Source organism: Trichormus variabilis 0441 (assembly GCF_009856605.1).
Lineage (GTDB): Bacteria > Cyanobacteriota > Cyanobacteriia > Cyanobacteriales > Nostocaceae > Trichormus > Trichormus variabilis.
In genome coordinates, this window is sequence record NZ_CP047242.1 from 370,001 (window position 1) to 427,671 (window position 57,671).

The 57,671-nt window shown below is 41.8% G+C and carries 49 protein-coding genes, 2 tRNA genes and 2 rRNA genes (2 of these 53 running past the window's edge); 27 read left to right on the plus strand and 26 right to left on the minus strand.

Going from position 1 to position 57,671, the window contains the following annotated elements:
• The 4 genes from GSQ19_RS01405 to GSQ19_RS01420 form a co-directional block, all read right to left on the minus strand.
• Nucleotides 1-41: ribosomal RNA gene (locus GSQ19_RS01405) — 23S ribosomal RNA — on the minus strand (it extends 2,789 nt beyond the left edge of the window).
• Between the two features lie 161 nt (nucleotides 42-202).
• A tRNA-Ala gene (locus GSQ19_RS01410) sits at nucleotides 203-275 on the minus strand.
• 77 nt (nucleotides 276-352) lie between these two features.
• Nucleotides 353-426 (minus strand) — tRNA-Ile (locus GSQ19_RS01415).
• Between the two features lie 118 nt (nucleotides 427-544).
• Nucleotides 545-2,033, minus strand: a 16S ribosomal RNA gene (locus GSQ19_RS01420).
• The 16S and 23S rRNA genes sit together here with 2 tRNA genes alongside, the layout of an rRNA operon.
• A gap of 314 nt (nucleotides 2,034-2,347) precedes the next feature.
• Here GSQ19_RS01420 and glyQ point away from each other — a divergent pair.
• The 3 genes from glyQ to GSQ19_RS01435 all read left to right on the plus strand — a co-directional run bounded on the left by glyQ (nucleotide 2,348) and on the right by GSQ19_RS01435 (nucleotide 6,281).
• Nucleotides 2,348-3,232, plus strand: a complete 885-nt coding sequence (gene glyQ, locus GSQ19_RS01425; protein ID WP_011321014.1) for a glycine--tRNA ligase subunit alpha — start codon at nucleotides 2,348-2,350, stop codon at nucleotides 3,230-3,232.
• A gap of 104 nt (nucleotides 3,233-3,336) precedes the next feature.
• On the plus strand, nucleotides 3,337-3,822 hold the full coding sequence (locus tag GSQ19_RS01430) for a DUF4079 domain-containing protein (RefSeq protein WP_011321015.1): 486 nt from the start codon (nucleotides 3,337-3,339) through the stop codon (nucleotides 3,820-3,822).
• 125 nt (nucleotides 3,823-3,947) lie between these two features.
• Nucleotides 3,948-6,281, plus strand: a complete 2,334-nt coding sequence (locus tag GSQ19_RS01435) for a ComEC/Rec2 family competence protein (protein WP_041456398.1) — start codon at nucleotides 3,948-3,950, stop codon at nucleotides 6,279-6,281.
• A gap of 38 nt (nucleotides 6,282-6,319) precedes the next feature.
• Here GSQ19_RS01435 and GSQ19_RS01440 read toward each other — a convergent pair whose 3' ends face one another.
• Nucleotides 6,320-7,270: an ROK family protein gene (locus GSQ19_RS01440; protein ID WP_011321017.1), complete on the minus strand. Its 951-nt coding sequence runs from the start codon at nucleotides 7,268-7,270 to the stop codon at nucleotides 6,320-6,322.
• A gap of 1,084 nt (nucleotides 7,271-8,354) precedes the next feature.
• On the opposite strand from GSQ19_RS01440, the gene GSQ19_RS01445 reads away from it, so the two are divergent.
• Nucleotides 8,355-9,332 (plus strand): ferredoxin family protein, encoded by a 978-nt coding sequence (locus GSQ19_RS01445; protein WP_011321018.1) that lies wholly within the window; start codon nucleotides 8,355-8,357, stop codon nucleotides 9,330-9,332.
• 110 nt (nucleotides 9,333-9,442) lie between these two features.
• On the opposite strand, the gene GSQ19_RS01450 is transcribed toward GSQ19_RS01445, so the two are convergent.
• The 6 genes from GSQ19_RS01450 to hisG form a co-directional block, all read right to left on the minus strand.
• Complete coding sequence (locus tag GSQ19_RS01450) at nucleotides 9,443-9,955, minus strand: hypothetical protein (RefSeq protein WP_011321019.1); 513 nt, start codon at nucleotides 9,953-9,955, stop codon at nucleotides 9,443-9,445.
• Nucleotides 9,956-10,061: 106 nt separating this feature from the next.
• Complete coding sequence (locus GSQ19_RS01455) at nucleotides 10,062-11,942, minus strand: ABC transporter ATP-binding protein (RefSeq protein ID WP_011321020.1); 1,881 nt, start codon at nucleotides 11,940-11,942, stop codon at nucleotides 10,062-10,064.
• 356 nt (nucleotides 11,943-12,298) lie between these two features.
• Entirely contained in the window at nucleotides 12,299-14,578 is a 2,280-nt protein-coding gene (locus tag GSQ19_RS01460) for a hybrid sensor histidine kinase/response regulator (RefSeq protein ID WP_011321021.1), read from the minus strand.
• Nucleotides 14,579-14,583: 5 nt separating this feature from the next.
• On the minus strand, nucleotides 14,584-15,024 hold the full coding sequence (locus GSQ19_RS01465; RefSeq protein ID WP_011321022.1) for a response regulator: 441 nt from the start codon (nucleotides 15,022-15,024) through the stop codon (nucleotides 14,584-14,586).
• Nucleotides 15,025-15,026: 2 nt separating this feature from the next.
• The gene (locus tag GSQ19_RS01470) at nucleotides 15,027-17,699 is read right to left on the minus strand and encodes a GAF domain-containing protein (RefSeq protein ID WP_011321023.1); all 2,673 of its coding nucleotides are present in this window, start codon (nucleotides 17,697-17,699) and stop codon (nucleotides 15,027-15,029) included.
• Between the two features lie 307 nt (nucleotides 17,700-18,006).
• Entirely contained in the window at nucleotides 18,007-18,663 is a 657-nt protein-coding gene (gene hisG, locus GSQ19_RS01475; RefSeq protein WP_011321024.1) for an ATP phosphoribosyltransferase, read from the minus strand.
• Between the two features lie 98 nt (nucleotides 18,664-18,761).
• On the opposite strand from hisG, the gene rppA reads away from it, so the two are divergent.
• Nucleotides 18,762-19,454 carry a two-component system response regulator RppA gene (rppA, locus tag GSQ19_RS01480; RefSeq protein ID WP_041456402.1) on the plus strand — a complete coding sequence of 231 codons (693 nt, stop codon included), beginning with the start codon at nucleotides 18,762-18,764 and terminating at the stop codon, nucleotides 19,452-19,454.
• A 118-nt stretch (nucleotides 19,455-19,572) separates the two neighbouring features.
• Here rppA and GSQ19_RS01485 read toward each other — a convergent pair whose 3' ends face one another.
• The gene (locus tag GSQ19_RS01485) at nucleotides 19,573-22,017 is read right to left on the minus strand and encodes an ATP-dependent Clp protease ATP-binding subunit (protein WP_011321026.1); all 2,445 of its coding nucleotides are present in this window, start codon (nucleotides 22,015-22,017) and stop codon (nucleotides 19,573-19,575) included.
• 232 nt (nucleotides 22,018-22,249) lie between these two features.
• Here GSQ19_RS01485 and GSQ19_RS01490 point away from each other — a divergent pair, with 232 nt between their 5' ends.
• On the plus strand, nucleotides 22,250-22,546 hold the full coding sequence (locus GSQ19_RS01490) for a DUF3288 family protein (protein WP_011321027.1): 297 nt from the start codon (nucleotides 22,250-22,252) through the stop codon (nucleotides 22,544-22,546).
• A gap of 40 nt (nucleotides 22,547-22,586) precedes the next feature.
• Here the strand turns inward: GSQ19_RS01490 and GSQ19_RS01495 are convergent, their stop codons facing one another.
• From GSQ19_RS01495 to ffh, 9 genes are all read right to left on the minus strand, one after another.
• Nucleotides 22,587-23,309: a lipoate--protein ligase family protein gene (locus GSQ19_RS01495; RefSeq protein WP_011321028.1), complete on the minus strand. Its 723-nt coding sequence runs from the start codon at nucleotides 23,307-23,309 to the stop codon at nucleotides 22,587-22,589.
• 17 nt (nucleotides 23,310-23,326) lie between these two features.
• Nucleotides 23,327-23,806 (minus strand): YbjN domain-containing protein, encoded by a 480-nt coding sequence (locus GSQ19_RS01500; protein WP_011321029.1) that lies wholly within the window; start codon nucleotides 23,804-23,806, stop codon nucleotides 23,327-23,329.
• A gap of 408 nt (nucleotides 23,807-24,214) precedes the next feature.
• Nucleotides 24,215-25,000, minus strand: a complete 786-nt coding sequence (locus tag GSQ19_RS01505; protein ID WP_011321030.1) for a DUF6816 family protein — start codon at nucleotides 24,998-25,000, stop codon at nucleotides 24,215-24,217.
• Nucleotides 25,001-25,174: 174 nt separating this feature from the next.
• The gene (locus tag GSQ19_RS01510; RefSeq protein WP_011321031.1) at nucleotides 25,175-25,579 is read right to left on the minus strand and encodes a ChuX/HutX family heme-like substrate-binding protein; all 405 of its coding nucleotides are present in this window, start codon (nucleotides 25,577-25,579) and stop codon (nucleotides 25,175-25,177) included.
• An 80-nt stretch (nucleotides 25,580-25,659) separates the two neighbouring features.
• On the minus strand, nucleotides 25,660-26,613 hold the full coding sequence (locus GSQ19_RS01515) for a PhoH family protein (RefSeq protein WP_011321032.1): 954 nt from the start codon (nucleotides 26,611-26,613) through the stop codon (nucleotides 25,660-25,662).
• Between the two features lie 359 nt (nucleotides 26,614-26,972).
• Nucleotides 26,973-27,149 (minus strand): 30S ribosomal protein S21, encoded by a 177-nt coding sequence (gene rpsU, locus GSQ19_RS01520; RefSeq protein ID WP_011321033.1) that lies wholly within the window; start codon nucleotides 27,147-27,149, stop codon nucleotides 26,973-26,975.
• 277 nt (nucleotides 27,150-27,426) lie between these two features.
• Nucleotides 27,427-27,861 carry a KH domain-containing protein gene (locus tag GSQ19_RS01525; protein ID WP_041456406.1) on the minus strand — a complete coding sequence of 145 codons (435 nt, stop codon included), beginning with the start codon at nucleotides 27,859-27,861 and terminating at the stop codon, nucleotides 27,427-27,429.
• Nucleotides 27,824-28,084 (minus strand): 30S ribosomal protein S16, encoded by a 261-nt coding sequence (gene rpsP, locus GSQ19_RS01530; protein ID WP_010996117.1) that lies wholly within the window; start codon nucleotides 28,082-28,084, stop codon nucleotides 27,824-27,826. The genes GSQ19_RS01525 and rpsP overlap by 38 nt, the downstream gene beginning before the upstream one ends.
• A gap of 169 nt (nucleotides 28,085-28,253) precedes the next feature.
• Nucleotides 28,254-29,726, minus strand: coding sequence for a signal recognition particle protein (ffh, locus tag GSQ19_RS01535; protein ID WP_011321035.1), 1,473 nt, complete (start codon nucleotides 29,724-29,726; stop codon nucleotides 28,254-28,256).
• Between the two features lie 398 nt (nucleotides 29,727-30,124).
• On the opposite strand from ffh, the gene GSQ19_RS29640 reads away from it, so the two are divergent.
• The 7 genes from GSQ19_RS29640 (at nucleotide 30,125) to urtE (ending at nucleotide 37,954) form a co-directional block, all read left to right on the plus strand.
• A complete protein-coding gene (locus GSQ19_RS29640) occupies nucleotides 30,125-31,402 on the plus strand; it encodes a class I SAM-dependent methyltransferase (protein WP_011321036.1) in 1,278 nt (425 codons plus the stop codon).
• Nucleotides 31,386-32,462 carry a hypothetical protein gene (locus GSQ19_RS29645; protein ID WP_197992834.1) on the plus strand — a complete coding sequence of 359 codons (1,077 nt, stop codon included), beginning with the start codon at nucleotides 31,386-31,388 and terminating at the stop codon, nucleotides 32,460-32,462. The genes GSQ19_RS29640 and GSQ19_RS29645 overlap by 17 nt, the downstream gene beginning before the upstream one ends.
• A gap of 224 nt (nucleotides 32,463-32,686) precedes the next feature.
• Nucleotides 32,687-34,003, plus strand: coding sequence for an urea ABC transporter substrate-binding protein (gene urtA, locus GSQ19_RS01545; protein ID WP_011321038.1), 1,317 nt, complete (start codon nucleotides 32,687-32,689; stop codon nucleotides 34,001-34,003).
• Nucleotides 34,004-34,120: 117 nt separating this feature from the next.
• The gene (urtB, locus tag GSQ19_RS01550) at nucleotides 34,121-35,281 is read left to right on the plus strand and encodes an urea ABC transporter permease subunit UrtB (protein ID WP_011321039.1); all 1,161 of its coding nucleotides are present in this window, start codon (nucleotides 34,121-34,123) and stop codon (nucleotides 35,279-35,281) included.
• A 39-nt stretch (nucleotides 35,282-35,320) separates the two neighbouring features.
• The gene (gene urtC / locus GSQ19_RS01555; protein WP_011321040.1) at nucleotides 35,321-36,439 is read left to right on the plus strand and encodes an urea ABC transporter permease subunit UrtC; all 1,119 of its coding nucleotides are present in this window, start codon (nucleotides 35,321-35,323) and stop codon (nucleotides 36,437-36,439) included.
• On the plus strand, nucleotides 36,414-37,154 hold the full coding sequence (gene urtD / locus GSQ19_RS01560; protein ID WP_011321041.1) for an urea ABC transporter ATP-binding protein UrtD: 741 nt from the start codon (nucleotides 36,414-36,416) through the stop codon (nucleotides 37,152-37,154). The genes urtC and urtD overlap by 26 nt, the downstream gene beginning before the upstream one ends.
• Before the next feature lie 101 nt (nucleotides 37,155-37,255).
• The gene (gene urtE / locus GSQ19_RS01565) at nucleotides 37,256-37,954 is read left to right on the plus strand and encodes an urea ABC transporter ATP-binding subunit UrtE (RefSeq protein ID WP_011321042.1); all 699 of its coding nucleotides are present in this window, start codon (nucleotides 37,256-37,258) and stop codon (nucleotides 37,952-37,954) included.
• A gap of 132 nt (nucleotides 37,955-38,086) precedes the next feature.
• Here urtE and GSQ19_RS01570 read toward each other — a convergent pair whose 3' ends face one another.
• Nucleotides 38,087-39,454 (minus strand): aminopeptidase P family protein, encoded by a 1,368-nt coding sequence (locus GSQ19_RS01570; RefSeq protein ID WP_011321043.1) that lies wholly within the window; start codon nucleotides 39,452-39,454, stop codon nucleotides 38,087-38,089.
• A gap of 203 nt (nucleotides 39,455-39,657) precedes the next feature.
• Between GSQ19_RS01570 and GSQ19_RS01575 the strand changes: the two genes are divergently transcribed.
• Together GSQ19_RS01575 and GSQ19_RS01580 are read left to right on the plus strand one after the other, a co-directional pair.
• Nucleotides 39,658-40,452: a PhzF family phenazine biosynthesis protein gene (locus GSQ19_RS01575; RefSeq protein WP_011321044.1), complete on the plus strand. Its 795-nt coding sequence runs from the start codon at nucleotides 39,658-39,660 to the stop codon at nucleotides 40,450-40,452.
• A gap of 134 nt (nucleotides 40,453-40,586) precedes the next feature.
• A complete protein-coding gene (locus GSQ19_RS01580) occupies nucleotides 40,587-41,030 on the plus strand; it encodes a DUF4332 domain-containing protein (RefSeq protein WP_011321045.1) in 444 nt (147 codons plus the stop codon).
• Between the two features lie 133 nt (nucleotides 41,031-41,163).
• Here GSQ19_RS01580 and GSQ19_RS01585 read toward each other — a convergent pair whose 3' ends face one another.
• Entirely contained in the window at nucleotides 41,164-41,778 is a 615-nt protein-coding gene (locus GSQ19_RS01585; protein WP_011321046.1) for a TetR/AcrR family transcriptional regulator, read from the minus strand.
• A 150-nt stretch (nucleotides 41,779-41,928) separates the two neighbouring features.
• Between GSQ19_RS01585 and GSQ19_RS01590 the strand changes: the two genes are divergently transcribed.
• The 12 genes from GSQ19_RS01590 to GSQ19_RS01645 all read left to right on the plus strand — a co-directional run bounded on the left by GSQ19_RS01590 (nucleotide 41,929) and on the right by GSQ19_RS01645 (nucleotide 51,814).
• On the plus strand, nucleotides 41,929-43,515 hold the full coding sequence (locus GSQ19_RS01590) for a M16 family metallopeptidase (protein WP_011321047.1): 1,587 nt from the start codon (nucleotides 41,929-41,931) through the stop codon (nucleotides 43,513-43,515).
• 82 nt (nucleotides 43,516-43,597) lie between these two features.
• Nucleotides 43,598-45,070, plus strand: a complete 1,473-nt coding sequence (locus tag GSQ19_RS01595; protein WP_224311930.1) for a M16 family metallopeptidase — start codon at nucleotides 43,598-43,600, stop codon at nucleotides 45,068-45,070.
• A 281-nt stretch (nucleotides 45,071-45,351) separates the two neighbouring features.
• On the plus strand, nucleotides 45,352-45,609 hold the full coding sequence (locus GSQ19_RS01600; protein WP_011321049.1) for a hypothetical protein: 258 nt from the start codon (nucleotides 45,352-45,354) through the stop codon (nucleotides 45,607-45,609).
• A 636-nt stretch (nucleotides 45,610-46,245) separates the two neighbouring features.
• Nucleotides 46,246-46,488 (plus strand): hypothetical protein, encoded by a 243-nt coding sequence (locus tag GSQ19_RS01605; protein ID WP_011321050.1) that lies wholly within the window; start codon nucleotides 46,246-46,248, stop codon nucleotides 46,486-46,488.
• A gap of 145 nt (nucleotides 46,489-46,633) precedes the next feature.
• Nucleotides 46,634-46,876, plus strand: a complete 243-nt coding sequence (locus GSQ19_RS01610) for a hypothetical protein (protein WP_011321051.1) — start codon at nucleotides 46,634-46,636, stop codon at nucleotides 46,874-46,876.
• A 145-nt stretch (nucleotides 46,877-47,021) separates the two neighbouring features.
• On the plus strand, nucleotides 47,022-47,258 hold the full coding sequence (locus GSQ19_RS01615; protein ID WP_011321052.1) for a hypothetical protein: 237 nt from the start codon (nucleotides 47,022-47,024) through the stop codon (nucleotides 47,256-47,258).
• A gap of 113 nt (nucleotides 47,259-47,371) precedes the next feature.
• Nucleotides 47,372-47,608 carry a hypothetical protein gene (locus tag GSQ19_RS01620; RefSeq protein WP_011321053.1) on the plus strand — a complete coding sequence of 79 codons (237 nt, stop codon included), beginning with the start codon at nucleotides 47,372-47,374 and terminating at the stop codon, nucleotides 47,606-47,608.
• A gap of 109 nt (nucleotides 47,609-47,717) precedes the next feature.
• A complete protein-coding gene (locus tag GSQ19_RS01625) occupies nucleotides 47,718-47,954 on the plus strand; it encodes a hypothetical protein (protein ID WP_011321054.1) in 237 nt (78 codons plus the stop codon).
• A 416-nt stretch (nucleotides 47,955-48,370) separates the two neighbouring features.
• A complete protein-coding gene (locus tag GSQ19_RS01630) occupies nucleotides 48,371-48,592 on the plus strand; it encodes a hypothetical protein (RefSeq protein ID WP_104010062.1) in 222 nt (73 codons plus the stop codon).
• 308 nt (nucleotides 48,593-48,900) lie between these two features.
• Entirely contained in the window at nucleotides 48,901-50,073 is a 1,173-nt protein-coding gene (locus GSQ19_RS01635) for a phosphotransferase family protein (protein WP_011321055.1), read from the plus strand.
• A gap of 225 nt (nucleotides 50,074-50,298) precedes the next feature.
• Nucleotides 50,299-51,381 carry a T3SS effector HopA1 family protein gene (locus tag GSQ19_RS01640; RefSeq protein ID WP_011321056.1) on the plus strand — a complete coding sequence of 361 codons (1,083 nt, stop codon included), beginning with the start codon at nucleotides 50,299-50,301 and terminating at the stop codon, nucleotides 51,379-51,381.
• 151 nt (nucleotides 51,382-51,532) lie between these two features.
• Nucleotides 51,533-51,814, plus strand: a complete 282-nt coding sequence (locus GSQ19_RS01645) for a HetP family heterocyst commitment protein (RefSeq protein ID WP_011321057.1) — start codon at nucleotides 51,533-51,535, stop codon at nucleotides 51,812-51,814.
• Nucleotides 51,815-51,987: 173 nt separating this feature from the next.
• On the opposite strand, the gene GSQ19_RS01650 is transcribed toward GSQ19_RS01645, so the two are convergent.
• The 3 genes from GSQ19_RS01650 to GSQ19_RS01660 form a co-directional block, all read right to left on the minus strand.
• Nucleotides 51,988-52,770 (minus strand): peptidylprolyl isomerase, encoded by a 783-nt coding sequence (locus GSQ19_RS01650; protein ID WP_011321058.1) that lies wholly within the window; start codon nucleotides 52,768-52,770, stop codon nucleotides 51,988-51,990.
• 315 nt (nucleotides 52,771-53,085) lie between these two features.
• The gene (locus GSQ19_RS01655) at nucleotides 53,086-54,633 is read right to left on the minus strand and encodes a beta-barrel domain-containing protein (protein ID WP_011321059.1); all 1,548 of its coding nucleotides are present in this window, start codon (nucleotides 54,631-54,633) and stop codon (nucleotides 53,086-53,088) included.
• A gap of 269 nt (nucleotides 54,634-54,902) precedes the next feature.
• Nucleotides 54,903-57,671, minus strand: the 3' portion of a protein-coding gene (locus GSQ19_RS01660) for an ABC transporter transmembrane domain-containing protein (RefSeq protein WP_011321060.1). It continues 267 nt past the right edge of the window; only the last 2,769 of its 3,036 coding nucleotides appear in the window; its start codon lies off the right edge, out of view — the gene reads right to left on this strand; it ends in the stop codon at nucleotides 54,903-54,905.

Here is a 57,671-nt window from a genome sequence, read left to right on the forward strand (position 1 = left end):
GTGTGCCTAGGTATCCACCATTAGCCCTTATTAGCTTGACCACTTTTTCATTGGCTTATCCTGCATTCACAGTTTGTCTGTGTCTGCCTGCTAATCTAATCGCGTTTTTATGCAGTTTTCAAGGTTCTGGCTAGGTTTTACCCAGCAGTCTAACTTCCGTTAGTTGCTGAATTCTTCCTTTCTGGCTTTTCGCTTTTTCATGTGGAGGTTAGCGGACTCGAACCGCTGACATCCTGCTTGCAAAGCAGGCGCTCTACCAACTGAGCTAAACCCCCCCAACACAATTCAAAATTCAAAATTCAAAATTAATTAGTTTATTGCTTTTGACTTTTGACTTTTGACTTGCTTCAGGTGGGCCATCCTGGACTCGAACCAGGGACCTCACCCTTATCAGGGGTGCGCTCTAACCACCTGAGCTAATAGCCCATTATCGAACCAAATCATAGTTTGAAAGCTTCGACACTATCTGCGACCGACCTAGAGTAGACCATCTGTTCATCTATTTGCTCTGTGCTTTCGATTCTCAGTTGGGTAGGTCTCCCTAAAAGGAGGTGATCCAGCCACACCTTCCGGTACGGCTACCTTGTTACGACTTCACCCCAGTCACCAGCACTGCCTTAGGCATCCTCCCCCACGAATGGTTGGAGTAATGACTTCGGGCGTTGCCAGCTTCCATGGTGTGACGGGCGGTGTGTACAAGGCCCGGGAACGAATTCACTGCAGTATGCTGACCTGCAATTACTAGCGATTCCTCCTTCACGCAGGCGAGTTGCAGCCTGCGATCTGAACTGAGCTACGGTTTACGGGATTTGCTTGCTATCGCTAGCTTGCTGCCCTCTGTCCGTAGCATTGTAGTACGTGTGTAGCCCAAGACGTAAGGGGCATGCTGACTTGACGTCATCCCCACCTTCCTCCGGTTTGTCACCGGCAGTCTCTCTAGAGTGCCCAACTTAATGCTGGCAACTAAAAACGAGGGTTGCGCTCGTTGCGGGACTTAACCCAACATCTCACGACACGAGCTGACGACAGCCATGCACCACCTGTGTTCGCGCTCCCTAAGGCACTCTTCCCTTTCAAGAAGATTCGCGACATGTCAAGTCTTGGTAAGGTTCTTCGCGTTGCATCGAATTAAACCACATACTCCACCGCTTGTGCGGGCCCCCGTCAATTCCTTTGAGTTTCACACTTGCGTGCGTACTCCCCAGGCGGGATACTTAACGCGTTGGCTCCGGCACGGCTCGGGTCGATACAAGCCACGCCTAGTATCCATCGTTTACGGCTAGGACTACTGGGGTATCTAATCCCATTCGCTCCCCTAGCTTTCGTCCCTCAGTGTCAGTTACGGCCTAGCAGAGCGCTTTCGCCACCGGTGTTCTTCCTGATCTCTACGCATTTCACCGCTACACCAGGAATTCCCTCTGCCCCGAACGTACTCTAGCTCTGTAGTTTCCACTGCCTTTACAAGGTTGAGCCTTGCTCTTTAACAGCAGACTTACAGTGCCACCTGCGGACGCTTTACGCCCAATCATTCCGGATAACGCTTGCATCCTCCGTATTACCGCGGCTGCTGGCACGGAGTTAGCCGATGCTTATTCCTCAGGTACCTTCACTTTCTTATTCCCTGAGAAAAGAGGTTTACAACCCAAGAGCCTTCCTCCCTCACGCGGTATTGCTCCGTCAGGCTTTCGCCCATTGCGGAAAATTCCCCACTGCTGCCTCCCGTAGGAGTCTGGGCCGTGTCTCAGTCCCAGTGTGGCTGATCATCCTCTCAGACCAGCTACTGATCGTCGCCTTGGTGCGCTCTTACCACACCAACTAGCTAATCAGACGCGAGCTCATCTCTAGGCAATAAATCTTTCACCTTTCGGCACATCCGGTATTAGCCACCGTTTCCAGTGGTTGTCCCCGACCTAGAGCTAGATTCTCACGCGTTACTCACCCGTCCGCCACTAAATCCGAAGATTCCGTTCGACTTGCATGTGTTAAGCATACCGCCAGCGTTCATCCTGAGCCAGGATCAAACTCTCCGTTTTGAATCGTTTGTTTTTAGCTCATTTTGACTGCTCTTTATCCACCTCAGCCTGGTGTTTTTTATTTTCTTGACGCAGGCTATTGTCGTATACTAGCTTTCAAACTATAATATTTTCAAGGTTCGGACACCCTCCGAGCGGCGCTTCGTCGCGCCCCTCTCTCAGGCACTTATCCAATATATCTAACCCACTCTTCCTTGTCAACTACTTTTTCCATTTTTTTGCATTTTATTTTTTCTTCACCCTCAAACTCTCCACATACAAGCTTTTCAGGCAACAATGGTGTAGGAATTTTGCTGACGAAGGGAGGGTAGAAAATGAATTTTCAATCGGTAATAGCTACGTTGCATCAGTTTTGGGCTGAACGCGGTTGTTTGATTGCCCAGCCTTACGATATTGAGAAGGGTGCAGGGACAAAAAATCCGCATACATTTTTAAGGGCTTTGGGACCGGAACCTTGGGCAGTGGCTTATGTTGAACCGTGTCGTCGTCCTACTGACGGGCGTTATGGTGAAAACCCAAATCGTGTCCAGCATTATTATCAGTACCAAGTTTTGATTAAGCCATCGCCAGATAATATTCAGGATATTTATCTGGATTCGTTGCGGGCTTTGGGTATTCGTCCTGAGGATCACGATATTCGCTTTGTCGAGGATAATTGGGAGGATGCTACGGTTGGTGCTTGGGGTACTGGTTGGGAAGTTTGGTTGGATGGGATGGAAATTACTCAGTTTACTTACTTTCAACAGTGTGGAGGTATTGATTGCCGTCCGGTGTCAATTGAGATTACCTATGGTTTAGAGCGATTGGCGATGTACCTGCAAGAAGTGGAGGCGATTACGAAGATTCATTGGACAGATGATATTACCTATGGTGATGTTTTTCTGCAAAACGAGATTGAGCAGAGTACATATAATTTTGAAGCGTCTAATCCTGAGTTGTTGCTGACACTGTTTAGTTTGTATGAGCAGGAAGCTACCCAGTTAACGGAGAAGGGTTTGGTTTTACCCAGTTTAGATTATGTGATGAAGTGTTCGCACACGTTCAATTTGCTGGATGCTAGAGGCGTGATTTCTGTAACAGAACGCACTCGTTACATTGCTAGGATTCGTCATTTGGCGCGGAAGGTGGCTAATTTATATGTTGAACAAAGGGAAAAGTTGGGTTTCCCGTTGCTAAAAAATGTCCCTGTTGCACAGTAGAAACTGGTGCTTAATCTTTGTTAAAACTTAGTAAGATTTCTTAACCCTCCACAAACCAAGGAGGGTTATGGGTTTGTTTACAAAATATTCATGGTGCGAAAGAGATGGTGAATTGGAGTGAAGTTTTAGAACCGATTGCGGCTTGGTTTCGTTCTTTGGGGGTTCCTGAACCGATTGTGCATTGGGGACATCCATTGATGATGGCAATTGTAATTTTTATTTTGGGTAGTTACGTTGGCTGGGCTGGTTGGCGAGGTAAGCTGCTGGAGGAGAAAGATAATGATGGGGCGATAAAGAATCGAATTGCTCATCGACAATTAGCACCGTTGCTGTTTTTATTTTTAGCGGGTGGTTATACAGGTGGAGTGTTGTCTTTGGTGATGCAGCATAAACCACTGTTTGAAAGTCCTCATTTCTGGACTGGTTCGTTGGTGTTGTTTGTGTTGCTTATCAACGGCGGAATTTCTTTGAGTGGGTTTGGTGGAGATAAAAAAATTTTACGGGCGGTTCACGCTTATTTAGGGAGTGTGGCGATCGCTATCTTATTTGTCCATGCTGTTCTAGGCTTTAATTTGGGTATTTCTTTGTAAAGTGGTGATACAACATTTATAATTCAAAGCCTGCACACGCGGGCTTTGTTTGTATAAACCTGATGAACTATACTTCACGAGAAGTATCAAGAATATTGCCATCAGATGCTTTTGCAAGAAGTCTTATGATTCAAACTAGTGGTGTAATTATCTGCCTTGGCTACATTTTAGGATTGTTATTTACAGCAGTTCCTGGGAGTGGAGTTTGGATTTTAGTCTTAGGAATCGTGTGTGCAGTCTTTTTGAGAAGAGGGGCAAAACCACAACGACTTCTACAAAAATCAGCAAATGATGTAGCGTCTAACAGTTTACTCCTGACTCCGCTTCCACGAGTGTGGTTAATTGCTGGGTTGGTGGGGTTGTTAGCAAGTTTCTATTTTCAATGGCGTGTACCTCAACCAACAGCAACAGATATTAGTCAATTTGTCTCATCAGATAGCAATAATCAAGAACAATTGGTGATTGTGCGTGGGGAAATCGCAAGTAATCCGCGCTTGACTCGCAGCCAAAGGGGACAATTTTGGTTGCAAGTATCTCAGTTAGATGAAGTGAGAAATCAGAAAGATACGAAAGAAACTCAAAAAGGGGCAAGTGGTAAGTTATATGTAACTGTGCCTATACTCAAGGCTACTGGTTTACATCCTGGGCAAGAAATTGCGGTGACGGGGGTGTTGTATAAACCAAAGGCTGCATCAAACCCTGGGGCTTTTGATTTTAAAAATTATCTGGAACGGGAGGGGACATTTGCTGGTTTGATGGGACGGCAGATTAATATTTTGGATGAAGAACGACAATGGGGATGGTGGCAAATTCGGGAACGGATTGTGCGATCGCAAGTTATGGGGTTAGATATACCAGAAGGGCCTCTTGTGAGTGCAATGGTTTTGGGTAGCAAGGCTGTTGATTTACCTTACGATGTCCGCGATTTATTTGTACAAGCAGGATTAGCCCATGCTTTGGCGGCTTCAGGATTTCAAACTTCGCTGATTTTAAGTGTCATTTTACAGCTAACTAAGCGGGCAAAAAAGGTGACTCAGGTTAGCCTGGGTGGGTTGGCTTTGATTATTTTCCTGAGTTTAACGGGATTTCAGCCTGCTGTACTTAGGGCTGTGATTATGGGTTTTGCCGCTTTAGTGGGTTTGGCATTAGATAGGAAAGTGAAACAGTTGGGTTCGCTGTTATTAGCCGCAACTATATTATTAGTATTTAATCCTTTGTGGATTTGGGATTTAGGTTTTCAGTTGAGTTTTTTAGCGACACTGGGATTAGTGGTGAGTGTCCCAGCGATAACTAGTTTTTTAGATTGGGTTCCCCCAGCGATCGCCTCTTTGATTTCCGTTCCTCTGGCTGCTACAATTTGGACTCTACCCTTACAACTGTTTGTGTTTGGGGTTGTGCCTGCTTATAGTTTGCTGCTGAATATTATTACCACACCGTTAATCTCGATTATTAGCATTGGTGGAATTATCAGCGCGATGTTTGCATTAATTTTGCCTGGCGCTGGTAGTTTTGTGGCAGGGTTTCTCCACTATCCCACTGATTGGTTAATTAGATTAGTCGAAATTTTCAGCCAGTTACCAGGGAATTCCTTGGTTTTGGGTAGCATCTCAACTTGGCAGCTATTGGCAATTTATGGGCTAGTGTTTCTGGTTTGGTTGGTAACCTGGTGGCAGAAACGCTGGTGGTTTGCAGGTTTGATAGCTATTGGTTTGGTTTTATTTCCCGCTTGGCATTCGGCAAGTACGTTATCGCGGGTTACGGTATTAGAAGCTGGGGCGGAACCTGTTGTGGTTGTACAAGATAGAGGTACAGTTACTTTAATTAATAGTGGCGATGAAGGTACAGGGCGCTTCACGATTTTACCCTTTTTACAGCAGCAAGGTGTGAATCAAGTTGATTGGGCGATCGCTACGGATTTTCAACGGAATAATAATGATGCTTGGTTAGAAGTTCTGCAACGTCTAGGGATTAAAAACTTTTATGCTTATGCAACTAATAAGGAAAATTCTCTAGCAGATCAGGCAATCCCGCAAATATTACAAAAGCAAAAGGGAATTTATCAACTTTTACCTGTTGGGCAAACTATTAATCTTGGTTCTACGGTAGCCCAATTAATCAACGAACAACCAATGATGCAGTTGCAGGTTTTAGGACAGAGTTGGTTACTAGTGGGAGATGTGGAAGCGAAAGAAGTAGAAAGAATTATGAAAGCTGGAGGTTGGCCTAGTCCTCAAGTGTTGTGGTGTAATGCTGAGTCCTTGAAAGATTTGGTAATGATGCTTAAACCACAGGTGGCGATCGCTTCTTCTGGTAGTCTGGAGACTACGGTCTTGTCTGAACTTAGTAAAACATCAACTAAAGTTTTCGTGACAGCCCAAGATGGGGCTATTCAATGGATGCCGAATGGTGAGTTTGAATCATTTACTCAGGTGTCTGAGAGTAAGTCTTCCGTTTTGTAATCATTGGTTTTGTTTCACGCCCAGACAAGACAAGTTGATTAAAGATTTTGGGCTAAAGCTACAGCACCCCATAATGGTGCATCATCGGCTAATACTGCTGGCACGATTTCCAATGGTACTTCTGGTAATGCTGTGAACCTGGCTGTTTCTTGTAATACAGTCCACCAAATTTCCCCTGCTTTGGTGACGCTACCACCTAAAATAAAACGTTGGGGGTTAATGAGATTGGCTACATTACCGATACCTACACCTAAGGCCCAAGCGGATTTTTGCAAAACAGCTTGAGCTAGATTATCTCCTTTTGTAGCCGCTTCGCTGATTAGTTGACCTGTAAGTAAATTTAAGTTATTCCCTACCAAATTTCTGAGTATTTGTCCGTCTTCCCGTTCTGGTTGATTTTCTAAAATATCTTTAGCATTTTGCGCCATGTAGGGCCCTGATGCTAAACGTTCTACGCATCCACGCTTACCACATAAACATATAGGCCCAGCAGGTTCTACAACTATATGGCCAATTTCACCAGCCATGCCAACTGCACCCCGCCAAGGTTTACCGTTGAGTATCCACCCGCCACCCACACCGGTGCTGATGGTAATGTAAAACAGGCTATCGTATCCTTGACCTGCACCAAAGTGCTGTTCACCCAAAGCCGCAACGTTGGCATCATTGTCTACACTAGTAGGGACACCAAACTCTTTCTCTAGCAAGCTTTTTAGGGGAATATTTTCCCAACCAGGGACGTGATGAGATAGTCTGACAGTCCCGGTGGTTGCGTCTACGGGGCCGCCGAAGCTGACACCAATGGCGGTGGGAGTTTCACCTTGGAGTAAGGAATGAATGAGCGATCGCATAATTTCCAAGTCTGTGTTAGCATCTCCATTGATTGGGGAAAAGCGACGTTCATAACGCAACCATTTTCTAGAATCAGCATTTACTAACCCTGCTGCTAGCTTCGTTCCCCCAAAATCCAGCGCTAAAGTTAATTTCATCGTTTTTTCGTTAAAAACCAATATCAGGTTAAGTCTAGGACATCACAGCAAAAAGTTTACCTGTGCATTGGTTTAATCTATATGTCATCTAATTTTATCTATTGAGAATATTTATTATTTGTATTGAGCTATCCAATAGCTACAAATATAGATTTTTCTATAATTAAATGCTCGTAAACCTTATCCGGAGAGAGATTTGTGAAATTACCTGAGTTAAAAATCATCATAAATATTAATAAATACTTGCATTTGTAATTTCTTTAGGTTAAATTTGAGAGTAGCTGTCTAAAGAATTATTTCTCACTGTGTACAGTTGAGAAAAATAAACACAGAATTAATATCCAACTTATCAGTCCAGGCTGCATAAAAACTAAGATTTTTGGATATTTCACCTGTATTTAGACGATTGAAATATAAATACACGAAATTCAAAACATCTTCTCTTGACAAAACTTTAATGTGCCGGATGTGAGGTGGTTAAGAACACAACTTCTCTTAAGCTTTCTACCTTTTTTTCTAAAATTATTGATAAATATTCTCAATAACTTGTATTATCTGATACCACCAACTTCTTCTTTCTAAAAAATAAGGTTGTTGCCAAGACATGATATTTAGACTGTAAAAATCTCAATCAAGACTAATTACAGAAAAAACATAATTCAACTATCTTTAGGATTAATTTGTGATCAGTATATTAATTTTTTATTCAGTAAATTCCCTCAAATATATTTTCCAATGAGAAGTTATAACCTCAATAAATTAGTTATAAATACTGCTATTCTTGCTCTATTTGCTAACAGATTAAGTAAATACGTAGCTCTCAATTGTCACTTTGCAGCTTATGACAAGTTAAATATTCGGAGTTGTTAACCGGATGTGGCCAAGAAGTTGTTGATATTTTATATAGAATTATTCTTAATAGGGAGGACGATGATTAAAAATAATGTTATAAAGTGCCTACCTGGGACTATCTCCTAAATAGAAAGGATTATTTGGCACTTTTTGAGAAAGAAATTCTGTAGCGTGGAAAACAATCGTGTTTTTCATCACTTCGTCAAATATAAAAATCAATTAGTATAGAAAAATGAGTAATATTTTTTGTTCAGACTACACAAGGAAAGTAGAAGAAGACATTATTGGTAGTGCTACTGATTACCAAACATATGTTCTTGTTGAGTGTCCTCAACCCTGGCTAAAAGATGCGTTCAGTTCGAGATGGGTTCCGAATAATTTACAGATGTTGGTAGAAGAAGTATACAAAGCTAAACTACCTATCAGGTTTCTTTTGATTGCCAATGATCTTACTCATAAAGCTGATCATACAACCCTTTTAATTTATCAAAAACAAGAAGGCTTAAGTCATGGATATCTCAAGCATGAATTTAAATTAACGCACATTGAACAAGTAGCTGGCGTTGTCAAACAATGGTTATGGGGTAAACGACCAGAGTCTAATATAGAAACAAATATAACGAGAGATATTTTAGTTTGTACACATGGTAGTTATGATAAATGTTGTGCTAGATATGGTAATTCTTTTTATTTCTATGCTAACGCTACTATTGCCAATTCGCAGTTAGAAAATGTCCGAATTTGGCAATCAACTCACATTGGTGGTCATAGATTTGCACCCACAGCAATAGACCTACCAGAAGGTAGATATTATGGGCTTTTAGATCAGGATTCTTTTCTATCGATCTTGACACGTACTGGTGATATTCAAAGTCTAAGAAAAGTATATCGGGGTTGGGGAATTTTGCCCCCGGTTATTCAAGTTCTAGAAAGAGATTTAATGTTGAGTCATGGATGGAGTTGGTTTAATTACAGAGTCGCAGCCAAGATTCTAGAGCAAAGTTTGGACAACAACACTATGTTGGGTGAATTAATTTTTGAGCAAGGATCTAGCTCTGTATATACATACCGAGCTAAGTTGATCAAAGATATAGATAGAACTATAAATGTGAAAAGTTCTTGTAGTACTAACCAAACTACAACGATTGTCAAATATGCTGTAGCTGATATTTGGTTAGTTACCGAGAATGTCTTGACTCTTAGTAAGTAGAAATCATAATTTATATCTTATCAGAGGATTCATCTACTGCAAGCGATCGCCTGATAATCTGATATTCTCTAACCACAATGCCAGCAGCAGTATTAAGCCAAACGTTAAATTTAATCAGAGCCACCCCAAGACCAAGCTGGATTGCCATTCTTTAAACTATTTTTTAGCACCACTAGGGGATAATTATTAGGATCAAAACCACCCGCCAAATCTAAGATAAAGTAAACTTTGCCTTTAACAAAGTGCATCCTTAAATAATTAATGCTTCCAGAGTAGTCTTGTCCATCAACCTTAGACATTCCAGCAGATGCAGAGCATTTAGCATATCTTGGTTTCAATTTTCCCACCCATGTAACACTAAAGTTATTACTAGTAAGAACTGAAATGTTACTAGCGTAGTTACTCAAGTTAACAGAGCCATCTGTTGTAAAACTACCTTCCTGATAAGGTCGGGGTTTTTCAGTAACCAAAACTTTGTCTGGACAACTTTGTTTTTGTTCGTTTTCGCTATAGACTTTTAGCTCAATATTTTGTGAGGGGTTTTGTGCAGAGGTGCTTAAGCTAGATAAGATAGGTACTAGAGCAATACCTGCACCTAAAATTAAAAGTTTAAAGGAAATCATATTCATCCTGAATGACCTTAGAAACTAATATTTTATCCTTAGCAAATAACTTTGTTTTGTAACTACATGAGATATTAGAGCTACCTTTTGTTGGAGAACTCATCAACTAGGTTCCCAGCATTTGTAGATTATGCAGAGTAGAATAAAGCCCTCCTGAATTTAACAGTTCCTCATGGCTACCTTGTTCCACTAATTCACCACGCTTCAACACAAAAATTCTATCTACGTTGCGAATTGTAGACAGGCGGTGAGCAATAATGATTGCAGTTCGTCCGATTAATAATTCGTTTAATGCTTCCTGGACTAACGCTTCTGTGCCAACATCGAGACTCGCGGTGGCTTCATCTAAAACTAAAATTTGAGGATTGCGAATTGCAGCACGAGCAAAAGCTAACAGTTGCTTTTGTCCACTGGAAAGGTTTGTACCCCGTTCTCGCAATTTAGTATCGTAACCTAAGGGTAGTTCTTCAATAAATTCAGCAATATTTGTTTGCTGTGCAGCTGCTTGAATTTCCTCAAAAGTATAGTAATCACCTAAAGTAATGTTACTTTTGACATTACCAGCAAACAAAAAACCCTCTTGTAGAATAACCGCCATATAACGGCGTAATTCTGCTTGAGGTAACTCACGGATATCAATTCCATCTACTAAGATGCGTCCTTGGGTGGGTTCGTAAAGACGACATAAAAGACGGATGATAGAACTTTTACCTGCGCCAGTAGGCCCTACTAATGCAACTTTTTCGCCAGGACGAATGATAAAGTCTAAGTCTTTAATGACGTAATCGTCGTCTTTATAGGCAAACCAAACGTGTTCAAAACGGATTTCTCCCATGTTTGGAGTGTCGCTGATATTTTGAGATTCTAAATCAGCGACAATTTCATCAATGTAACCGAATTTAGCATCAAAGACGGAAAATCGAGAGTTGGAGCGATCGCTTATTTCTATCGGTTCATCTAAAATATCGCTAACCCGTTCAATAGCCGTAAATCCAGATTGAATGACTGTGAATTTTTCCGCAAAATCTCGTAAAGGGTCGAATAAGCGCTGGGCGTATAAAATAAAGGTCGATAAAGTCCCAAAATCAAGTTGATTTTCTGAAAGCAACCAGCCACCCACCCACAATACACCAGCGATCGCAATTAAGCCAATCCATTCCAGAGTTGCGGAAACAGCCGAATCAAAAAAGATAGTTTGATCCACCTGTTTGGTATAGCGTTGGTTTGTAGTGCGAAATAACTCAGCATTAAAGCTTTCCCGCCGGAATAACTGGACTACGTTAATCCCCAGAACATTCTCTTGTAGTTGGGAATTCAGTAAAGATAGCTCTTCCCTAGCTTTGTAATTAGCTTTGCGGTACTCTTGTTGGAAGTAAATAATTAACCAAGTAACTGGTAACAACATCACCAGGAGCAAGGAAGCAAGTTGCCACTGGATAGAAAACATTAAACCAGTAATTACCACCATCAAAACTACGTCAGAGACAATGCCAATAGCGCCAGTGGAAAATACGTCTCCCAATACTTCCACATCGCTGGTGAGCCGGGTAATGAGTTTACCAACGGGTGTACGGTCGAAGAAACGTACCGCCAGAGATGTTACATGATGAAATAAGTCTTGGCGAATAGCGGCTGTGATTTTTTGTCCTAATTTCTGTAACAAATAGCCTTGGTAACCCGTCAACGCTAAACGGATAACAATTGTAAAGAGTAATATTCCTTCAATAATATGTAGCCCTTGAGACAATGGACGACTTCTCAAAAACTCGTATGCGCTAGATTCATTACGAATTAAGGATACAGCTTGTCCAATTAACAAGGGCTGTACGGCATTAGCCAAAGCAAGTGGTAATAGCAATACCATTGCCAGAATCAGTAGTTTAGTATTACGCCGGGCGTAAGGAACCAAACGTGAAAACAGCCGCCAGTCGTTGTTACGCCAACGGTTTTGTTTATAAGATTTTTGGGAAAGTTGGTAGATGCTCATAGTAGGAGCATTATATTAATTTTTACTGCACTATGTATGATAGTTGTTTTATTGTAAAAACACCTGTCTGAAGGTAATAAGCTGTCAGGCATTTAATCTGCATATTTTTTAGTGTTGGCTGTTGATAGTTAACAAACCATACAAGTGACTATGTAATTTAAAAGCGTAATAGCTTTCCAATTCAAGGTTAAGAATCAAGAGAGGGCAAGCATTTGGGGCTGTATATCTTAGGACTTACGCAACTAAGTTGTCTGTTGAGACTGGGTGTAAGGGTGTAGGGGTATAGGGGTGTAGGGGTTTTAAACATTTATACCTTTATATCCTTACCCCCTTACACCCCTATTCATGACTATTGACTAAATCATCACTTCATGCAAAGCCAATAATAACTCATTGACTGTGTAAGGCTTGGCTAAGAATGAGTTAGCACCTGTATTGACTATTTCGGTTAACTTATTTTTCGATATGAGTCCACTGGTAGCAATAATTTTGACTTGGGGATTAATTTTCCTCAAAGTGCGAATAGTGGTTAAGCCATCGAGTACTGGTAGCATGATATCCATGAGTACAGCACTAATTTTATCGGCATTTTTGGCATAGAGAGCGATCGCCTCTACTCCATCATTAGCAACTAAAGTCTCATATTGATGACTTTCTAAGGATGTTTTCGTAATATCTTGGATGGATACTTCATCATCAACAATCAAGATTAATTCTCCATGACCAGCCGGCGGTAATAGATGATCTATATGGGGTGCTTCCATACCACCCACAGATGGTAAGTAAACTTTAAAGGTAGTACCACGTCCTTCTTCACTATAGACATTGACGAAACCGCCGTGACTTTTGACAATCCCTAAAACCGTGGAAAGACCTAAACCCGTACCTTGTCCTACAGCTTTGGTAGTAAAGAATGGCTCAAATATCCTATCTAAGTTTTCTGGAGAAATACCCACTCCTGTATCCGACACCGTAACCATGATGTAGTGGCCTTGTTTGGCTTCCAAGTTCATCCGGGCGTAGTTTTCATCAATCAACAGATTCTCAGCAGAGATTGTCAACGTACCACCGTTAGGCATAGCATCACGGGCATTGACGCAAAGATTCATCAGCACTTGATGGAGTTGGGTACTATCTCCAGAAACCATCCATAAGTCATTTGGTATATCTGTGTAAACTTCGATGGATTTGGGGAATGTTTCTTTCAAAATTTTGACAACTTCCACAATTAAATGTTTGAGTTGTAAAGTGATGCGCTTCCCTTCCACACCCCTAGCGAAGGACAGAACTTGCTTAACTAAATCAGCACCGCGTTTAGCATTGATTTCTAAAATCTCTAGTAAATGCTGAGTACGTTCATCTGCGTCAGGAAATTTGAGTGGTAATAATTGCGCTCCTGCCAAAATCGGTGTCAAGATATTGTTGAGGTCGTGAGCAATGCCACTAGCTAGAGTTCCGATACTTTCTAGACGTTGAGTACGAAATAATTGGGCTTCTAAATGTTTTTTCTGGGTAATATCTGTATCTACAGAGAGAATGGATTTAGGTTTTCCTTGCTCGTCATAGACTAAACTCCAGCGACTAGCCACAACAATTTCCTTACCAGTTTTGGTAACTTTGTTTAATTCTCCTTGCCAATTACCTTGCGAGATAACATTTAATAAAGCCGTTTCCACTTCTAGAGAAGGTTCACGAAATAAAAGATCACTAGCGTTTTTGCTGATCACTTCATGGGCTTGCCAACCGTAAAGATTTTCTGCACCTTTGTTCCAAAACAAAATTTTATTTTCTAAATCACGCACACATATACCGTCTGTGGTGATGTCTAATAAGGCAGCTTGTTCACGGATTTTGGCTTCTGCTAGTTTACGTTCACTAATGTCAATACAAGCGCAAGTGATACCCACAATGTCTTGTGACTCATTCCGCAATGGCTCAACAGTTAAATCATAATATTTTGTACCTAAAAGAGTACCGATAGATACCACCTGACGAGTCCCTATACCTGTGGTGAGGACATGATATTTTATGGCGGTGAGACATTGGGCATCCTGTTCAGACATAATCTCAGAGTCTTGTTTACCCAACATTTCCTCAACTGTCCACCCAGCAATTGGGTTATAAATCCAGGTATAACGTAAGTCTCTGTCTTGATTAAAAACAAAAATGGGTGAGTTTTTCAACGCCACTCGAAACCGCTCCTCGCTGTGACGCAGAGCTTCTTCTACTCGTTGACGTTCTATGGCATAACGAATGGAACGTACTAATAAGTCTCCTGTGACTTGTCCTTTGACTAAATAATCTTGCGCTCCCTTCTGCATGGCTGTGAGTGCTAAATTCTCATCATCTATTCCTGTTAGCACGATGATGGGAAGAAGATTTGTCTCGCGGTTAGCTCTGACAAAGGTATCTATACCCTGGCTGTCGGGTAAAGACAAGTCTAATAACATGACATCAAAGGGTGGAAGCGAACCATCATAAGTATCGCTGGCGAGAATTTTTAGCGCTTCTGATAATCGCTCTACTGGATGTAACTCTAAATGGGCTGTATTTACCTCTTTGATTAACTCTTGAATTAAAAAAGCGTCACCAGGATTATCTTCTACCAATAAGACTTTTATAATTTCATCTGCCATTGCCTTTACTCCGGTGGCAGCTTGACGATCGCAAACCAAAAGTTTTCTATGGACTGTACAATTCTAACGAACTGGTCAAAGTCAACAGGCTTAGTTATGTAACAATTAGCTGCTAGGTTATAAGCTTTGAGAATATCTTCCTCGGCTTGGGAAGTCGTCAACACCACTACTGGGATGCGTTTGAGATAACTATCAGTTTTAATTTCTGCCAAGACTTCCCGCCCATCTTTTCTGGGAAGATTGAAATCTAGCAGCACTATATCTGGATGAGGTACATTGGCATATTTATCTTGTTTTCGCAAAAATGCCATTGCTTCCACCCCATCTTCAACCACACTGAGATGAACTGAGATTTTGCTATCTTCTAAAGCAATGCGGGTGAGTTCCACATCTCCTGGGTTATCTTCTACCAACAAAACCTCAATTGGCATAATCGCTGTTGTCATATTCACGATTTTTTCCCTGTTTGTTCTGGAATTGTGAAGTAGAATGTCGAGCCTTGACCCGCTTCCGACTCCACCCAGATATGACCACCGTGGCGCTCTATTATTTTCTTACAGATTGCCAAACCAATGCCTGTCCCCGGATATTTACTTCTACCATGCAGACGTTGAAAAATGATAAAAATACGGTCGGCATATTGAGGTTCTATACCGATACCATTGTCGTGGACGGAGAATAGCCAGGTTGTATGGGAATTAGGGACTGGGGATTGGGGATTGGGGACTGGGGATTGGGGACTGGGGACTGGGGATTGGGGATTGGGTCTTTCTCCCCCTGCCTCCCCTGCCCCCGAAGTTCGCCCGGAGGGAAACCCTCCTTGCGACTTCTCTTCCTGCCCCCTGCCCCCTACCTCCCCTACTCCAACATGAATCACTGGTGAGGCTTCTTGGCGAAATTTGATGGCGTTGGCGATGAGGTTTTGAAAAATCTGGGTCAGTTGGGTGGGGTCTGCCATGAGGGTAGGTAAGGGGTCATTGGTGATGACTGCACCAGATTCTTCGATCGCTATTTTGAGATTGGCGATCGCTCGTTGTAAAATAACTCCACAGTCAACGGCGACAAATGGTTGTCCACGGGTAGTAACTCGTGAATAATTCAACAAGTCGTTGATTAAAGTTTGCATCCGCCTAGCACCATCAACGGCGTAAGTGATGAACTGTTCAGCGTTGCTATCTAGTTGATTTTTATACCTCCTTTCCAATAACTGTAAATAACTAGTCACCATCCGCAAAGGTTCTTGTAAATCGTGGGAGGCTACATAGGCAAAATTTTCCAGTTCAGTATTAGAACGAGCTAGTTCCTGACTTTGCCTAGTTTGGAGTTCCAATAATTGCCCTTGGGATAAAGCAATGCCTATTTGGTTGGCTAGTTGTTGCAATAATTCCAACTCGGAGTTATTCCAATGACGGTGATTTGTACACTGATGGGCAATTAGCAAACCCCAAATGCCATCCCGATTGAGAATAGGAACTACCAGGTTAGCTTTTACGCCAAATCCTTGCAAAAATTCTCGATGACAGTCTTGAATCTCTGCTTTAGTAACATCTACTATGGCACTGACTCGCCCTTGGCGATATTTATCGACGTAATCTTGTTGAAAACAAGGGTCAAGGATATTTTGTCCTAGAACTACCGGCCAGCCAGGTAACACTGATTCTTGTACTACTGTTCCCGAACCATCAGCCCAGAGTCGAAAAATCAATACTCGGTCTGCTTGTAAAAGTTTCTGCACTTCCTGAACTGATGTGCGTAAAATCTCTTCAATATCGAGGGTTTCCCGGATTTTGACTGTGATTTCCGCGAATAATTGCGATCGCAAATTCTGTTTTTTTAATTCCTCTTCTGTTTGTTTGCGTTCTGTAATATCTGTATGGGAACCTACCATCCGTAGCGCATTACCCGCCTCATCCCAAAGCGCCTGACCTCGGTCTAAAATCCATTTATAACTACCATTTTTGCAGCGTACCCGATGTTCAGTAACATAATAGGGAGTTTTTTTCCCCAAATGGTCTTGAACTGCTTGCATTACCCAATCGAAATCATCGGGATGCACCCGTTTTGACCATTCATCAACGTGGTGAGTAATTTCGTCATCTTCATACCCCAACATTTGTTTCCAGCGTGAGGAGAAGAAAACTTCATTAGTCTTGAGGTTCCAATCCCAAATACCATCATTGTTACCAATTAAGGCCAACTGCCAACGTTCCTCACTCTCGCGCAGGGCGGCGGCTGTGTAACGACGTTCGCTAATATCTTGGAAATAAACAGATAAGCCGTCTTTACTGGGGTAAGCATGAACAGCAAACCATTTGTGTAGTGGCGGGTAAAACTCTTCAAACTTGACACTGATTTGTTTGGTGAGCGATCGCCTAGTTTCACGATAGAATGTTGAGTCTAAGGTATCTGAAAACACCTCCCAGATACTTTTACCTAATAGCTCATCTGGTGTTTTCTCTAACAACTTGGCAGCTTGACCATTGATGTAGGTAAATCGCCATTCATAATCGATGGCAAAAAACGCATCAGTGATACTTTCCAGTATATTGGCAATCTGCTTTCTAGCCGTTTCCGACTCTGCACGCGCCGCTTGCTCATGCTTAATTAACAGTTCGCTAACCTGAGCTACATGGGCTACATTACGTCTCAGTTCTAGCTGACTAATGACTAGACGACTTAAAGCAGCCAGTGCATCAATTTGTGGCTGATTGAGTTGTTTCGGTACATTATCAATCACACAGAGAGTTCCTAAAAAATGACCCTCTGGTGTTAACAGTGGTACACCTGCGTAAAATCTCACATGAGGATAAGATTTGACGACTGGGTTATCAATGAAGCGATCGTCTGCTAAAGTATCTGGTATGACAACGACACCTTGCTTTTCCTGGCAGAGATAGGATAAACCCACACTCCGAGGCATTTCTGGTACGTCTATACCCAGTTTGGCCTTAAACCATTGACGATTTTCATCAATAAAATTAACTAAAGCTATAGGTGTGCCGCAGATAAAAGCAGCCAACTGAGCCAGATTGTCATAAGCTTCCTCCGGTTCAGTATCTAAAATTTGATATTGGCGTAAAGCTGCAAGTCTCGCCTGTTCATTATGCAAAGGGGATTTCATTAAATTTTGGAGAAAAAATCCAGATATAAATTTTTGTTAAAAAATACGAAATCAGCTAAAAAACTTGTTTCAGAAATAAAAAGTCGAACTACTTTATAGTTTAGACAAAGTTTTTTAAAAAAATTAACTTAAAAATAATTGTTAAAGATTTCTATGATGTGTGTTGCGCTGCGCTCCACCCAACCCATTTGCACATCTTTTCGTGTTGGTTGTTAACAGTTGACAGTTAACTGTCAGCAGTCAACAAACCATACAAGTGATTGTGTAATGTAACCTTTCTGTTGGGCAGTAAGCCCAAACTGTAGCGTCAGGTCAGTATAGGCAGTTCACTCAAAACACCCTCTCGTAATTGCTCAACTAATTGATGTAAATTCCCTGTATTCAAACGATAACTAAGGGGATGAGCAATTAACCGCGCCGTACTTTCATATAAAGTGGTAATTTCCACCAAACCATTTTCTTTTAAAGTCCGGCCTGTAGAAACTATATCGACAATTGCCTCAGACATTCCCGTAATCGGCCCTAGTTCCACAGAACCGTAAAGCGGGACAATTTCCACAGGTAAATCCAAACCTTGAAAGAACTCACGGGCCGAATTGACATATTTAGAAGCAACACGACTGTGAGCAGGTAAATCTAGTGGTGATTTGTAGGGACTAGATGCTTTCACCGCCACCGACATCCGACAATAGCCAAACTGTAAATCAACTAAATGAGCAACTTGTGGCTGTTTTTCCCTGAGGACATCGTAACCAATAATACCAATTTGGGCTTGTCCATACTCTACATAAACAGGTACATCCTGCCCTCTTACCAGTAGTCCTTTCGCCCTTCCACTAGCATCAGTAATTTGCAACTGACGATTTCCTGAGTCTAAAAAAGCACTAAAATCCAATCCTACAGATTTCAGTAGGCGGATGCTATTTTTGAGTAGTTCCCCTTTCGGCAACGCAACAGTTAACATTCGTTTTCTTGGTATCCTTGGCTAGAGACACTTTATCGTGTCCTTGTCTTAGCAGTTCATTAATATTGAGAATATCTCTAATGCTTACCTCAAGCAGCATGAGAATTTTATTGGTTGATGATGAAGTAGAACTCACTGTCCCCTTAAGCCGTGTGTTAACTCGTGAAGGTTACACTGTAGAAGCAGCTTATGAGGGGAAAAGTGGTAGTGAAATGGCAACAGTAGGTAATTATGACCTACTGATTTTAGACTGGATGCTACCAGGGAAAACAGGCTTGGAGATATGCCAAGAACTACGTCGCCAAGGAAAAATTACACCCGTTCTTTTCCTCACCGCCAAAGATACTTTAGATGACCGCGTACAAGGTTTAGATGCTGGTGCTGATGATTATTTAGTCAAACCCTTTGAACTGCGAGAGTTGTTGGCCAGAGTCCGTGCTTTATTACGGCGTTCTAGTTCCCAAACCTATGAAGCTACACCAGGAAGATTAACTGTAGCCGACCTAGAACTGGACTGTGAAAATCAAGTCGCCTACCGTCAAGGACGAGTCATTGAACTATCGCAGAAAGAAAGCCAACTGCTGCAATACTTTATGGAACATACGGGACAACTACTAACTCACGCCCAAATTCTGCAACATTTGTGGGAAGATAACGAACCACCAAACAGTAATGTCATCGCCGCATTAATCAGATTGCTACGCCGTAAAATCGAGGTAGGCAAAGAACTTTCCTTAATCCACACAGTCTACGGTAAAGGCTATCGCTTCGGTACGTCTTCGGTGGAATGAATAAGAAAATACCCTGGTATTTCTACCAGGGTGGAAATTTTCTCTAGCTTTTAACCTGAATGTTGGCGGCAAACAACCTATGTGTTTTCAGGTATTGCCACTCTCACAGATGATAAAATTAACCAACATTTGCCAAGAGTAACTCTCTTTCTTCTGACTTGTGTATCTGTACTTGGCCATCATCGTTCACATCAGCAATGGCTGTGTCTCCCTCGGTGATTTCTCCAGATAGCAACACTTCTGCTAAAGAGTCTTCTAGGAGGCGCATGATTGCACGACGTAATGGTCTAGCACCGTAGCTGGGGTTGTAACCTTCTGTTACTACTAATTCTTTGAACCGTTCGGTAACTTCTAAGGTAATTCCCTTCTCGGTCAGGCGACTGGCGACATCACGCAGCATGATATCAGCGATTTGCTTGACTTCATCTCTCGACAGTTGAGTGAAGACGATGACTTCATCAAGTCGGTTGAGGAACTCAGGACGGAAGTAATTTTTCAGTTCTTCGTTAACTAAGTTACGGATGCGGTTGTAACTAGCTTCGGCTTGGTTGTCAAATTCAAAGCCTAAACCGCCGCCACCTTTTTCAATCACTTTAGAACCTATGTTGGAAGTCAGGATAATCAAGGTGTTCTTGAAGTCCACTTTCCGACCTTTGGCATCGGTGATGTGTCCGTCATCTAAAATTTGCAGCAGCATATTGAATACATCGGGGTGCGCTTTTTCGATTTCGTCGAACAGCAACACTGTGTATGGTCTGCGCCGCACGGCTTCGGTGAGTTGTCCGCCTTCGTCGTAGCCGACGTAACCAGGAGGCGAGCCGATGAGTTTAGAAACGGTGTGACTTTCCATGTATTCGGACATATCAAGCCGAATCATGGCATCTTCCGCGCCGAAGAAGTAAGCTGCTAATGCTTTGGCTAGTTCGGTTTTCCCTACTCCTGTAGGCCCGGAGAAGATAAAGCTAGCAATGGGACGGTTGGGACTCTTTAAGCCGACTCTGGCGCGACGGATGGCGCGAGAAACAGATGTAACTGCTTGTTCTTGACCAATTAACCGTTTGTGGAGAGTATCTTCTAGGTGCAGAAGCAACTCAGACTCGGATTCTGTCAGCTTGTTGACTGGAACACCAGTCCAAGAGGCGACGATTTGGGCAATGTCTTCTTCATCCACAACTGGTTTGATGGTTTGGCCAGTGGTGGCTGCTTGCAGTTCTGTTTCTAGGGCAATTTCTTCGTCACGAAGTTTTGCGGCTTTATCGAAGTCTTGGACTCTCACCGCTTCGTTTTTGCTTTTGGTGATGTCAGTCAGTTGACGCTTGAGTTCCTTGTTAGGGGAAATTTGCGAGTTCCGCAGGCGCACACGAGAGCCAGCTTCATCAATTAAGTCTATGGCTTTATCGGGCAGGAAGCGATCGCTAATATATCTATCAGCCAATTGCGCGGCTGCAACCACAGCTTCATCGGAAATATGTACTTTGTGGTGCTGTTCGTAGGCTCCGCGCAAACCGTAGAGGATATCAATGGTTTCAGCTACGGATGGTTCCCCGACCATAATCGGTTGGAAACGTCGCTCTAAAGCTGCATCGCGTTCGATGTGTTGACGATATTCATCTAATGTGGTAGCGCCAATACATTGCAATTCACCCCTGGCCAAGGCTGGTTTGAGAATATTGGCTGCATCTAAGCCGCCTTCTGTTCCCCCTGCACCAACTAGGGTATGAATTTCATCTATCACCAGGATGATATTACCCGCAGAACGGACTTCTTCTACGATTTTCTTGATGCGTTCTTCAAAGTCTCCCCGGAAGCGAGTTCCCGCTACCAGAGAACCCATATCCAGGCTGATGACTTGTTTATCTTGCAAAATGTCGGGGACATCTTGGTTAATAATACGCTGTGCTAAACCTTCAGCGATCGCAGTTTTACCAACCCCTGGTTCACCAATTAACACGGGGTTATTCTTGGTACGACGGCCGAGAATCTGCACAGCACGCTCAATTTCTTTTTGCCGACCGACTACAGGGTCGAGTTTACCTTCTTTAGCTAATTTCGTCAGATTTCTGCCAAACTCTTCTATCGTCGGTGTTTGGTTCCGTCTGGAACCACCACCACCCACAACCACGGTTGGGTCTTCGCCTAAGCGACGGATGACAGCAGAGCGGACACTCTTGAGGTCAACGCCAAGATTCTGTAAAACCTTAGCGGCGACACCTTCACCGGCTTCTGTTAACCCTAAGAGTAAATGTTCTGTGTTGATGTAGTTATTTCCGAGATTATGAGCTTCTCTAAAGGACTGCTCGAAGAGGCTTTTCACTTTCGGGGTAAAAGGAATTTCTGGTGGTACAAACCCAGAACCCCTACCAATAATTTTTTCAACCTCACGACGAGCGTCTTTGAGAGTCACACCCATCTCAGTCAGCACTTTGGCAGCAACCCCAGTTCCTTCTCCCATCAAACCCAGGAGAATTTGCTCAGTTCCTACGAAATTGTGTCCCAGGCGACGTGCTTCCTCCTGAGCGAGCATAATAACTTTGATGGCTTCGGAAGTGAAGTGTTCAAACATAGCGGGTTCTTGCTCCCTTGCTGCTTGGACTTTGGGTGATAGAAAATTCACCCTTTTGTTAAACTTTTTTGTACTTTCTTAAAGACAATGTATCTTTATCTAAGGATAGGTGACAGTGGTGAGAGCCGTATTAGCTCAGGTGTAGTTGCCGTCATGACTAATTATGGTGCGATGGCAAGAATCTGAACTCTAGACGCTGAAGGAATTTACACTCTACCTAAAGGTATAAACCATGACTGAAAACCACGGAAGTAAAGACCAACAACATCCACTCTACAACCGCGATCGCCCCTTTATAGATATTCTACTAACTCAAGAGGCGACAGACCATAATTTAGCCGAATTAGCTAGGCTCAAAATCCGCTATCAAGGCTTCCCTGGCGCAAGAGACATCCAAAACGACCTGAATAAAGTTTTGCAACAATGGGGGTTAACCGAAGCGGAACTATTCGAGAAAACCCGCCAAATACATCAAATAGGCGGGATTTATAAGAGTCGTGGTAAAAGAGATGAGCAGGATTGGAATTAAGGGCAGGGGGCAGGGGGCAGGGAGCAGGGGGGAGAATACCCTAGTCAAAGTTCTCTCGAATTTCATCCCATTCTGAGGGGGATAGGGGTTGTGTCTCCAGTTGTATATTAAAACAGTTGTTAGCTGCTGTAATTAAAGCCGAGATAATATCATCTACACTCAGGTTGAATTTTATGGGGTTAAAATCTTCTACACCGAATACTTGTGCAAATAGTTTTGTATCTGGCTGGAGACGGATAGAACCATGTTGTAGAATTACGTCGCCGCGTCGCAACTGAGCGCTACCTATGAGTTTGCTTCCGGTTGGTAAGACTAAATCTGCACCTGTAGCTGTACCAAAACAGTTGGGATTGTGGATGTAACCACGTCCGGCTGTACCATAGCTTAATTCAAAACCGAGCGATCGCCATCCTTGGATTAAAAACTCACAAATCTTCTGGTATGCCACCAGGCGATTATCACCTAGTCCTGATGTTACTACAGCATAAGTTAAGTCACCTTGGTGGAGTACTGCCCTACCACCTGTAGGACGACGCACCAAGTCTAATTTTTGATTTTGCCAAATCAGGTTTTGCCAATGTTCTGGATATTGGCGTTGATGATACCCAAGGGAAATAGCGGGTGGCGACCAAGTGTAAAATCTTATGGTAGAAGGATGCTTACCAGATTGGTGTTGTGTTAGTAGCCAACGGTCAATTGCCATTTGTACACTACCGGAAGCTGCTAATAAAGGAATCAGTCGCCAAACCTGCTTACTAGCCATCTAAAATTTAAAATTGCTTAAGCTGCCCCAAACTCTGATTGTAAAGCTTCGTCATTGTTATCGGCGATCGTTGCCACAATAGTAATGATCCGCGAAACTTCCCCCGGAGATAATTCTGCAAGAGTGCGTGTAGAAATAACTACTACTTGATCCTCTATAATCCCAAAACGTGCTTCAAAAGTACTGGAGCAGTTTAACTCCAACAAATGACGCAACAACTTTGGTTCATTCTTCGCTGGTAATTTGAGTACTGCTGACCAAACTGTTATCGTGTCTTCATCACTCTTGCCAGTGAGTTGCACAAATACTTCCACCGTGCCGTATTTAAACTTCCACAGATAACCACCTTCTGGAGTGTGGCTTACCATTGCGCTGTCATCTTGTTCGAGGGAGTCAATGACATTTTCAATGACTTCCACATGATTAATGCTGGTTGTCTGTGCAATGAGTTCATCTATAAATTCGTCATTAGTTAGTGTTTCTTGGTAGCTTGCCATACAGATTTTTCTCTCAACCTATTATTTGTGATCTACACATACTTTATAACTTGTGGGCTAAAATTGGCTTTAGTCTTAGAATGTCGGCAATAAGACAATACAGTTCAGTTAAGGCAACAACTTAGACTGGTGTAGGTTGGGTGGAGGAACGGAACCCAACATTCTCAAGACTTTGTTGGGTTACGCTATCGCTCCACCCAACCTACTATTCTCTTAACTGAACCGTATTGATCAATGAGACTCTTAGGTTTGGTAGGGTGCGTCAGTATGAATAATTTCTAAGTATAGTTAGGGTCTATCGCAAGTAGCGCACCCTACATTTCGGAACTCTTTACTCTAGAACTAGAGTTTTACGCAAAGTATTTGCAGATAAGAAAATATAAATTCTGATCTAAATTAGATTTTGCATCATTTAGCCGTAGGGAAAAATTCTAGGCGATAGCGATAAAGCGCCACTGGGCGATCGCCTGCGTTAAAATAATTAGGATCTTGTGGCGAAAGATAGACAGCAGTAACTTGATCTGCCTCAATTCTTGGGGACGATGTCGAAAGTTTATGGTAGGCGGTGGTAGATTCGACCGAGTTTAAGTAAGGTAGCGAACCGCCTTTAAATAATTGTTGGAAAACTTCTGTAGTAATAAATTTACTATCTGCTGCGGTTTCGGTCGCCCGTGCCGTGACAATGGAAATTAATTGCCGTTCCCCACGTAAAAATGTAATCTGACGATTAGGCGAGTCTGGGTCTACTTTAACTGCTAATACGGCTTCATCACCTAAATAAGACCTAGCTAAATTCAAACTGTTAAAAACTCTATCAGCAACCACAATTGTTGATTTAGCATCTATCTGAGGAAGGAATTTTAAGCCAATAGTGGGAGGTTGTACTTCTATAAATCGTACTAAAAAGCTGACGGGCTGATTTAGTTGTTCACGATTTCCTTCAAACCCTGGTGTAACAATATCCGGTGCTAGAGGTGCTGCTAAATCTACCAAGGTACTCTTAACTTCCCAGGTTCCAGCCATCCATTTAGGGTAAGCTAAATCCCCCTTGGCTGGCTGGACAGAGGTTAATTTTTTCCACTGGGGAAAATGAGCCAAGCGTTCAGATAGTTCACCTGCATTTGCATCACCATTCCACCCCAGTAACAAGAAAATAATTAAGCAACAACTCCAAATAGCTTTTATTGTCAGCATTATCTATTTATAGCGATTTCCAATTAAGGGAGGTACATAAATAATATTTTTAAACGCGGAGGGGCGCAGTAGACGCGCAGGCTGGAAAACGCAGAGGGGCGCGGAGGGTTGGTGAATTTTATTAGCAGTGTACTCAGTACCTCAGCAGGTTGGTAAACGCTATGTTGTGTCGAGTTAAAGTTGTACTGGCAAAGGTTCCCAAACTTCGCCGTACTTTTCTTTTAAAGTGTGCCAAGCTTCCACTTGTCCTGGTTCATATTCTCCAGGCTTACCCCATTGCAAGAATAAGCTTAAAGCGGACTCTTGTTTCTCATCTAAAAAACGGATAGCGTAAGTTGTGAAATTGCCTCTTTTGGCTTCACCAGTTTCAAACTTCACTTGAGTAATTTTTTCCATATTCAAGTGAAATTCAAAGCCTTCTGTGTGCATATTGGCATATTTACCTTTAGCTAATTCTGCATAGAATAGCTTTTCTATTTTTCCCCGTGCTTCTAATACAGCCGCGCTACTAGTAACAATTAACCGCAGAGTTCCCAAGGTTTCGCAAGCTTCCAAAAAATCTTTCAGACTATGACTCATACCCGTTACCATTCCCTAATAATGACTATTGACTCTTTAATTTTGAATTTTGAATTTTGAATTGGAGCGAAGCGACTTGACTATTTCTCATACTGTTCGTAGGCGCTGACAATGCGCTGAACTAGAGGATGACGCACGACATCTTTTTGGGTAAATTCGCAAACAGCAATACCTTCAACGTGTTTGAGAACTTGTAAAGCCACTGTCAAACCTGATTGTTGATTTATTGGTAAATCAGTTTGTGTGATGTCGCCTGTAATTACCATGCGAGAACGGAAACCCAAACGAGTTAAAACCATTTTCATTTGGGCAGGTGTGGTATTTTGGGCTTCATCAACAATCACAAAAGCATGGTTTAGAGTGCGTCCCCGCATATAGGCGAGGGGTGCAACTTCAATAATTCCCCGTTCTATCAAATTGGGGACTTTCTCTTGGTCGATGAATTCGTAAATTGCATCGTAAAGCGGACGCAGATAGGGATTAATTTTCTGCTGCAAATCCCCTGGTAAAAACCCTAGTCTTTCACCAGCTTCTACCGCCGGACGTGTCAAAATCAGCTTTTCTACCTGATTGGCGAGGAGTGCTTGGACGGCGAGGACAACGGCCAGATATGTTTTACCAGTTCCCGCCGGGCCGATGCAGAAGGTGAGGTCACGTTTGCGGATGGCTTCGATATACTGGCGTTGTCTGAAGGTCTTAGCTCGGACTTCTTCGCCCCGGCGAGTTCTGGCGAGGACATCTCGCTGTAGTTCTTGTAGTTCATGTTCGCGGTGATTATCTACAGCTTGACGAGCCGTTAATATATCAGCACTGGAGATAGTGTTGCCCTGAATCCAGATACTTTCTAGCGATCGCACTAGTTTTGTCGCTAAATCTCTTTGCGTTTCTGTACCATAGATATGTAACTCTTGCCCACGCAGTACTAAAGTGGCTCCTGTTTGCCGGGAGAGAATTTTGAGATTTTCTTCTCTATCACCCGCAAGAGCGATCGCACTGGGAATGTTAGGCAGCTGAATTATGAAAGCATCTGCCATAAGTATTTTTGTAATATATTAAGCAGCAATTTTGATTCGCTTTGCGTGTCAGTTGTTAGTTGTTTTTGATTTGCTTTAGTGTTTTTTTATCTCATTTTAGAGCGGTTTATTTTTATACTATTCTATAGTAAATATTTATTTAATCCTAGATTCTACAAAGGTTTTATCTAGATTCAAGGAGAAAATTCGTTTCTATAATTTGTTAATAATGAAATATTTCATTATATTTAAATATTTATCAAGTAGAGACGCAATAACGTCTCCACTTTTTCCAGGTTTGAGCTAAAAAATCACTACAAACCCTTAATTCACCCAAGGAATATTAAGTTCACCACCTTAACCAAAGGCTTTGCTCTGATTTAGTTGCGACCACCCTTGCGTGCAGCTTCTGCTTTGCGCTTGCGGCGCAAACTGGGTTTTTCGTATCTTTCCCGACGTTTGACTTCTGATAAAATCCCGGCTTTTTGAATTTTCTTTTTAAAACGTCTAATTGCCGAGTCAATAGACTCATTCTCACCCAAACGAACTTCAGCCACTCCCTGGATTCACCTCCTGGCAGAGATTCTCACAGTTGTGTATAACCATCATTAACTGTATACGGTGGGTAAATTTTACAGGTAGCTGCAAAAAGATGCTGACATCTTTTAACCACTTCCTCAGTTTATCGAAGTTTCTGAGCGGAGTTAACTAAAACCGCTCAGGCTTCTTTTCTATTGTTAACCTAATACAGCACAGGTTAAATCAATTAACCATTCAAAATATGTGAAAAGCTTGCTGAATCAGCTTTTTGAATTTTGAATTCCGGTAGGGGTGCTAACGGGTGCGTGGTTTAACAACCGGTCGCGGCGGGGCGTTTCCGCTTCTTTCTCGTGATATTGGCAAAGGTGTGCGTTCTTGTTGGTCTTCCTCAACAAACATTCCTTCTCGGCCTGGAGTGGTGCTGCCGTAAATGTCCAGGTAAACTGATTGTCCAGCAAGTTCTGCCGCAGCAGAAATCACTGTGCGAATCGCCTGAATATTACGACCTCCCCGACCAAAAACTTTCCCTTTATCTGCACTTTCAAAGGCGATGCGAACCCAAGCCCGTTTCAGGGTTGGAGAAATTTCACAATCGACGCTTAGAGACTCTGGAGCTTCTAAAAATGGCTGCATTAAGAACTTGACTAGCCCGACGTAATTTGGGCTAGCTGTTAATGAGTTAGCTGTAAGACTATGATGCGGGTTTTGCACTGACCTGTTCAAAGACATTTTGTTTTTGTAAGATGCGACGTACCGTGTCAGTAGGTTGAGCGCCTTGCTGTAGTCGCTTGACGATACCAGGAACATCCAATCGCACTTCATCAGTTCTAGGATTGTAATATCCCAATTCTTCCAAGGGGCGACCGTCGCGGCGAGAAAGGTTATTCATAGCGACAATACGGTAGCTCGCTTCCCGCTTTTTACCGAATCGTTTCAAGCGCAGTTTGATCATGATTGAAGAAACATTCTCCTGTTTGTGGATAATTAAGGAAGCGGCTATCTTAAATCCAAGACTTCCTTGATTGAAATGCTAATTTTAACACTTGCTAAGGGTTTAGTGCTATTGGTCGTTAGTCAAAAGTCCATAGTCCATAGTCAAAACCCTAATCTTTGACTGTTGACTACAGATTTCCAAAACCTTTTTTCTTTTTGTCTTTGGGTTTTTTCTTCTTCGTGCCAGCGCCGCCGCCATTGTAGCCGCGCCAGCCAGGGGCTGCGGGACGGTTACCGCCACCACCGAACATATTACCCATTCCACCACCGCCACCGCCAAACATTCCGGGCATTCCTGGGAAATTACCTTGACCCATTTGCTGCATGAGCGATCGCATTTTTTGGAAATCAGCCACTAGTTTATTCACATCTGCTTCTTTATAACCAGAACCAGACGCAATCCGTCGTCGTCGGTTGGGGGAACTCGCTAATAAATCAGGGTCGCGGCGTTCTTGGATGGTCATGGAATTAATCATCGCCTCACACCGCTTGAGTTGGGTTTCTCCCTGCTTTAGCTGATCATCTGAGAGTTTACCCATCCCCGGAATCATCTTCAGGAGACCACCCAGAGATCCCATATTTTTCAGCATCCGCAGTTGCTTGACAAAGTCGGTAAAGTCAAACTTCGCTGACAGGATTTTTTCCTGCATTTTCTCAGCATCAGCTAAGTCAAACTCTTCCTGGGCTTTTTCTACCAAAGTCAGCACGTCACCCATACCCAATATTCGGGAAGCCATACGGTCTGGGTAAAATGGTTGTAGGGCTTCGACTTTTTCCCCCACACCCACAAACTTAATCGGCGCTCCCGAAATTTGCCGTACCGACAACGCCGCACCACCACGGCTATCACCATCCATCTTGGTAAGAATTGCTCCAGTAATACCTATTTGCTCATGAAAAGTACGGGTGAGGTTGGCAGCTTCTTGACCAGTCATGGAATCCACCACCAACAATGTTTCGTGGGGCTGGACGGTTTCTTTTATTCTGGCTAATTCCGCCATCATGTCTTCGTCAATTTGCAGACGACCTGCTGTATCAATGATGACTGTGTTCACGCCCTCTGCTTTGGCACGTTCCACACCTTGACGGGCAATTTCTACCGGGTCTGCATCACTTCCCAATTCAAATACTGGTACGTCAATTTGTTTACCTAGTGTCAGCAACTGGTCAATAGCGGCTGGACGATATACGTCTGTGGCTACTAACAAGCAACTGCGTTCTAGTTTCCGTAAATGTAAAGCTAATTTGGCGGTGGCTGTGGTTTTCCCAGTACCTTGTAAACCAGCCATCAAAACAATTGTGGGCTTTTGTTCCACTTCCGCCAGAGGAACATTTTCTTCCCCCATCACCTGCACCAGTTCATCGTAAACAATCTTGATGAACTGCTGGTCAGGTCGCACGCCGCTAATAACTTCGGCTCCCTGCGCCTTGGCTTCAACTTCGCTAATAAAATCTTTGACTACTTGGAGGTTAACATCTGCTTCCAACAGGGCGCGTCGCACTTCCCGCAAAGCATCTTGAATGTTAGATTCAGAAATTTTATCTTGCCCGCGCAGCTTTTTCCAGGCGGATTCTAAACGGTCTGCTAATGCGTCAAACATATCTTAGTTACAGTTATTGAGCCAATGAGGTGTCCGAACCAGCTAGAGAATGCGATTCAGGAATTTTTATAATGTGCTATTTACCAGCTTAGTAGTTTTTCCCGCGACTTGAGCAGGAGGATACTTACTTCTGTGTGGGAAGGGTAACCCTGTAAGAGAATTTTTTATGTTTCCATAAGAACTTGTAATTTTATAGGAATCTAATTTGATTATTGAAATTATTTAAATATCTGTAGGGTGGGCATTGCCCACCAAAGCCATGATACGGTAGGCGATGCCCATCCTACGTATATTTCAAAAATCAAATATTAGTCCTATAGGTTATCGGCTATTATGTTAGGCTTCTATAGTTAATTTTTTATGATAAATATCCGGACTGAAGCAGTAAAAATTACGTCATGCAGCTTTCCCTATTTACTGATCCCATAAATTCATCTCTTGCACCAACAAATCTGACGAGTTCGCGTCATCCTATCCACAGATTGGCAAATTTCATAGCTGGATATTCACCGGAGTTTGTCTCTGCGTGTATCCGAGAAGCTTGTTTATCCCCAGGGGATGCGGTTCTAGATCCGTTTGGCGGTTTAGGAACGACTCCGGTTCAAAGTTTACTCGACGGCTTCAGTTGCATTGTATGCGAAGCTAATCCTTATTTTGCCGATATTGCAGCAGCTAAATGTCAGGCTGCGGTTGGTAATGTGGAGCCTGATGAAATTTTTTCAAAATTACATCAATTAGGTCCATACGAAGGGGATCTAGCCTATATTTATTCAGTCGATGCCTTAAAGTTTCTTCAGAAGTTAATTCCAGAAATTCAACTGAGGTTCCTTGTAAGTGCAAGACTAAAAGAAATAGAAATTACCCCAAGAAATAAGCTATTTTACAGATTGGTAGTTTCTATTATCCTTGAACTCAGCAGTAAGTCTCAAACTGATGGCATCTACAAGGCACCTACAACCAAGAAAAAGTCAAGTTCATTTCCAGATGCCTTATCACGTATACAGTCACAAGTCATGGAAGATTTTCATTCAGTAGTTAACAGGCAGAATATTTACTGTGATTTTGTTAGAGGCTCTGCTCATCTTCTTAGCGAAAAACCTTCTTCTCTAGCATCTTTATGCGTTACATCTCCACCGTATCTTAACAATTTTGATTATGCAGAAATGAGTCGAATGGAGTTGTATTTCTGGGGATATGCTAGTTCTTGGCGAGATATTACTAATCAAGTAAGAAGCATACTTATTCCAAACACGACTACTATTCCAACAGAAATCAAAAAAAATCATGAACTATACGCAAATCAACTAAGCCTCGAATTCAGGGAGTATTTAAGACCACTTGTAGAGGAGTTGAAAATCCTGAGAATTCAAAGGGCAGGAAAAAAAGAATACTATTCCCTCATCTTTCCTTATTTTGCTGGTATTAAAAAAGTATTTACTGAGTGTTTTAGACTTCTTAAACCTAATGCTGATATTCATGTAGTTGTTGGTGATGCTTATCTTTATGGAGTGCATATTCCAACAGGTCAACTCACTCTAGAATTATTACAAGAAATAGGTTTTGTCGGAATGGAAACAAAACTTTTAAGAACTAGAGGAAGTCGTTGGATTTTATCAAAACGTGAAGGTGCTGGTACGCCAATTGGGGAGTATTGGATCTATGGAAGAAGACCTTGATTTATCTGAAAATATCGAAGCTGCATCTGCGGAGCTTACGACTCTTTATCAGGTAGCTGCTGATGCTATGAAAGATTATATTGAAATCTATCTTGCGCTGAGTAAACAGTCTGATGGGTTTTCAAATATTAACAATCTTGACTTAACTTCTCGTAACAGGCGTTTGGTAGTTATACATGGACTTTCGTTAGAGTTAGATCCAGATACTTCGACTCCAGAGGAAATTAAACGTGAAGCTGAACGAATGCTAGCGATAGCTCTTGATACAGAGTCAGCAATTACGGCAGGAGTATATGAAAAAATGCGTCTCTTCGCAAGCTCTTTAGTAGATCAGCTATTTGAACAAACGGATGAACTTAATTCATTATCATCGGAATATTTGTCAGCAAATCCAGGATTTTTGCCGTTTTTCCAGCAGTTGGCGGGGCTTAGAAGTAAATCAGAGTTAAAGAGAGAAGTAGGAAATGCCTCTGACAATAGTATTTCTAAAGCGGTTGCAGAGAGAATATTAGAGCGCATTATACGTAACTTGAGAATTCGCACTTTTTCCAAAGAGAAACTATTACAAGCTGTTGAGCCTACTTTAGAAGGAATAGTCAGGGATCTCGTAGGAAAAGTGTTATTGGAAAATATAGTTGCTGATGCTTTATCTGATTTACAAGTTCCTTTCATGCGTGAATCAGAGTATCAAAGCCTTAAAGGAGTGATTTATGATTTCCGCGCTGATTTTGTGATACCAGACGCACAAAATCCAATTGCTTTTATCGAGGTGCGAAAAAGCTCTACACGACATGCGTCACTCTATGCCAAGGATAAGATGTTTTCAGCGATTAATTGGAAAGGAAAAAATAAAAGGCTTTTGGGTATTTTGGTTGTGGAAGGACCTTGGACAAGAGAAACTCTTCGCGTCATGGCAAATGTGTTTGATTACGTTACACCTTTAACTCGTGTTTCCCAAGTTGCAGAAGCTATCAGAGCATATCTAGATGGGGATAAAACGAGACTGAAGTGGTTAGTTAATTTCAGTATTGAAGAAGCAGACCACGACAACATAACCTAAAAATTCTTATGTACCCATTGGGCTAACTGCTTCATATCCGTAATTTTATCGACATCACTCTGAGTTTTAGTTAATTAGATTAATTTTTATTTAAAGGAATTAGAGTTTAGTATCAAAAATAACAATTCAGTGGTTAAATATCAAACTAATATCACAATCTAAAGCTTGACCTTGTGAACTCTCAGGGAGCTAGCTGATTCATCACGGGGAAATTTAACCAAGATATGAGTAGACGAATTAACCGACGCAGATTTTTAATTTACGGCTCTGCAACTATTGGTAGCAGCATCTTACTGAAGGCTTGCGCTAATAACACCCCAAATGCTACAAACAGTCCAAGCACCTCTGGGAATGCTTCTCCTGTGGCTGCTAGTGGTGGTAACACGATCAAAATAGGTATTCTGCACTCTCTCAGTGGCACAATGTCTATCAGTGAAAAAAGCGTTGTAGATGCTGAGAAATTAGCTATCAAAGAAATTAACGCGGCTGGCGGTGTTTTAGGTAAACAAATTGAAGCCATTGTTGAGGATGGTGCTTCTAACTGGGATACTTTTAGAGAAAAAGCTACCAAGTTGATTGATCAAGATAAAGTAGCTGTAGTTTTTGGTTGTTGGACTTCAGCTAGCCGCAAAAATGTGAAGCCAGTATTTGAAAGTAAAGACCATATGCTGTGGTATCCCGTGCAGTATGAAGGTCAAGAGTGTTCTAAAAACATTTTTTACACAGGTGCAGCACCAAATCAACAAATTGAACCTTCTGTTGATTGGTTGTTAAAAAATAAGGGCAAGGAATTCTTTTTAGTCGGCTCAGACTATGTTTTCCCTCGGACGGCTAACACTATTATCAAAGCCCAATTAGAAGCTTTAGGTGGAAAAACAGTTGGTGAAGATTATTTACCATTAGGTAATACAGAAGTTACACCAATTATCACCAAAATTAAACAAACATTACCCAATGGTGGGGTAATTTATAACACTTTAAATGGTGATAGTAACGTAGCTTTCTTCAAACAGTTAAAAGGTGCTGGATTAACACCGGATAAATACCCTTCTATGTCTGTAAGTATTGCCGAAGAAGAAGTTAAAGCAATCGGTGTTGAGTATTTAAAAGGTCACTATGCTGCTTGGAATTATTTCCAAACAGTAGATACTCCTGCTAATAAGAAATTTGTTGAAGCTTTTAAGAAAGAATATGGTGCAGACCGGGTAACAAATGACCCGATGGAAGCTGCATATATCGCTGTGTATTTGTGGAAGCAAGCAGTAGAAAAAGCGGGTAGTCCTGATTTAGCTAAAGTGCGGGCGGCGGCTTATGGTCAAACCATAGATGCACCTGAAGGAAAGGTGACAGTTAATGCTAATCATCACATATCTAAAGTTGTGCGGATTGGTGAAGTTAGAGATGATGGTTTGTTTGATATTGTTTATGCTACGCCTGCGCCAGTTGAGCCAGTCCCTTGGAATCAATTTGTGAAGGAAACGAAAGGATTTGCTTGCGATTGGTCAGATCCAGCTAAGGGTGGTAAGTACAAAAAAGCTTAATTAGTCAATGGTCAATGGTCATTAGTCATTAGTTAATAGTCAAGATTGTTACTTTTGACTGTTGACCTTGGACTTTTGACTCTTGATTGAAAATAAGCCTATAGCTGGTGAATAAAAATGTTAACAGGTTTTTTGGATGCTGTATTTAATGGTATTAGCATCGGTTCTGTGCTATTAATTGCCGCCTTGGGATTAGCCATTATTTTTGGCTTGATGGGGGTGATTAATATGGCGCATGGCGAATTGATGATGTTTGGGGCTTATACAACATTTGTTGTACAGAATGGCTGTAAACAATTGGGCGGTTTTTGGTTTGAGATTTATATATTTCTGGCGTTAATTATTGCTTTCTTTTTCACTGCATTTATTGGATTAATTCTGGAAAGAGGTGTGATTCGTCACCTCTATGGAAGACCTCTAGAAACGTTGTTAGCAACTTGGGGCGTAAGTTTAATTTTCCAACAGTTTGTCCGTAGTGTGAATTGGGTTTTAGTAATTGGCTTGGGCTTGTTTTCTCTGTTGTTTTTTGGGGGGTTATGGGTTTTAAATTCCCGGACAAATTTAGAGAGAATTCGTAATTGGGTTGTGGCGGTGATTTTCTTGCTATCTTTGGGGGTGACAATCACCACAGGTAACTTATTAAGTCAAACTTATCAGCTAGCAGTAACCCAACCTTGGTTTGGGGCGCAAAATGTTGATGTGACTGCGCCTAGATGGTTACAAACCGGCGTATCTTTAGGTGGGGTACAATTACCATTCGCCAGGTTATTTATTATTGCTTTGACAATAATTTGTGTGGGGGGAATTTATCTATTTTTACAGCGTTCTAGCTGGGGATTAAGAATTCGGGCTGTGACACAAAACCGGAGTATGAGTGCTTGTTTGGGTATCCCCACCGAAAAAGTTGATGCGATTACCTTTGCTTTGGGTTCTGGTTTGGCGGGTGTGGCTGGGTGTGCGATTAGTTTGCTTGGTTCTGTGGGGCCAAATACCGGACAAAATTATATTATCGATACTTTCATGGTGGTGGTTGTTGGGGGTGTGGGTAACTTAGCGGGTACTATTGTCGCTGCTTTGGGAATTGGGACAGCTAACTTTTTAATTGGTTCTGGGACTATAGCTTTGTTGTCAACTCCTGTGAAACCTCTAGCAGATTTCTTGACGTTTTTTGCCACCACAAGTATGGCTAAAGTAATGGTATTTGTGTTGATTATTTTATTTCTACAGTGGAAGCCGGCGGGGATTTTTCCGCAGAAGGGACGTAGTGTTGATGTTTAATTTTTTTAATCTCACGCAGAGACGCGGAGGGCGCAGAGAATGAAGCAGGGAGGACGGTTGATATTAGTTGAGGTTGGGGTGGTGGTAGCGATCGCTCTCTTCCTCATTCTAATTATGCCATTGGTGTTGTCAGAGTTTCGCTTGAATTTGTTGGGGCGATTTTTGTCACTGGCGATTGTGGCTTTAGGGATTGATTTGATTTGGGGTTACACTGGCTTACTCAGTTTGGGACACGGGATTTTCTTTGGGTTGGGTGGATACGCGATCGCTATGTACCTGAAGTTGCAAATCCCAGAGGGTGAGTTACCTGATTTTATGGGATTGTATGGGGTGACGGAACTTCCTTGGTTTTGGCGACCTTTTTATTCTTTCCCCATAGCGGTAGCGACTGTAGTGATAGTTCCAGGGTTGCTGGCGGGGTTATTAGGATATTTGGTATTTCGCAACCGGATTAAGGGCGTTTATTTTTCAATTTTGACCCAAGCTGCAATTATTGTGTTTTTCAATTTTTTTAACGGTCAACAGCAATTTTTTAATGGGACAAATGGGCTAATAGATTTTACAACTTTGTTTGGTGCAACTGTCAGCGACCCAAAAACAAAATTTATTTTCTACACTCTCACCGTCTTGTTTCTTGCTGCTACCTACGGGATTTGTCGCTGGTTGACTAGTGGACGCTTTGGACGACTGTTAATTGCAATTCGAGACGATGAAAGTCGTGTAAGGTTCTCTGGCTATGACCCCACAGATTTTAAAACATTAGTGTTTGCCGTTTCTGGTGCGATCGCTGGTATTGCAGGAGCATTTTACACCCTGCAAAGTGGTTCTGTCTCCCCTAGAGCTATGGATATCGCTTTTTCCATTGAAATGGTGATTTGGGTAGCTGTGGGTGGACGTGCTACATTAATCGGGGCAGTTTTGGGAACTTTATTAGTTAATTATGCCCGTGCTTTTTTGAGTGAACAATTTGCTGAAATCTGGCTATTTTTCCAAGGTGCATTATTTTTAATTGTTGTGACCGTCCTTCCTGATGGCTTAGTAGGATGGTTGCGTAGCCAAAATATTCCTTTTCTCAAACGCCCTCAACAAATTGCTACATATCCCAGTTTGGAAGAAGACCCAGAAGTACAACATGAACGCCAAAATCTTGGAAACTGAAAATGTTACTGTGAGCTTTGATGGTTTTAAAGCTCTCAACCAACTAAATTTTAGTATGGATGTGGGGGAATTGCGAGTAGTAATTGGCCCTAATGGTGCGGGTAAAACCACATTTTTGGATGTAATTACAGGGAAAGTCCAACCAACGATAGGCAGAGTTTTATTCAAAGGCAAAAACCTGCGTTCTTTACGTGAACATCAAATTGCGCGGCGGGGAATCGGGCGCAAATTCCAAACACCTAGAGTTTATCTCAATCTCACGCCACGGGAAAATTTGGAAATTACCAGTAACCGAAATAAAAATGTTTTTTCTACATTATTTGGGCGTTCTCAACCTACGGAAGAAAATAGTATTAAAGGTTTATTAGAAACCATTGGCTTAACTCCTAAAGCAGATATACCCGCAGCTTTGTTATCTCATGGAGAAAAGCAACGCTTAGAAATTGGAATGTTAGTTGGACAATCCCCAGATTTATTACTTGTGGATGAACCAGTTGCAGGTTTAACTGATGAAGAAACGTATAATATTGGCGAGTTACTTTTAACATTAGCGCAGAGTCATTCCATTTTAGTAATTGAACATGATATGGAATTTGTCCGTCAAATCGCTAAAAAAGTCACAGTTTTACATGAAGGTTCGGTACTTTGTGAAGGTAATTTTGAGGAAGTGCAAAGTGACCCTCGTGTTGTTGAAGTTTATTTAGGACAACAATGAGGGATGTGGGGGTGTAGGGGTGGTGGAATCAAGACAACAGACGCGATTAATCATATATCTAACAATTGTACAGACGCGATTAATCGCGTCTCTGAACCAATATGCTAAATATTTCTAACCTTAACGTTTACTATGGCGAAAGCCATATTCTCCGCAACGTAGATTTAACTGTACCAAATGGGCAAATGATCTGCCTAATTGGACGTAATGGCGTAGGTAAAACAACCTTACTTAAAACAATTATGGGGTTACTGAAACCTCGCAGTGGCACTATTAACTTAGCCGGGAATTTAATTAACTCCAAATCACCAGATCAAAGGGCGAAAATGGGGATAGGTTATGTTCCCCAAGGACGAGATATTATTCCGCGTTTGACAGTTAAAGAAAATCTGTTACTGGGGTTGGAAGCTAGACAAAAACAGGTAAAAAAAGCTGAAATTCCGGAAGAAATTTTTGGCTTATTTCCTGTGTTGAAAACTATGTTATCGCGGATGGGTGGTGATTTAAGTGGTGGACAACAGCAACAACTGGCGATCGCTCGTGCTTTAATGGGACAGCCTCAATTATTGGTTTTGGATGAACCTACAGAAGGGATTCAACCCTCAATCATCCTGGAAATTGAAGCAGCCGTCCGTCGCATTATTGAAACTACAGGCATTTCTGTTTTACTTGTAGAACAACATTTACACTTTGTCCGTCAGGCTGATTACTATTACGCTATGCAAAAGGGGGCTATTGTTGCATCTGGTTCTACTGATGAACTGAGTCAGGATGTGATTCAACGGTTTTTGGCAGTTTAGCTCACGCAGTACCGCTAAGGCGGAACCCGCAGGGTGGCGTGAAGACGCAGAGAGGATGAATCAATTCAAAATTCAAAATAAAGAGTTTGAAATTTCAGCACATCAAATTTCATCTCCTGATTAAGTAACGCCTCAGATTTTATTAACTAGATGTTCTACGGTGTCAGCATCATTTGGTAAGGCGGCGGTGAGGACTTCGCTGCCTGTATCTGTAACTAAAACATCATCTTCAATGCGGATTCCTCGGACATCGGCAAACTGAGAGAGGCGTTCCCAGTTGACTGTATATTGATATCTTGAGCGAATTTTTTCATCGTTTAAGATGGCGGGAACTTGGTAGAAACCGGGTTCAATTGTGACTAACATTCCTGTACGTAGGGGACGATTTAAACGCAGGTAGCCCAAGCCGAAGCGATCGCTCCTTTTCTTCCCTTCTTCATAGCCGGCTAAATCACCCAGGTCTTCCATATCGTGGACATCTAAACCCAAGAGATGACCTATACCGTGGGGGAAAAATAAAGCATGGGCATCTTTTTCTACTAAATCTTCGGGATTACCTCGCAAAATGCCTAAATTTACCAAACCTTCGGCAATAACCCTAGCCCCTACTAGATGAATCTCTGCATACTCTACACCAGGAAGGATGTTGGCAATGCAGGTATCATGGGCTGCCAGTACTACATCATATATATCCCGTTGTGTGGGGGAAAACTTACCAGACACAGGCCAGGTACGGGTAATATCAGCAGCCCAACCTAATTCTGTTTCGCCACCGACATCGGCTAGTAATAAATCCCCTGGTTGCAGAGGATGGTGATATTGTTCGTTGTGTAGAACTTCGCCATGAACGGTAACGATACTGTTATAGGCAGTCGTCATGTTGTGAGCGATGAAAACGCTTTCCATTGCAGCTCTAACTTCCGCTTCTATTTTGGCGTTGGCGGTGGCTACCATACCGGCTTTGTGGGCTGCTACACTCACAGTTGCTGCCTTACGTAACTCGGCTAATGCGCCTGCGTCGTGGATGAGGCGTAAGGTGACGATCGCTTTCGTTAATTCTAAATCAATTCCTTCCGGTTGACTTTGCGGTAATACCCATCTGTTCAGTAGTTGGGACTGCTGCGTCCAGGTTGTAGCATCTTGGACGGCAATAGTGGCTGCACCTGCTAGGAATGGCGTTAATTCTGATAAGGGTTTAGCTGCATCTGCGCCAATAGTCTCAGCTATTTCCTCACGTTTGGGCGTTTCTCCATGCCACAGGGCGCTACCAGGTGCAGGATCATCGATAAATAATGTCAGCTTACCCGCTTCTAGGTGAATTGCGGCGTTGGGTAGGGGTAAGCCAGCAAAATAGAGGAAGTGACTGCTAGCCCGAAACGGAAAGCGATTGGCAGGAAAATTGCGTGCATTGCTGCCACCTGACCATAAAATGGCAGGAAAATCGATGAGGCGGGCTAATTTTTGACGGCGATCGCGCAAAGTATCAGCTAGAGAACCCATAATTAGTTATCGCTATTTAATCGTTATCTTCTTTATCATTATCCTGACTGTCACGGTTCGTCCTGCACTTATCACTCTAATTTCTAAGGTACTGCATTGCCCGTTATTCATGTTCAATATGGCTTGAGAGAAAAAAGCTAGGCTCAACCGTACTTCCTCCCCCTTCTCGTCTTAATTTTAAATTTTGAATTGATTCATACTCTATGGGACAAATCATTACTCAAGTAGATGCTTTCACTGATAAACCCTTCGGGGGAAATCCTGCGGCTGTCTGTGTTGTGCCGTCTCCTCAACCAGATATCTGGATGCAGAATATAGCCCAGGAAATGAACTTATCGGAGACGGCTTTTTTAGTCAAACAAGATGATGGTTTTAATCTGCGGTGGTTCACGCCGACGGTGGAAGTACCGCTTTGTGGTCATGCAACCTTAGCCAGCGCTCATGTGTTGTGGTCGGAAGGGCATTTATCACCCGATGAAATAGCCCGTTTTCATACCAAAAGTGGCTTACTCATTGCCAAGCGCCAAGGTGATTGGATTGAGTTAGATTTTCCGGTGAATCACTCACAACCCATAACCACACCCCCAGAACTGACTGAGGCCTTGGGTGTTTCTTTAAAATCAGTTTTCCAAAACTCTCTAGGCTATTTGGTAGAGGTGGAATCTGAGGATGTGGTGCGAAATCTACAGCCCAATTTTCAGCTACTCAAAACTTTAGCTGTGGCTGATGTGATAGTTACTAGCCAAACTCAGCCTGATTCCCCATACGATTTTGTTTCTCGCTTCTTTGCCCCAGGCTTAGGTATCAACGAAGATCCAGTCACAGGTGCGGCTCATTGCTGCTTGGCCAGTTACTGGCGCGATCGCCTGGGTAAAGATGAGTTTTTGGCTTATCAAGCCTCTAGCCGTGGTGGAGTGGTCAAGGTGAGTTATGGGGGAGGCGATCGGGTTTTTCTCGCAGGACAGGCGGTTACTGTTTTGAGGGGAGAGTTAATTTAACGCAAAGGGGCGCAGAGGTAAGCGCAAAGGTACGCAAAGAAAATTCTCCGCGTTCCCTTGCGTTTACCTCCGTGTTCCTCTGCGTTTAAAAATTACGCGTCAGAATAGATAAATAAACCTATGTCTTATTTTCCATGTCGGCTAAAAATACAGCTAGTAAAAGGTCTATCCCTTATGGTGACTGGCCAATTGAGCAGTTGCCTGGATTGAGTCAAGAAGAACAATCCCGACTGCAAAATTGTGGGATTCAAACTACAGCAGGGCTTGTCAAACAGGGTAAAACTTTAGAGTCCAGGCTGGCCTTAGCGAGTAAGTTACAAGTTCATCTGCAATATGTAAATAAATGGATAGCCTTAGCAGATTTAGCCAGGATTCCTAGTGTAGGAACACAATATTGTGGTTTATTGCTTCATGCAGGCGTTGGTTCTGTGGCACAGTTAGCCCAGATTCCTACCCATAGATTACACAAACAAATTTTACGCTTACAAGTCGCAACCTTGCAGCGTCGAGATTTGTGTCCAGCAATTGAATTAGTCCAGCAGTGGAGTCAACAGGCGAATATTGTTAATGGTCATTAGTCAGTGGTCAGTGGTCAGTAGGGGCGGGTTGATGAAGATCATCGTTCAAGAGTCAGGATATTTGTAAACCCGCCCGTACAATTGCCATTGGTCATTGGTCATTACTCATTACTCAACAGTTAACGGTGATTCCCTAATCTTTTGCCAGCACTCCATTGAGGAAGATATCAGCTAGGCCTTCTGCCATTTGCTGCATTTCTTGGGGGGAAGCGTCTGGCTGCATGAGAGTATTGTTGGAGAAACCAGCGATCGCAAACATTCCCAGGAAAACTTTGGCTACTAGATTGGCATCTGTTTTGCGGTAAATGCCTTTATCCATCGCGGTTTGGAAGAAGGCTTCGGCGACATCGGTCATTTTTTCAATGACTTCTATTTGAATGCGATCGCGTAAATCTGGATGAAACTGCACTTCCATGAAGCAAACCCGCATTAAGTCGGCGTTTTTGTGCAAATTCCACATTCGGCGGCGCATCACCTGAGCGACAGCCTTATAGCTACCCATTTCGCTCAATTCTGTCAGCAAATCTGTGAGAATATCCACCCAACCAGCAGTTGCTACTTCTACCAAAATCGCTTTTTTGTTAGGGAAATGCCTAAACAAAGTACCTTCGGCTACACCTGCGGCTTGTGCTAAATCGCGGGTGGTAGTGCCATCAAAGCCTTGGGAGGCAAATAATTTCAGCGCCGCCTGTAAAATTTTGGTGCGTGTCTGTGCCTCTGAAGGCGGGGGAGAATTAAAAACTCGCATAATAGTTATTGTAAAATCTCCGGAACACTACTTGTAGCATTATTGTCTAACGTCAGGTACAAAAAGCACAGAAAGCTTAATACAAGATTAACGCTACAATTCTCGATTAACCTGTTGCTTAAGTAGTGGATATTTATTTACTTGTTGCTTATGAATCAACTTAGTCGTTCAATATCGCGTCGGCTGTTGGCAACCTTGATGGCAACAGTCGTTATATGGTGGGGATGGACACCAGAAATAGCTTTGGCACAAACGCCTCCTGCTTTACAACCAAGCAAAACACCAACTGCAAAGGTTCCCACTTCAATTCAACCCTATCTAGACCGGGTAATTAAGGATTTGACGGAGTTCCGGCTGGATAATGGTATGAAGTTTATTGTCTTAGAACGCCATCAAGCGCCAGTGGTTTCCTTTCTCACCTACGCGGATGTTGGGGGTGTGGATGAACCTGATGGTAAGACTGGTGTCGCTCACTTTCTTGAGCATTTGGCGTTCAAAGGCACTACACGCATTGGTACACAGAATTATCAGGCTGAAAAACCCTTGCTTGAGCGGTTGGAGCAGTTAGACACGCAAATTCGAGCCGCGAAAGCCAATGGTAAGCAAGATGATGTTGCTAGGTTGCAAGCGACTTTTAAGGAAGTAGAATCACAAGCTGGTAAATTAGTCAAACAAAATGAACTGGGGCAAATTGTCGAACAATCTGGGGGTGTAGGTTTAAACGCCAATACCTCAACGGAAGCGACACGTTATTTCTACAGTTTCCCGTCCAATAAGTTAGAACTGTGGATGTCGTTGGAGTCTGATCGATTTCTTGATCCTGTGATTCGCCGGGAGTTTTATAAAGAAAAAGATGTGATTTTAGAAGAGCGGCGGATGCGGATCGAAAATTCACCTATTGGTTTGATGGTGGAAAAGTTTATCGATGCTGCTTACAAAGTTCATCCTTACAGACGACCAGTGATTGGTTATGACCAAGATATTCGTAACTTAACGCCAGAAGATGTACAGACGTTTTACAATACTCACTACGTACCCAGTAATATTACCATTGCTGTTGTTGGGGATGTGAAAACGGCTGAGGTGAAACAACTGGCGCAAACTTACTTTGGACGCTACAAAGCAGCACCTAAACCACAGTCAAAAATTACCCCAGAACCCAAACAAACACAAACAAGAGAGGTTACTTTAGAACTCGCTTCTCAACCTTGGTATTTAGAAGGTTATCATCGTCCCGCAGTGACTCATCCAGATAATGCGGCATACGATATTATTGCCAGCTTGTTAAGTAGTGGACGTACGTCGCGGTTATATAAGTCTTTGGTGGAAAAAGAACGTGTAGCATTAAATGCTCAAGGTTTTAGTGGTTTTCCTGGGGATAAATACCCCAATTTGATGCTGTTCTATGCTCTCACTGCTCCTGGTCACACAGTTGATGAAGTAGCAGTGTCTTTAAGCAAAGAAATTGACAAGTTGAAAACTGAACCTGTATCTGCGGTGGAATTAGAACGGGTGAAAACTCAAGCCAGGGCTGGTTTATTACGTAGCTTAGATTCCAATATGGGTATGGCGCAGCAACTTTTGGAATATGACGTAAAAACAGGCTCTTGGCGCAATTTGTTTAAACAATTAGATGAAATTGTGGCTGTGACTCCTGCGGATATTCAGCGAGTAGCCAAAGCAACGTTTACGCCAGAAAATCGCACAATTGGCAAGTTGTTATCGAAAAAAGCATGAGTAATACACCGCAAATATGAGGAGAGCAGCAACAGATATGCACAGGCGTAAACAATTCAAAATTAGAAATCCAAAATTCACAATGGGAAAAGGCAAAAGTTTTATTTTGGCGTTGGTGGCTATTTTTGCCTTTTTAGCTGTGACTTTTAACTTTTCCCTGACGGCGACAGCAGCAGCCAAACACTATACAGAGTTGCAGTTTGCGCCGTTACCGGAGGTGAAGTTACCCAAGTATGAACGGTTTGTATTGCAGAATGGCTTGGTTGTCTATCTCATGGAGGATAGGGAACTACCTTTAATTGGTGGTACAGCCCTAGTCAGGACTGGGAGTCGTTGGGAACCAGCAGATAAAGTGGGATTGGCTAGCTTTACTGGTGGCGTGATGCGGACTGGTGGAACTAAGGAGCATTCACCTGATGATTTGAATGAAATATTAGAACAACGCGCCGCATCGGTAGAAGTGAATATTGGTGAGGCTGCGGGTAGCGCTAGTTTTGAGGCGCTGAGTGAAGATGTAGAAACAGTGTTTGGGCTATTTGCTGAGGTGTTGCGATCGCCAGTGTTTGCTCAAGCTAAACTAGATTTGGCGAAAACTCAAGCAAAAGGCGGTATTTCTCGCCGCAATGATGATCCTGATGATATTGCTAATCGGGAATTTCGCAAGCTGATTTATGGCAAAGATAGCCCCTATGGTCGGATTACAGAATATGCTACTGTGAATGCGATCGCCCGTGAAGATTTGGTACAGTTCCACCAACAATATTTCCACCCCAATAATATGATTTTGGGCATTGTGGGAGATTTTGATAGTAAAAAAATGCGATCGCTCATTCAAGCCAAGTTGGGTAACTGGGCGCGTAACCCAAAATTTACTAAACCAACTTTACCAGCAGTTTCCCCAGCAAATACCGGTGGGGTATTTTTCGTCAATCAACCCCAACTTACCCAAAGTAGTATTTTAGTTGGGCATTTGGGGGGTAAGTTCGATAACCCCGACTATGCAGCCTTGGACGTATTGAATGGGGTGTTAAATGGTTTTGGGGGTCGTTTATTTAATGAGGTGCGATCGCGTCAAGGTTTAGCCTATTCTGTATATGGTTACTGGAGTCCCCGCTTTGACTATCCTGGGATGTTCATGGCTGGTGGACAAACCCGTTCTGATGCGACTGTGCAGTTTGTCAAAGCTTTACAAGCGGAAATTAAACGCATCCAATCCCAACCCGTAACAGCAGAAGAATTAGCCCGTGCTAAAGAGTCTACCCTCAATTCTTTTGTATTCAACTTCCAAGACCCCAGCCAAACCTTATCCCGATTGATGCGCTATGAATACTATGGCTATCCGGCTGATTTTCTCTTCCGCTATCAAAAAGCCGTAGCCGCCACCACAATAGCTGATGTGCAAAGGGTAGCCAAGCAATACCTCAAACCAGATAATCTTGTCACTCTGGTGGTGGGTAATCAAACCGCTATTCAACCACCATTAACTCAGCTAGCCGCTCAAGTCACACCAATCGATGTGACAATTCCTAGTCCACCACAACAAGCGCAGAATTAATAGTTGAGATAATCACATCAGATTCCTATAAATGGATAATAATCCCAGTTTTTCTAGAGAAACTGGGATTATTGTTTTGCTGAGGACAAAGCAGCTTCACTATTATATAAAATCAGCTTTTATAGACACAAATACTTGAATTATGTCTGAAAATCTAGTCTCAAAATATTGATTTTCCTCAAGGACAAATCAAAATATAAGGCAGGACTTCCCATCTTTTTGATTAGGGAAAATCCCTGTAACGAGCTAAGCGATATAATCATCTTGAACGAGGCAAGCAAATGGTAAAAATAACAATTTCTGATCTTTCACCCGACGATGAGGGAAAATCATTGAAAGACCTCACTACTTGGGAACTGAAGTCTGTGTATGCAGGCTTGGAAAGAAGATATGGCGGTAGAAGAAATCAAGTTGCCGAACCGTCAGAAGAGTCAACAACACCCACATTGAATGATACTAACGGAACTCTTGATCGATGGATGGATTCACTAGAATTACAAATTCAAGACCTGCGAAAACAGCTTGGTATTAATTCATGATTGTTCGTTAATTACAACCTAATATTTAGGATGTCGTGTATTTTGATGAAAACTAATATCAAAATACACGATTTTTTATTGCGCGAGTGCGTGTTAGTTATCTTTTGCTTTTATCAGTTCAGTTAAGAGAATATTAGATTGAGTGCAGTGATAGCCTGGCAAAGTAAGTAGCCGTCATGAACTGCGTACACAGGAAAACATGAGAAAGTCTTTCTCTAACACCCTTACACCCCTTTTTCAATTCATAACGAATTAAAAAAAAACAACCTATATTAAGTGGCGTAAAAATACTAGACTTCAGTTAATTGTAAGAATTTTAGTCTTTGTTTGAGAACTTTAGTTATCACTAGAAACATTTACTTATTTACCCTGTTCTATCGGAGTTAAAACGCTAGATCACACTGCCATATTTTTCATAAAATTTTGTGCTGGAGATTATCAAGGTTAGCAAGCTTAAATTTTAGGTAATGTAAAAATTAAAAACAGACATATAGTACTCATTTATGTCTTGCTGATTGAGGTTTTAAGCTTGATTTTCCTAAAAAAAATAAATAAAAATTGAGTCAACGGTTAAGGAAAACAAACTTAATCGGTTACGAAATTCACGAAGAGCAAACATTGTTTTAGGAGTCAATCATGGCGTTTATTGCTGTTAAAGAATTACAGGTTGCCGGCGCAGAATTATTCCAAGATTCTGAAAGCTTTCTTAACGAGTTGAACAATCTTGATAACTCTGTTCATGGTGGTGGTGACTATTCCAATACCACAAATGGAGTTTTAGATTTAGCCGTGAAGGGATTTGAGTTTGGTGTCATCACCTATGGTATCGATGCTATTGGACACCTAGCTAAATCCTATAGTTCTGCTGGTTACTACTAAGATTTAATCTTAGAAACTGATTAGATAGCGAGCTAAATACTCTCGTTTAAATCTCAGCATGAGCGATTAAGTGAGCAAGGACTATACCACTTAATCGCCTGCACTTTCTTTCTACTCAAAACCCAAATTATTTTAGGAGTCAATCATGGCGTTTATTGCTGTTAAAGAATTACAAGTTACCGGCGCAGAATTGTTCCAAGATTCTGAAAGCTTCCTCAATGAATTGAACAATCTTGATAATTCTGTTCATGGTGGTGGTGACTATTCTAATACCACAAATGGAGTTTTAGACTTAGCTGCGAAGGGATTTGAGTTTGGTGTCATCACCTATGGTATCGATGCTATTGGACACCTAGCTAAGTCTTACAGTGATGCTGGTTACTACTAAGATTAAATCTTAGTAACTGATTGGATAGTTAGCTAAATACTCTTGTTTAAATCTCAGCATGAGCGATTAAGTGAGCAAGGATTACACCACTTAATCGCCTGCACTTTCTTTCTACTCAAAACCGAAATAGTTTTAGGAGTCAATCATGGCGTTTATTGCTGTTAAAGAATTACAAGTTACCGGCGCAGAATTGTTCCAAGACTCTGAAAGCTTCCTCAATGAATTGAACAATCTTGATAATTCTGTTCATGGTGGTGGTGACTATTCTAATACCACAAATGGAGTTTTAGACTTAGCTGCGAAGGGATTTGAGTTTGGTGTCATCACTTATGGTATCGATGCTATTGGACACCTAGCTAAGTCCTTCAGTTCTGCTGCATAAATACTCAGATAAACAGATTTCTTGCAATTGTGGCATGAGCGGTTAAGTTTTGTATTTCTTAATCGCCTGCACTTTCTTTCTACTCAAAACCGACATAGTTTTAGGAGTCAATCATGGCGTTTATTGCTGTTAAAGAATTACAAGCTACTGGTGCAGAATTGTTCCAAGACTCTGAAAGCTTCCTCAATGAATTGAACAATCTGGATAACTCTGTTCATGGTGGTGGTGACTATTCTAATACTACAAATGGAGTTTTAGACTTAGCCGTGAAGGGATTTGAGTTTGGTGTCATCACCTATGGTATTGATGCTATTGGACACTTAGCTAAATCCTTCAGTTCTGCTGCATAAATACTCAGATAAACAGATTTCTTGCAATTGTGGCATGAGCGATTAAGTTTTATATTTCTTAATCGCCTGCACTTTCTACTCAAAACCCAAATTATTTCAGGAGTCAATCATGGCGTTTATTGCTGTTAAAGAATTACAAGTCACTGGTGCAGAATTGTTCCAAGACTCTGAAAGCTTTCTCAACGAGTTGAACAATCTTGATAACTCTGTTCATGGTGGTGGTGACTATTCTAATACTACAAATGGAGTTTTAGACCTAGCCGTGAAGGGATTTGAGTTTGGTGTCATCACCTATGGTATTGATGCTATTGGACACTTAGCTCGTTCTTTTAGTTCTGCTGCATAAAAACTCAAATCAATAGCTCTGTTAAGATTATGGCATCAGCGATTAAGCAATATCATGTTTAATCGCTTGTAAATTCCATCAAGATACAGCCTTTATCTACGAGTAATATAAATTTTTCAAGTGTACAGAGATGAGGGAATATAGGCTAAGTTAATGTACCTCATCAAGATGATATTTTCTGTGGAATTTTCTCTAGAATTCAATCTTGATATAATTAGAGAATTCTAGATAGAAAATATCTAAAGTGTAGTGTGAGAAAGTGAGATGGAACCTAGCTATACTCAGAAATTGTTCATTCTGAGGCACCCTAACAAACAATCTATTTTGGATAATTTATTTCTTGATATTCTCTTAATCTAAAAAATATCTAATCTAGAGTGTATCTAATCAATGTCAAATTTTTGAATGTTCCAAAAATGGCAAGAATAACTGTTTCTGAATTACATCTTTATGGTTCAGAAAATTTTCTAACTGAACTCAATCATGAAGAATCTAGATTGATACATGGTGGTAATAAATATTCATATGATCAAATATCAGTATTAGCAGAAAAAATATTTCAATTTATCACAATATCATTTGCTATTGCTGCTATCCTAAAAATAGTCGATTCATATATTGGCAATAGATATAAATAAATACTTCAGTTAGTGAACATCATGCTTTTAATCGAATTTTGACAAAGATTTAAATTTATTAAAAGTCGAGAAAAACTATAGGATTCATGCTTGACTGATGAAATAAATACAGGTTAAATAAACCGGATTTATATAGAATATTCCACTGTATAAGTTGTATTCCTGTAGCCGTGTCCAGATAGATTAGGAAATCAAGCTAAGATGAATATCTAACAGTAAAAATTCTTCAAATTTGTCAAAATAAACAGCGATAATATGCTGTATTTACTAGGAAAATAACTATAAATGTTGTGACTCATTTTAAATATATGCCGCCATTTATCCTCAACTCCCAAAACGTATTTGATTACTTAAGTTCTTTAAATTTGTGTACCCTTGAGGAAGGAGAATCAAGCAAAATTGAACTGAAACCAGCAAAGAATTTTAATTTATTAATTACTTTTCCAGAAGGGAGAAAACTACTAGTTAAACAAGAACGTCATAACTTAGAAGGAAAGACGACTGGTGAGTTTGTTCTGGAATGGCGCATTCATGATTTTGTTAGTAGGTTTCCAGAACTTAACCACATACGTTCCTATTTATCAGAAGCGATATACTTCAATTGGGAGAATTCTATTATTATTTTCAACTATCTTGATAACTACCGAGATCTGATGGATTTTTACGTTAAGGAGAATTTAAATTTATTTCCCACCCAGCTTGCTAATGCAGTCGGGACTACTTTGGCATTGATTCATCGCACCTCATTTAACTGTGAAGAATACCGAGATTTCTTTCAAAATCCTGGTGAGAGTAAATCTAACCCAAAAACACCTCATCTAAATCGAGGATTAGATAGACTAACTCCAGAGATATTTGGTAAGGTTCCTGCTGATGGTCTGAGATTTTTTGCCTTATATCAACGTTACGATAGTTTGGGGCAGGCGATCGCACAATTAATCAACAGTTTTACTCCCTGCTGTCTCACACATAATGACCTGAAGTTAAACAATATTCTCGTCTCCCTCGATTGGGAAGATATCGGTGATGAAAATATTGTGCGCTTAATTGACTGGGAACGTGGTAGTTGGGGAGACCCTGCTAACGATTTAGGAACACTGATTGCTAGCTACTTGCAAATCTGGTTGTACAGTATGGTGACTGGTAAATCAATTGCCATTGAGGAGTCTTTACGCTTAGCTGCTACTCCTTTGTACGTTCTCCAACCTTCTTTGAGGGAGTTGGTAATTGCTTATCTTACTCATTTTCCGGAAATCTTAGAACATCATCCCGACTTCTTACAACGGGTCATGCAATTTTGCGGTTTAGCACTCATTACCGCTATTCAAGCCCAACTCCAATATGAAAAAACCTTTGGTAATGTGGGTATTTGTATGCTACAAGTCGCCAAAAGTTTGTTGTGTCGTCCAGAAGCATCTGTGCAAACGATTTTTGGTGTCCAGTTATCAGACCTCTCTCCTGTAAGTTTGTCTCAGGTTTAATTAGAGAATAATACCATTTCTCGAAAATTCTGATACAGATCCCACAACCCAGAAACCTTTGCAAAATCTCAATTTCTTAATTTTGAATTTTGAATTTTGAATTGGTATAAGGCGTGGGGAGTGGGCGGTAGGGGGAGATGGGAAAGCTAAAGTGACATCCGCCTCATCTCCTTCATCTTCCTCATTCCTTCATATCCTACTCATATCATTCACGAACAAATATTTATGCAGCTACTAGATTCTCTATCGGTTCAATTGTCGGATATTTCAGAGTCATTGCAGATATCATTGCAAGACATGATTCATAATATTGAAATACAGTCTCAGTATTGTATTAAGCATCCCAACTATAAACCCTTAGAATTACCTGAGTCTTCAGTCTCTCGTTTTCAAAAATTATCTTTGGATTTACAAAATAAGTATTTGAGTCAACAACTGCGTAGTTTTCTGTACGGCATCTATTATAATGGCTCCTTGAAAAGTGTTCTGGCCTCGGATGCAGAGATATCTAATTTAGCCGTCAACAAAAATCTAGAAAACAACACATTTTTAGGTGTAGACCTAGCTTTTTACGATCGCCTCCATGAAAATAATAGAGGTAGTGGCTACTGGAGTTATGGTTGGCAATTTGTCAGGGAAGAATCAGACGGGACTGTGGCAGTTCATCGGGATGGTTTAACTCTCCACGTTCCGCCGGATAGTTTGCAAACTCAAACTATGGGTAACGCTGTTGCTATCCAATTGCCGAAAAATCTCGTCCAAAACGGATTTTATATGGCGGTGGCTAACTCAGGTGCAGCGCAACAATATCAAACTTTGGTACGTGTTTATTTCAACTTAACTCCAGATGGTTCAGTGGCAATCATGGATGCGTTGACTACACACCTCAACGCTATACCTATTGCTTTCACGTTTAAAGCACTATACAACCCTTCTGACTATGTTCGCCATGACTCGGCAGTGCTGTATTTTGATAAAAATGACTATGATAAGGTTTATCCTATCCTTAAGATGATATATGCAGAAAATCAAACGCATTTTCAGGCACAAGTTCCCCTCTTTACTAAGCCTATCGCACCGGGGTTAGCGATCGCTGAAGAACCAAACCATAGATTCACCGAACATGAAAGCTTTGGTACACACCGTTGTCAAATCATTGCTAACGGTTTGCTAGAAGCTTGGCAACAAGGTAATGATACGCCAGTAGGTAGAATGACTGCGATTTTGCAACACTTCTCTTCACTCAACATTGAATTGCAACGTCCCTACCTCAATGCTTATTCTGAAGATATCTATACACCTTTGTAGTTATTGAACTTCATCTGAGTGATGAAAGTTAAAGATGTATTGATATCTGTGTAAAGTTTGACTGTTGATAACCTCACAGTTATTGGGAGCTATTCCGGCGGGCAAAAGGGCTTTTTCTCAACATTTAAATTCACGTTTATAATTTAGGCTGATGACTCAAGAATATTTCCGGCATCATCAACTTTGTGACTGTACAATTCTCACCGAAGAATGGGAGGCTATTCTGCAAGCTATATCGGTCGGTAAGTATTCTTGGGCTTGTGTTTTAATGCTCCATACTGCTGGATACAATCCTCTTACATATATACCATATCGTACATATATTCGCCTAATTAAAAATAATAGTATACCCAATACAATTAAAACTCGTAAACTTCATAATATGGGCGTAAAGTTTGTAGCTATTAAAACAGAAGTCATAGAGTTAGATTAAATTAGATTTAAGTCATGATATCCTCAGATTCTCATATAAAAATCCAATTTCAGTATCATATATATTTAATTAACTGTAGGGTAGGCAATGCCCACCCAAAGCATCATCAAAAAGGCAATTATCCATTACCCATTATCTAAATAGTAATCAACTTGAGAAATATTACATTAATACTAAGCTGGCTTTGGTAATTCTGAGGAAGATGAAGATTGAGAATTTTGAGAAAGTTCAGCGACAATTTCCAAATTAGTAATTTGTTGTTGTAACCAATGAGTGAAGAAATCTTTTAGTATTTGAATCCGGCGTGATTCATCTAATTCTGGTGTAATGATTTCCTCCACTGCAATTATATGTACACCTTTGGGTGTAATTATTGGTTTGAGAACCTGGGGAGGCGTAGCGGCAAAGACGGCCGCAGCTATTTCTGGGCGAAACTCCGAACGATAGCGAATCCCTTGATAACCTCCAGCACGGCGGATTTCAGGATTTTGAATATATTGGCGGGCTATTTCCTGAAAACTAATTTCACCTTCTTGCAAAGCATAAAATAACTCTAAGGCTAAGTCTTCATCATCTAGAATTACTTCATAGGTTGCAGCTCCAGTATAATCGATTTTATGAGCATAAAAAAAAGGTTCAACTTTGTCAGCGAATAAATGTTCAGCCAATTTCATATGTAATAAGTTTGATTTGGCTACTTCTTCAAAATCATCTATGGTTAGATAGTGTTTTTGTAGCCAATTCCAAGTATCATCCGCTTTTAGCAAGCGGTTAGCAAAACGCATACTATCGGCAGATTGTTGTAGTTCTTCTACACTTAATTGAATGCCTAGTTGTTCCGCAGTCTCAGCAATAATTCTCTGGGTAGCGATCGCTTCTAGTATACTAGGCATTTGAAAAGAGACTTTAAGATGAGTAATAATGTCCTCAATAGACAATTTTAAAAAATTTTCCATGTTGATGTTTACTCCACTATTAGCTCAAAAATAATTATTTTTTATACCGTTTCTTGATGTAGCTTGTCTGGCGTAGCCATAGATACACGTTATTCTTTACAGTAGAGAAGTTTCAGGCAACGTCTCTACATTATTTATTTGGCGTAACGTCATAGAGAATTGGTATGACGCACCCTACTGATATGCCAGTTGCGTCCAATATAAACCTAACCCCCAGCCCCTTCTCTACAAGGAAAGGGAAGTAATTGTCAAAGCCTCTCCCCGCGTCGGGGAGAGGTTTGAAGAGGGTTGTTGGTATTACCTCCTAAATGTTTCCTAAAGTTCTAAGCCACCTTTTTGTAGCTTCTTGAATGGGTCTAAAATAAAGTCTATAACTCGACGCTGGCGGATGATAACTTCGGCGGTGGCTGATTGTCCAGGGGTTAAGATAATACGTTTATTACCAGCTTGAATATAAGGATGATCTAAAGTTATATCCATTTCATAAACTTCTACATTGCCCTGGCTAGTAGTTTGAATTTTCGAGTCAGGAGAAATCCAGCTAACACGTCCTGGTAATACTCCATAATCTTGGAAAGGATAGGCATCAAATTTGATTTTTACTGGCATTCCCACTTTCAAGAAACCACTGTGTTGACTCGGCATAGAACTTCTGAGAATGATTGCTGCATTCTTAGGAGCAATTTGAGCAACTATCTGTCCAGCTTCAACTACGGGGCCTGGTTTATCGATTGGTAGATCAAAAATCGTACCATCAACAGGTGATCGCACTACCCGTTGTTGAATCTGAATCTTGAAGGCGTTAATCTGGCTCTTGGTTTGGATGATTTCTGATTGTAAGGTAGTTAGTTGGTTTTGTAAGTCTTTGAGTTGTTCCTGACTCCTTAACAGCGCTAGCTTACCGGTCTGTACAAGGCTTTGATAGCTGCTTTGTTGTTCTTGGAGGCGGAGTTTTGCTTGTTCAATGTCAGCTAAGGTTTGGCTGACAGTGGTTTGATAATGGCTTTCTTTTTCTTGTAGGCGTAGCTGGGCTTGGGTAAAATCGGAGTTGGCTTGCAATAGGGAACGTTGACTGTCTTCCGCGATTTTTTCTAGTTCTACTACTTTAATTTGAGCGATCGCACCTTGTCTTAAAAGTCGGCGATAACGAACAACTTCTTTAATATCTCTTTGCAAACGGCTATTGCCTAAATTTCGTGCTAACTGACTAGTATTGATATCCTGTCTAGCCTGTTCAACCAGCGCCAACTTTTCTAACTTCTGTAAATTATAGGTACTCTGCCTAGCATCAAGGTTTTGCTGCGCTTGATGGACTTGCGCCATTTTTTCTAATTCTTGGGCTTGGTTTTGCTGCTGTTGGATGTTAATTGTTAACATCAATTGGTTTTTCAGTAGCTCTTGCTGTCCTTGACGATTGATGAGTTCTTCTAACCTTGTCTGTGCTTGTTCCACCTGGGATTGCAACACATCAGACTCTAATTCCAATAGCACTTGTCCCGCCTTAACAGTCGCCCCTTCTGCCACATTGACAGCCTTGACACTACTAGTAACAGCAACACCTAATTTTTGAGTTGCACCTTGGGGTTCTAAACGCCCTCTAGCACTTCCCGTTTCATCAACCTTAGTAAACATCGCCCAAGGCAAAACAACGATTGTAAAGCTGATGAGCAAATACAACATCGAGCGCGTCCAGCGCTGCGGTAACGCATCTAGTAGTTCTTCTGTGCCGTAAAACCAATCATTTGTCTGCGTTAGTGCCTGTGTCCGATAATCAATTAAATCATGACCATCTTGACCGCGTTGCACCTGAGCCGTCTGTGGTTGCACAAGTACAGATGATGAATTAACAGATGGGTTTGGCATAAATTATTTGACGGGATGTGGTGGGATATATGGGGTAGGGGGGCAAGGAGCAGGGGAGCAGGGGGCAGGGGGAGCAAAGAAGAATAACTATGGACTATTGACGAAGAAAGACAGAGGGCAGAAGGAAAGAAAAATGCTGGTTGGGTTCAAGCCCCAACGCCAGTTCTCTCAAGTCGGGAAACCCGCCCACGAGACTGGCTCTCCCTTGTGGGTGGCTGTCTTTAATTTTGAATTTTGAATTTTGAATTGGAGCGAAGCGACTTGACTCATTACTCATTACTCAACTGCTGTTGATTGAGATAAAAATAATGCCCTCTTCTGGCAATTAATTGATCGTGATTACCGCTTTCGACTAATAAGCCGCGATCTAATACCAGAATTAAGTCTGCGTGGCGCACGGTGGACAGGCGGTGAGCAATAATGACACTTGTGCGCCCTTTGAGAATGGTTTTGAGGTTGTTTTGAATAATGCGTTCTGATTCAGCATCAAGATGGCTTGTAGCTTCATCTAACAACAATAGGCGGGGGTTTCCTAACAAAGCACGGGCGATCGCTAAACGTTGTCTTTGTCCACCAGACAACATCCCCCCACCTTCACCAATTTGGGTTTCATAACCTGCTGGCATTTGTTGGATAAAGTCGTCCGCACCTGCTAAGCGGGCAACGGCAATAATTTCTTCTAAGGAAGCCTCTGGGTGAGCAATGCTGATATTTTCGCGGATTGTGCCGCCAAATAAAAATGTATCTTGGTCTACAACGCCGATTTGTGAACGGAGCGATCGCAAAGCTATATTAGTTACATCTTGGGCATCAATGAGAACTTTTCCATCTGTCGGAGGGTATAGACCCAAAATCAGTTTAAATAAAGTAGTTTTGCCGGAACCACTCCGCCCTACCACAGCCACGGTTTGCTCTGGCTTGATTTCAAAGCTGAGGTTTTCTAAAATATTGCGATCGCTTTCGGGATGATAGCGAAATGTCACATTTTCAAAGCGGATATGACCCAGTAAATTGCTGATAAATTGCCGATGTTGGTGTTGTAAATCTTCCTCTGGTTCTGCCTCTAAAACATCATTAATTCGTTCTGTAGAAATCACCACTTCTTGCAATTGATTCCACAGTACTACCAGCCTTTGAAATGGACGGATAATATTACCCAACAACATATTAAAGGCGACTAATTGCCCGATAGTTAGTTGGTTTTGGATTACTAACCATGCTCCAAACCAAAGTAAAATCGTAGTTACCAAAGTTTCCAGGGCAGAACTGAAAATTTGTAGCTTGTTACTAATTATCTGCCCACTGAAGGTTTTTCTAATGACATTATTCAGCAGTTCTTCCCAATGCCACCGCACCGTCTGTTCGATTGCCATTGAGCGAATTGAGCGAATACCAGAAAGGGATTGAATCAGATAACTATTCTCGTTTGCTGTAGCACTAAAAACCTCTCGACTAATGCGGCGTAAAAAGGGTGTAGCGATGATTGCCAATAACATAAAAGGCGGTACAATCGCTAAACTCATCAATGCCATTGCTGAACTATACCAAAACATCAAAGCTACATAGATAAACACTGTCAACAAATCTAAAATGATTGACAATGCTTCCCCAGTTAAAAAGCGTTGAATTTTTTGGTTTTCTTGGACGCGAGAAACAATATCCCCGACGTAGCGCGACTCAAAAAATGATAAAGGTAAACGAAAGGTATGTTTAATAAAACCTACCAGTAAGGATATGCTGATACGATTGGCTGTATGGTCTAACAAATATTGTCTTAGTCCACTCAGTGCAACACGGAATAAGCCAAATATCACCAACCCCAAACCCACTGCATTTAAGGTCAAGGTGCTGCCTTGGACAATCACCCTATCTAACAACAACTGAGTAAATAAAGGTGTAATTAATCCAAACACCTGAATCAATACTGAAGCGCTGAATACCTCTACTAATACTCGTGTGTGGGGTTTGACTAACTCAAATAGTTGCCAGAAAGATGTATTTGCCTCTTCATTTTCTTTGAGGTCGGTTGTCGGTTGCAACAACAAGGCGTAACCAGTCCAACCCGCTTTAAATTCCCCAATACTGAGGTTACGTTGTCCGATCGCCGGATCACCGACAATTACCTGTTTTTTGTTAATCTCATAAACTACAATATAGTGTTTACCCTCCCAATGAGCGATCGCTGGTAGGGGTTGTTGTGCTAATTTATCAAAACTAGCTTTTACCGGACGGGTAGTAAAACCAATAGTTTCGGCTGCTGCTGTTAAACCCTTCAAGGATGCACCACTGCGATTAACATTAGTTAAATCCCGCAGTCGGTTCACACTCAAACGCTTACCCCAATAGCGGCTAATCATCACCAAACAAGCCGCACCACAATCAGCCGCACTTTGTTGTTCAAATATGGGATAGCGCTTAATCAGCCGTCCCCACCAATGACCAACCTGAATACGAGGACTAGGGAAATAAGCCCGGCGTTGTTTTGGTTGTGGCTGCGGTTCCGGCTCCCTCACCACCGGAGGACGAATACTAGGTAAAGGCGACTGAGAACCATTTTCCCCAGTCCCCAGTCCCCAGTCCCCAGTCCCCAACTCCGGCCAATACTCCTGCGCCACTTGCCAATTCCCATGCTTGAGAATGTAAACAATTGCTGATTGTGTTACTTGCCACTTTATTTGCTTTGAATATTGGGAGATGGTTCCGGGTTGGAATGTGCGTCCGTTATTATTCTCCAATTCTCCGCGACGCAGTATCCACAACTTGGTATCTGGAAATATCTGTGATGGTAGGGAGCCAATATCTAAAGTATGGCGCTCAAATAAAGCTAAGGCTTTGATTATCTCCTCCACCGAGGGATTTTGCGGTAACAAAGAGTTTTGACAACACAACACCAACAAATCCCAAGTTTCGGCGTGTTTTTTCAGGCGATCGCCAACACTGGAAGTTTCGCCCATCAACTCTTGTAAAATCCCTTGGGGAAGGTAACCCACTTTCAAGTTCACCGAAGCTCTAGCGACATAAGGAATAAAGTCTGCGTC

Excerpts from the sequence above, each read along its gene's own strand:
- glyQ (WP_011321014.1), top strand. The coding sequence starts at position 2,348 with ATGAATTTTCAATCGGTAATAGCTACGTTGCATCAGTTTTGGGCTGAA.
- GSQ19_RS01430 (WP_011321015.1), top strand. The coding sequence starts at position 3,337 with ATGGTGAATTGGAGTGAAGTTTTAGAACCGATTGCGGCTTGGTTTCGT.
- GSQ19_RS01435 (WP_041456398.1), top strand. The coding sequence starts at position 3,948 with ATGATTCAAACTAGTGGTGTAATTATCTGCCTTGGCTACATTTTAGGA.
- GSQ19_RS01440 (WP_011321017.1), bottom strand. The coding sequence starts at position 7,270 with ATGAAATTAACTTTAGCGCTGGATTTTGGGGGAACGAAGCTAGCAGCA.
- GSQ19_RS01445 (WP_011321018.1), top strand. The coding sequence starts at position 8,355 with ATGAGTAATATTTTTTGTTCAGACTACACAAGGAAAGTAGAAGAAGAC.
- GSQ19_RS01450 (WP_011321019.1), bottom strand. The coding sequence starts at position 9,955 with ATGATTTCCTTTAAACTTTTAATTTTAGGTGCAGGTATTGCTCTAGTA.
- GSQ19_RS01455 (WP_011321020.1), bottom strand. The coding sequence starts at position 11,942 with ATGAGCATCTACCAACTTTCCCAAAAATCTTATAAACAAAACCGTTGG.
- GSQ19_RS01460 (WP_011321021.1), bottom strand. The coding sequence starts at position 14,578 with ATGGCAGATGAAATTATAAAAGTCTTATTGGTAGAAGATAATCCTGGT.
- GSQ19_RS01465 (WP_011321022.1), bottom strand. The coding sequence starts at position 15,024 with ATGACAACAGCGATTATGCCAATTGAGGTTTTGTTGGTAGAAGATAAC.
- GSQ19_RS01470 (WP_011321023.1), bottom strand. The coding sequence starts at position 17,699 with ATGAAATCCCCTTTGCATAATGAACAGGCGAGACTTGCAGCTTTACGC.
- hisG (WP_011321024.1), bottom strand. The coding sequence starts at position 18,663 with ATGTTAACTGTTGCGTTGCCGAAAGGGGAACTACTCAAAAATAGCATC.
- rppA (WP_041456402.1), top strand. The coding sequence starts at position 18,762 with ATGAGAATTTTATTGGTTGATGATGAAGTAGAACTCACTGTCCCCTTA.
- GSQ19_RS01485 (WP_011321026.1), bottom strand. The coding sequence starts at position 22,017 with ATGTTTGAACACTTCACTTCCGAAGCCATCAAAGTTATTATGCTCGCT.
- GSQ19_RS01490 (WP_011321027.1), top strand. The coding sequence starts at position 22,250 with ATGACTGAAAACCACGGAAGTAAAGACCAACAACATCCACTCTACAAC.
- GSQ19_RS01495 (WP_011321028.1), bottom strand. The coding sequence starts at position 23,309 with ATGGCTAGTAAGCAGGTTTGGCGACTGATTCCTTTATTAGCAGCTTCC.
- GSQ19_RS01500 (WP_011321029.1), bottom strand. The coding sequence starts at position 23,806 with ATGGCAAGCTACCAAGAAACACTAACTAATGACGAATTTATAGATGAA.
- GSQ19_RS01505 (WP_011321030.1), bottom strand. The coding sequence starts at position 25,000 with ATGCTGACAATAAAAGCTATTTGGAGTTGTTGCTTAATTATTTTCTTG.
- GSQ19_RS01510 (WP_011321031.1), bottom strand. The coding sequence starts at position 25,579 with ATGAGTCATAGTCTGAAAGATTTTTTGGAAGCTTGCGAAACCTTGGGA.
- GSQ19_RS01515 (WP_011321032.1), bottom strand. The coding sequence starts at position 26,613 with ATGGCAGATGCTTTCATAATTCAGCTGCCTAACATTCCCAGTGCGATC.
- GSQ19_RS01525 (WP_041456406.1), bottom strand. The coding sequence starts at position 27,861 with ATGTCTTTGAACAGGTCAGTGCAAAACCCGCATCATAGTCTTACAGCT.
- rpsP (WP_010996117.1), bottom strand. The coding sequence starts at position 28,084 with ATGATCAAACTGCGCTTGAAACGATTCGGTAAAAAGCGGGAAGCGAGC.
- ffh (WP_011321035.1), bottom strand. The coding sequence starts at position 29,726 with ATGTTTGACGCATTAGCAGACCGTTTAGAATCCGCCTGGAAAAAGCTG.
- GSQ19_RS29640 (WP_011321036.1), top strand. The coding sequence starts at position 30,125 with ATGCAGCTTTCCCTATTTACTGATCCCATAAATTCATCTCTTGCACCA.
- GSQ19_RS29645 (WP_197992834.1), top strand. The coding sequence starts at position 31,386 with ATGGAAGAAGACCTTGATTTATCTGAAAATATCGAAGCTGCATCTGCG.
- urtA (WP_011321038.1), top strand. The coding sequence starts at position 32,687 with ATGAGTAGACGAATTAACCGACGCAGATTTTTAATTTACGGCTCTGCA.
- urtB (WP_011321039.1), top strand. The coding sequence starts at position 34,121 with ATGTTAACAGGTTTTTTGGATGCTGTATTTAATGGTATTAGCATCGGT.
- urtC (WP_011321040.1), top strand. The coding sequence starts at position 35,321 with ATGAAGCAGGGAGGACGGTTGATATTAGTTGAGGTTGGGGTGGTGGTA.
- urtD (WP_011321041.1), top strand. The coding sequence starts at position 36,414 with ATGAACGCCAAAATCTTGGAAACTGAAAATGTTACTGTGAGCTTTGAT.
- urtE (WP_011321042.1), top strand. The coding sequence starts at position 37,256 with ATGCTAAATATTTCTAACCTTAACGTTTACTATGGCGAAAGCCATATT.
- GSQ19_RS01570 (WP_011321043.1), bottom strand. The coding sequence starts at position 39,454 with ATGGGTTCTCTAGCTGATACTTTGCGCGATCGCCGTCAAAAATTAGCC.
- GSQ19_RS01575 (WP_011321044.1), top strand. The coding sequence starts at position 39,658 with ATGGGACAAATCATTACTCAAGTAGATGCTTTCACTGATAAACCCTTC.
- GSQ19_RS01580 (WP_011321045.1), top strand. The coding sequence starts at position 40,587 with ATGTCGGCTAAAAATACAGCTAGTAAAAGGTCTATCCCTTATGGTGAC.
- GSQ19_RS01585 (WP_011321046.1), bottom strand. The coding sequence starts at position 41,778 with ATGCGAGTTTTTAATTCTCCCCCGCCTTCAGAGGCACAGACACGCACC.
- GSQ19_RS01590 (WP_011321047.1), top strand. The coding sequence starts at position 41,929 with ATGAATCAACTTAGTCGTTCAATATCGCGTCGGCTGTTGGCAACCTTG.
- GSQ19_RS01595 (WP_224311930.1), top strand. The coding sequence starts at position 43,598 with ATGGGAAAAGGCAAAAGTTTTATTTTGGCGTTGGTGGCTATTTTTGCC.
- GSQ19_RS01600 (WP_011321049.1), top strand. The coding sequence starts at position 45,352 with ATGGTAAAAATAACAATTTCTGATCTTTCACCCGACGATGAGGGAAAA.
- GSQ19_RS01605 (WP_011321050.1), top strand. The coding sequence starts at position 46,246 with ATGGCGTTTATTGCTGTTAAAGAATTACAGGTTGCCGGCGCAGAATTA.
- GSQ19_RS01610 (WP_011321051.1), top strand. The coding sequence starts at position 46,634 with ATGGCGTTTATTGCTGTTAAAGAATTACAAGTTACCGGCGCAGAATTG.
- GSQ19_RS01615 (WP_011321052.1), top strand. The coding sequence starts at position 47,022 with ATGGCGTTTATTGCTGTTAAAGAATTACAAGTTACCGGCGCAGAATTG.
- GSQ19_RS01620 (WP_011321053.1), top strand. The coding sequence starts at position 47,372 with ATGGCGTTTATTGCTGTTAAAGAATTACAAGCTACTGGTGCAGAATTG.
- GSQ19_RS01625 (WP_011321054.1), top strand. The coding sequence starts at position 47,718 with ATGGCGTTTATTGCTGTTAAAGAATTACAAGTCACTGGTGCAGAATTG.
- GSQ19_RS01630 (WP_104010062.1), top strand. The coding sequence starts at position 48,371 with ATGGCAAGAATAACTGTTTCTGAATTACATCTTTATGGTTCAGAAAAT.
- GSQ19_RS01635 (WP_011321055.1), top strand. The coding sequence starts at position 48,901 with ATGCCGCCATTTATCCTCAACTCCCAAAACGTATTTGATTACTTAAGT.
- GSQ19_RS01640 (WP_011321056.1), top strand. The coding sequence starts at position 50,299 with ATGCAGCTACTAGATTCTCTATCGGTTCAATTGTCGGATATTTCAGAG.
- GSQ19_RS01645 (WP_011321057.1), top strand. The coding sequence starts at position 51,533 with ATGACTCAAGAATATTTCCGGCATCATCAACTTTGTGACTGTACAATT.
- GSQ19_RS01650 (WP_011321058.1), bottom strand. The coding sequence starts at position 52,770 with ATGGAAAATTTTTTAAAATTGTCTATTGAGGACATTATTACTCATCTT.
- GSQ19_RS01655 (WP_011321059.1), bottom strand. The coding sequence starts at position 54,633 with ATGCCAAACCCATCTGTTAATTCATCATCTGTACTTGTGCAACCACAG.